This window comes from Dyella flagellata (assembly GCF_030160275.1).
GTDB lineage: Bacteria > Pseudomonadota > Gammaproteobacteria > Xanthomonadales > Rhodanobacteraceae > Dyella_B > Dyella_B flagellata.
In genome coordinates this window covers 57,672-115,342 of sequence record NZ_BSOA01000034.1, presented here as the reverse complement: position 1 = coordinate 115,342, position 57,671 = coordinate 57,672, and the positions used below count along the sequence as shown (strand labels likewise).

Annotated in this window: 45 protein-coding genes, 1 tRNA gene, 1 pseudogene and 1 riboswitch (2 of these 48 cut by a window edge); of the genes and pseudogenes, 23 read left to right on the top strand and 24 right to left on the bottom strand. The window is 62.6% G+C overall.

Annotated elements, in window-relative coordinates:
- Window positions 1-833, top strand: the 3' portion of a protein-coding gene (locus QQJ96_RS14855; RefSeq protein ID WP_284332798.1) for a sensor domain-containing diguanylate cyclase. Its footprint begins 760 nt before the window's first position; the window shows 833 of its 1,593 coding nt (coding positions 761-1,593); its start codon lies off the left edge, out of view; the stop codon is at window positions 831-833.
- 202 nt (window positions 834-1,035) lie between these two features.
- Here the strand turns inward: QQJ96_RS14855 and QQJ96_RS14850 are convergent, their stop codons facing one another.
- Genes QQJ96_RS14850 through QQJ96_RS14835 form a run of 4 tightly spaced genes read right to left on the bottom strand, consistent with a single transcriptional unit; the run spans window position 1,036 to window position 5,601 of the window.
- Window positions 1,036-3,306 carry a thiamine pyrophosphate-dependent enzyme gene (locus QQJ96_RS14850; protein ID WP_284332797.1) on the bottom strand — a complete coding sequence of 757 codons (2,271 nt, stop codon included), beginning with the start codon at window positions 3,304-3,306 and terminating at the stop codon, window positions 1,036-1,038.
- Window positions 3,307-3,349: 43 nt separating this feature from the next.
- On the bottom strand, window positions 3,350-3,817 hold the full coding sequence (locus QQJ96_RS14845; RefSeq protein WP_284332796.1) for a nucleotidyltransferase family protein: 468 nt from the start codon (window positions 3,815-3,817) through the stop codon (window positions 3,350-3,352).
- Window positions 3,814-4,386, bottom strand: a complete 573-nt coding sequence (locus QQJ96_RS14840) for a GNAT family N-acetyltransferase (protein ID WP_404649130.1) — start codon at window positions 4,384-4,386, stop codon at window positions 3,814-3,816. Before QQJ96_RS14840 ends, QQJ96_RS14845 begins: the two co-directional genes overlap by 4 nt.
- A gap of 45 nt (window positions 4,387-4,431) precedes the next feature.
- A complete protein-coding gene (locus QQJ96_RS14835; RefSeq protein ID WP_284332795.1) occupies window positions 4,432-5,601 on the bottom strand; it encodes an acyl-CoA dehydrogenase family protein in 1,170 nt (389 codons plus the stop codon).
- Between the two features lie 274 nt (window positions 5,602-5,875).
- Between QQJ96_RS14835 and QQJ96_RS14830 the strand changes: the two genes are divergently transcribed.
- From QQJ96_RS14830 to QQJ96_RS14805, 6 genes are all read left to right on the top strand, one after another.
- Window positions 5,876-6,760: a DMT family transporter gene (locus QQJ96_RS14830; protein WP_284332794.1), complete on the top strand. Its 885-nt coding sequence runs from the start codon at window positions 5,876-5,878 to the stop codon at window positions 6,758-6,760.
- Between the two features lie 337 nt (window positions 6,761-7,097).
- On the top strand, window positions 7,098-8,369 hold the full coding sequence (locus QQJ96_RS14825; protein ID WP_284332793.1) for an efflux RND transporter periplasmic adaptor subunit: 1,272 nt from the start codon (window positions 7,098-7,100) through the stop codon (window positions 8,367-8,369).
- An 18-nt stretch (window positions 8,370-8,387) separates the two neighbouring features.
- Window positions 8,388-11,495 (top strand): efflux RND transporter permease subunit, encoded by a 3,108-nt coding sequence (locus tag QQJ96_RS14820; RefSeq protein WP_284332792.1) that lies wholly within the window; start codon window positions 8,388-8,390, stop codon window positions 11,493-11,495.
- Window positions 11,496-11,499: 4 nt separating this feature from the next.
- The gene (locus tag QQJ96_RS14815) at window positions 11,500-14,808 is read left to right on the top strand and encodes an efflux RND transporter permease subunit (protein WP_284332791.1); all 3,309 of its coding nucleotides are present in this window, start codon (window positions 11,500-11,502) and stop codon (window positions 14,806-14,808) included.
- Window positions 14,805-16,262, top strand: a complete 1,458-nt coding sequence (locus tag QQJ96_RS14810; protein WP_284332790.1) for an efflux transporter outer membrane subunit — start codon at window positions 14,805-14,807, stop codon at window positions 16,260-16,262. Before QQJ96_RS14815 ends, QQJ96_RS14810 begins: the two co-directional genes overlap by 4 nt.
- 13 nt (window positions 16,263-16,275) lie before the next feature.
- On the top strand, window positions 16,276-17,166 hold the full coding sequence (locus QQJ96_RS14805; RefSeq protein ID WP_284332789.1) for an aldo/keto reductase: 891 nt from the start codon (window positions 16,276-16,278) through the stop codon (window positions 17,164-17,166).
- 63 nt (window positions 17,167-17,229) lie between these two features.
- Here the strand turns inward: QQJ96_RS14805 and QQJ96_RS14800 are convergent, their stop codons facing one another.
- From QQJ96_RS14800 to QQJ96_RS14785, 4 genes are all read right to left on the bottom strand, one after another.
- A complete protein-coding gene (locus QQJ96_RS14800; protein ID WP_284332788.1) occupies window positions 17,230-18,159 on the bottom strand; it encodes a 5'-nucleotidase in 930 nt (309 codons plus the stop codon).
- 105 nt (window positions 18,160-18,264) lie between these two features.
- The gene (locus QQJ96_RS14795) at window positions 18,265-18,618 is read right to left on the bottom strand and encodes a cupin domain-containing protein (protein WP_284332787.1); all 354 of its coding nucleotides are present in this window, start codon (window positions 18,616-18,618) and stop codon (window positions 18,265-18,267) included.
- Window positions 18,619-18,771: 153 nt separating this feature from the next.
- Window positions 18,772-19,533: an NAD kinase gene (locus tag QQJ96_RS14790; RefSeq protein WP_284332786.1), complete on the bottom strand. Its 762-nt coding sequence runs from the start codon at window positions 19,531-19,533 to the stop codon at window positions 18,772-18,774.
- Between the two features lie 180 nt (window positions 19,534-19,713).
- Window positions 19,714-24,633 (bottom strand): NAD-glutamate dehydrogenase, encoded by a 4,920-nt coding sequence (locus tag QQJ96_RS14785; RefSeq protein ID WP_284332785.1) that lies wholly within the window; start codon window positions 24,631-24,633, stop codon window positions 19,714-19,716.
- A gap of 599 nt (window positions 24,634-25,232) precedes the next feature.
- Here QQJ96_RS14785 and QQJ96_RS14780 point away from each other — a divergent pair.
- Together QQJ96_RS14780 and QQJ96_RS14775 are read left to right on the top strand one after the other, a co-directional pair.
- Window positions 25,233-26,423 (top strand): efflux RND transporter periplasmic adaptor subunit, encoded by a 1,191-nt coding sequence (locus QQJ96_RS14780; protein ID WP_284332784.1) that lies wholly within the window; start codon window positions 25,233-25,235, stop codon window positions 26,421-26,423.
- 11 nt (window positions 26,424-26,434) lie between these two features.
- Window positions 26,435-29,662 carry a multidrug efflux RND transporter permease subunit gene (locus QQJ96_RS14775; RefSeq protein ID WP_284332783.1) on the top strand — a complete coding sequence of 1,076 codons (3,228 nt, stop codon included), beginning with the start codon at window positions 26,435-26,437 and terminating at the stop codon, window positions 29,660-29,662.
- Between the two features lie 138 nt (window positions 29,663-29,800).
- Here the strand turns inward: QQJ96_RS14775 and QQJ96_RS14770 are convergent, their stop codons facing one another.
- Window positions 29,801-30,679 carry a hypothetical protein gene (locus QQJ96_RS14770; RefSeq protein ID WP_284332782.1) on the bottom strand — a complete coding sequence of 293 codons (879 nt, stop codon included), beginning with the start codon at window positions 30,677-30,679 and terminating at the stop codon, window positions 29,801-29,803.
- Between QQJ96_RS14770 and QQJ96_RS14765 the strand changes: the two genes are divergently transcribed.
- A complete protein-coding gene (locus QQJ96_RS14765) occupies window positions 30,607-30,822 on the top strand; it encodes a hypothetical protein (protein WP_284332908.1) in 216 nt (71 codons plus the stop codon). The genes QQJ96_RS14770 and QQJ96_RS14765 overlap by 73 nt on opposite strands.
- Window positions 30,823-31,005: 183 nt before the next feature.
- Here the strand turns inward: QQJ96_RS14765 and QQJ96_RS14760 are convergent, their stop codons facing one another.
- From QQJ96_RS14760 to QQJ96_RS14750, 3 genes are all read right to left on the bottom strand, one after another.
- Window positions 31,006-32,166, bottom strand: a complete 1,161-nt coding sequence (locus QQJ96_RS14760; protein ID WP_284332781.1) for an acyl-CoA dehydrogenase family protein — start codon at window positions 32,164-32,166, stop codon at window positions 31,006-31,008.
- Between the two features lie 91 nt (window positions 32,167-32,257).
- Window positions 32,258-32,662 carry a type II toxin-antitoxin system VapC family toxin gene (locus QQJ96_RS14755; protein WP_284332780.1) on the bottom strand — a complete coding sequence of 135 codons (405 nt, stop codon included), beginning with the start codon at window positions 32,660-32,662 and terminating at the stop codon, window positions 32,258-32,260.
- A 14-nt stretch (window positions 32,663-32,676) separates the two neighbouring features.
- Window positions 32,677-32,928, bottom strand: coding sequence for a type II toxin-antitoxin system Phd/YefM family antitoxin (locus QQJ96_RS14750; protein WP_284332779.1), 252 nt, complete (start codon window positions 32,926-32,928; stop codon window positions 32,677-32,679).
- Window positions 32,929-33,054: 126 nt separating this feature from the next.
- Between QQJ96_RS14750 and QQJ96_RS14745 the strand changes: the two genes are divergently transcribed.
- The 3 genes from QQJ96_RS14745 (at window position 33,055) to metH (ending at window position 37,877) form a co-directional block, all read left to right on the top strand.
- Window positions 33,055-33,981 carry an ArsR/SmtB family transcription factor gene (locus tag QQJ96_RS14745; RefSeq protein WP_284332778.1) on the top strand — a complete coding sequence of 309 codons (927 nt, stop codon included), beginning with the start codon at window positions 33,055-33,057 and terminating at the stop codon, window positions 33,979-33,981.
- 14 nt (window positions 33,982-33,995) lie between these two features.
- Complete coding sequence (locus QQJ96_RS14740) at window positions 33,996-35,078, top strand: homocysteine S-methyltransferase family protein (RefSeq protein ID WP_284332777.1); 1,083 nt, start codon at window positions 33,996-33,998, stop codon at window positions 35,076-35,078.
- Between the two features lie 108 nt (window positions 35,079-35,186).
- On the top strand, window positions 35,187-37,877 hold the full coding sequence (metH, locus tag QQJ96_RS14735) for a methionine synthase (protein WP_284332776.1): 2,691 nt from the start codon (window positions 35,187-35,189) through the stop codon (window positions 37,875-37,877).
- A 115-nt stretch (window positions 37,878-37,992) separates the two neighbouring features.
- Here the strand turns inward: metH and QQJ96_RS14730 are convergent, their stop codons facing one another.
- Complete coding sequence (locus QQJ96_RS14730; RefSeq protein WP_284332775.1) at window positions 37,993-38,322, bottom strand: lipid-A-disaccharide synthase N-terminal domain-containing protein; 330 nt, start codon at window positions 38,320-38,322, stop codon at window positions 37,993-37,995.
- Between the two features lie 131 nt (window positions 38,323-38,453).
- Here QQJ96_RS14730 and QQJ96_RS14725 point away from each other — a divergent pair.
- Together QQJ96_RS14725 and QQJ96_RS14720 are read left to right on the top strand one after the other, a co-directional pair.
- Window positions 38,454-38,528: transfer RNA gene (locus QQJ96_RS14725), tRNA-Val, on the top strand.
- A 255-nt stretch (window positions 38,529-38,783) separates the two neighbouring features.
- Window positions 38,784-38,978: a hypothetical protein gene (locus tag QQJ96_RS14720; RefSeq protein WP_284332774.1), complete on the top strand. Its 195-nt coding sequence runs from the start codon at window positions 38,784-38,786 to the stop codon at window positions 38,976-38,978.
- 4 nt (window positions 38,979-38,982) lie between these two features.
- Here the strand turns inward: QQJ96_RS14720 and QQJ96_RS14715 are convergent, their stop codons facing one another.
- The 9 genes from QQJ96_RS14715 to tkt all read right to left on the bottom strand — a co-directional run bounded on the left by QQJ96_RS14715 (window position 38,983) and on the right by tkt (window position 46,764).
- Window positions 38,983-39,567, bottom strand: coding sequence for a DUF4142 domain-containing protein (locus QQJ96_RS14715; RefSeq protein ID WP_284332773.1), 585 nt, complete (start codon window positions 39,565-39,567; stop codon window positions 38,983-38,985).
- A complete protein-coding gene (locus QQJ96_RS14710) occupies window positions 39,564-39,911 on the bottom strand; it encodes an SDR family oxidoreductase (RefSeq protein ID WP_284332772.1) in 348 nt (115 codons plus the stop codon). The genes QQJ96_RS14715 and QQJ96_RS14710 overlap by 4 nt, the downstream gene beginning before the upstream one ends.
- Window positions 39,908-40,102, bottom strand: a complete 195-nt coding sequence (locus QQJ96_RS14705) for a hypothetical protein (protein ID WP_284332771.1) — start codon at window positions 40,100-40,102, stop codon at window positions 39,908-39,910. Before QQJ96_RS14705 ends, QQJ96_RS14710 begins: the two co-directional genes overlap by 4 nt.
- Window positions 40,103-40,189: 87 nt before the next feature.
- Entirely contained in the window at window positions 40,190-40,543 is a 354-nt protein-coding gene (locus QQJ96_RS14700) for a glycine zipper 2TM domain-containing protein (RefSeq protein WP_284332770.1), read from the bottom strand.
- A 111-nt stretch (window positions 40,544-40,654) separates the two neighbouring features.
- Window positions 40,655-42,502: a CHASE3 domain-containing protein gene (locus QQJ96_RS14695; RefSeq protein WP_284332769.1), complete on the bottom strand. Its 1,848-nt coding sequence runs from the start codon at window positions 42,500-42,502 to the stop codon at window positions 40,655-40,657.
- Window positions 42,503-42,614: 112 nt separating this feature from the next.
- Window positions 42,615-42,965, bottom strand: coding sequence for a response regulator (locus tag QQJ96_RS14690; protein ID WP_284332768.1), 351 nt, complete (start codon window positions 42,963-42,965; stop codon window positions 42,615-42,617).
- 389 nt (window positions 42,966-43,354) lie between these two features.
- The gene (locus QQJ96_RS14685; RefSeq protein ID WP_284332767.1) at window positions 43,355-43,834 is read right to left on the bottom strand and encodes a PA2169 family four-helix-bundle protein; all 480 of its coding nucleotides are present in this window, start codon (window positions 43,832-43,834) and stop codon (window positions 43,355-43,357) included.
- A 378-nt stretch (window positions 43,835-44,212) separates the two neighbouring features.
- Window positions 44,213-44,464, bottom strand: a complete 252-nt coding sequence (locus QQJ96_RS14680) for a hypothetical protein (protein WP_284332766.1) — start codon at window positions 44,462-44,464, stop codon at window positions 44,213-44,215.
- A 254-nt stretch (window positions 44,465-44,718) separates the two neighbouring features.
- The gene (tkt, locus tag QQJ96_RS14675; protein WP_284332765.1) at window positions 44,719-46,764 is read right to left on the bottom strand and encodes a transketolase; all 2,046 of its coding nucleotides are present in this window, start codon (window positions 46,762-46,764) and stop codon (window positions 44,719-44,721) included.
- Window positions 46,765-47,118: 354 nt separating this feature from the next.
- Here tkt and QQJ96_RS14670 point away from each other — a divergent pair.
- The 3 genes and pseudogenes from QQJ96_RS14670 to QQJ96_RS14660 form a co-directional block, all read left to right on the top strand.
- Window positions 47,119-47,445 (top strand): annotated as a pseudogene (locus tag QQJ96_RS14670) (DUF72 domain-containing protein); the annotation flags it as partial.
- A 196-nt stretch (window positions 47,446-47,641) separates the two neighbouring features.
- Window positions 47,642-47,845, top strand: a complete 204-nt coding sequence (locus tag QQJ96_RS14665; protein ID WP_284332764.1) for a hypothetical protein — start codon at window positions 47,642-47,644, stop codon at window positions 47,843-47,845.
- 923 nt (window positions 47,846-48,768) lie between these two features.
- Window positions 48,769-49,272, top strand: a complete 504-nt coding sequence (locus QQJ96_RS14660) for a hypothetical protein (RefSeq protein ID WP_284332763.1) — start codon at window positions 48,769-48,771, stop codon at window positions 49,270-49,272.
- Window positions 49,273-49,481: 209 nt separating this feature from the next.
- Here the strand turns inward: QQJ96_RS14660 and QQJ96_RS14655 are convergent, their stop codons facing one another.
- Window positions 49,482-50,963: an ABC transporter permease/substrate-binding protein gene (locus tag QQJ96_RS14655; RefSeq protein WP_284332762.1), complete on the bottom strand. Its 1,482-nt coding sequence runs from the start codon at window positions 50,961-50,963 to the stop codon at window positions 49,482-49,484.
- Window positions 50,960-51,730 (bottom strand): ATP-binding cassette domain-containing protein, encoded by a 771-nt coding sequence (locus QQJ96_RS14650; protein WP_284332761.1) that lies wholly within the window; start codon window positions 51,728-51,730, stop codon window positions 50,960-50,962. Before QQJ96_RS14650 ends, QQJ96_RS14655 begins: the two co-directional genes overlap by 4 nt.
- Before the next feature lie 72 nt (window positions 51,731-51,802).
- Here QQJ96_RS14650 and yccS point away from each other — a divergent pair, with 72 nt between their 5' ends.
- From yccS to QQJ96_RS14625, 5 genes are all read left to right on the top strand, one after another.
- Window positions 51,803-53,986 carry a YccS family putative transporter gene (yccS, locus tag QQJ96_RS14645; protein WP_284332760.1) on the top strand — a complete coding sequence of 728 codons (2,184 nt, stop codon included), beginning with the start codon at window positions 51,803-51,805 and terminating at the stop codon, window positions 53,984-53,986.
- 136 nt (window positions 53,987-54,122) lie between these two features.
- Window positions 54,123-54,265: riboswitch (molybdenum cofactor riboswitch) on the top strand.
- Entirely contained in the window at window positions 54,261-55,244 is a 984-nt protein-coding gene (gene moaA, locus QQJ96_RS14640; protein WP_284332759.1) for a GTP 3',8-cyclase MoaA, read from the top strand. It overlaps the preceding riboswitch by 5 nt.
- A 3-nt stretch (window positions 55,245-55,247) precedes the next feature.
- Window positions 55,248-56,252 carry a bifunctional molybdenum cofactor biosynthesis protein MoaC/MoaB gene (moaCB, locus tag QQJ96_RS14635; RefSeq protein WP_284332758.1) on the top strand — a complete coding sequence of 335 codons (1,005 nt, stop codon included), beginning with the start codon at window positions 55,248-55,250 and terminating at the stop codon, window positions 56,250-56,252.
- Window positions 56,249-57,496 (top strand): molybdopterin molybdotransferase MoeA, encoded by a 1,248-nt coding sequence (locus QQJ96_RS14630; RefSeq protein ID WP_284332757.1) that lies wholly within the window; start codon window positions 56,249-56,251, stop codon window positions 57,494-57,496. The genes moaCB and QQJ96_RS14630 overlap by 4 nt, the downstream gene beginning before the upstream one ends.
- Window positions 57,493-57,671, top strand: partial view of a MoaD/ThiS family protein gene (locus QQJ96_RS14625; protein WP_284332756.1) — the 5' portion only. The gene runs 82 nt beyond the window's last position; only the first 179 of its 261 coding nucleotides appear in the window; the start codon lies at window positions 57,493-57,495; its stop codon lies beyond the right edge, outside the window. Before QQJ96_RS14630 ends, QQJ96_RS14625 begins: the two co-directional genes overlap by 4 nt.

Genomic DNA, 57,671 nt, shown 5'->3' with positions numbered 1-57,671 from the left:
TGGTGAACCCGGTGCTGATACTCGGCGCCTTGCTGCTGCTCGTCACCGCGTTGCTGACGGGTGTGCGTGGCTCACGCCCGGCCTGGTTCTTCCTCGCCGGCTGGACGCCCTTGCTGGTGCTTACGGCCATGACCAGCGCCCAGGCCACCGGTGCCCTGCCGAGCCTGGACTGGCTCAATGACGCGAGCATCGGCATGGGTGCGTTCGAAGCCATCGTGCTGTCGCTGGGCCTGGCCGATCGCGCGCTCACCATGCGGCGCGATCGCGCCAGCGTGCAAGTGCTGGCCGATCGCGACGCCCTCACCAATATCCTCAATCGCCGCGCCTGGACCGAAGCGGCCAACCGCATGCTGGCGGAAACGGCCAACACGGAGCGTCCGGTCGCCCTGCTGTTTCTGGACCTGGACCACTTCAAGATGCTCAACGACCTGCAAGGCCACGCGGCCGGCGATCGCGCCCTGGTCGCCGTGGCCCAGATGATGAGCGATGAACTGCGCCCCACCGATGTGCTTGGCCGCTATGGCGGCGAGGAGTTCGTCGCCATGCTGCACGATGTCAACCAGGAGCAGGCCCTGCAGGTAGCGACCCGGCTATGCCGGCGCGTGCATCGGCTGGAAATCCCGATTGTCCGCGATGACCTGCGCTTGAGCGTGAGCATCGGCCTGGCGATGCGCAGCCTCGGCGACACCCTCGACACGATGGTCGAGCGCGCGGACCAGGCGATGTATTACGTGAAGCTGCACGGACGCAACCAGGTGCATGCGTATGAGCGGCGAACGGAGATGTACGGCGCGCAGCGGCCGAAGACGAATTTTACGCAAGATTCCCCATAAACAACTCCCTCCCCTGCTTGGCAGGGGAGGGTTGGGGTGGGGTTGCATGAGCTTGCCGCCATGTTTGAGTCTACCGCGAGGTTGCTTCACCCCACTCCGGTCCATACACCTACTACACGTAGGGGAGGGAGAGTATTCGCGCAGCTGAGACATAGCGCGAATCAGGGGCCCCGGGGAGAGGAGTGAGGGCCAAGCGTACTGCTTATTCCCGGGCCCCCAGCTTCTTCGCCGCCGCCACTACTTCCGCATCCCCTGGCAATACCAGGAACGCCGCGCCAGCCAATGGCGTATAGGTATCCGCCCCCACAACGCGCTCCAGTGGCGTGCTGCCAAAACCGGCCTCTACCACCGCGGTGATGATGCCTTCGCCCACGCCCGCGCTCTTGCGGCCCTCATCCAGCACCAGGATGCGCTTGGCGCTTTTCGCCTGCGCGGCAATGAAGGCATCGTTGAGCGGCGCCAGCCAGCGCAGGTCGACCACGCGTACTTTCCAGCCGAGTTCCTGCTCGATGCTGCGCGCCGAACGCAAAGCCATCGGCACGCCGTTGCCGAAGGTGAAGATCACCAGGTCGTCGGCATCCGCGTCGTAAATGCGGCCTTCGCCCAGCGGCATCGCCTCGCCCGGTGCGGGATAGGCGAACTGCCACTGGCCATCGCCAGCCGCGTAGAGGTCCTTGGTCATGTACAACGCGATCGGCTCCAGGCAGGCACAGACGCGTCCGTCCACCTTCGCCAGCGCCATCATCGTGCGCAGCATGGTGGCTGCGTCATCGCCGCGGCTGGGACAACCGACGACCAGGCCCGGAATATCGCGCAGTGCCGCGATCGAATTGTCGTTGTGGAAATGACCGCCAAAGCCGCGCTGATAACCCAGCGACGCGACGCGCATCAGCAGCGGGTTGCGGTACTGGTTATTGGAGAAGAACTGCAGCGACGCCGCTTCGCCGCGGATCTGATCGCAGGCGTTGTGGAAGTACGCCAGGTACTGGATTTCCGGAATCGGCAGCATGCCCATATTGGCGTAGCCCTGGGCCAGGCCTAGGATGACCGTTTCATCCAGCAGCGTGTTGAACACGCGGTTGCCCTTGAACGTTTTTTGCAAGCCCTTGGTGACGGTATATACGCCGCCCTTCTGCGCGACGTCCTCGCCGAACAGCAGCGATTCGGGGTACTTCGCCATCAGCTCGTGCAAGGCCTGGTTGATCTGGATCGCCAGGTGCCGCGGAGGCTGTTTTTCCGGCAGCTTGTCTTCGCCGCCGAACACGGCCACGCGCTTGTCCTGGTAGTCGGCACGTTCGGCTTCGGCTTGCACTTTGTCCGGCGTGTAGGGCGCCAGGGGCGCCATGACCTCGTCCAGGGTTTGCAGCCGTGGACGCCGATCGGCGTCTTCAGCCGCGGCAAAGCAACGCTTGCGGGTGGCATCGTTCAAGGCCAGCAATTCGTCCTTGCTGTACAGGCCCGACTCCAGCGCAATGGCGGCGGAACGCAGCAAGGGATCGGAAGCCTCCACCGCCACCAGCTCTTCGATGCTGCGCCACTCGATTTCGAAATCGGTGCCGGCATGGCCCATGATGCGCGTGGTCTTCAGATGCAGGAACGTGGGGCGGCGTGTGCCGCGGCAATGATCCACCGCGCGCTGCACTTGCTCGTAACCGCTCGCCAGATCCAGGCCGTCGGCAAAGAAATAGTCCAGATCGCGGCGATGCTGGAAGTTGTTCGCCACCCAGCCGCTGGGCGTCTTCACTGAGATGCCGATGCCGTTGTCTTCGCAGACGAACAGCACCGGCGCGGGCAGCTTCTGATAAGCCGTCCATGCCGCCGCATTGAAAGCCGTTTGCGCAGTAGCGTGATTGCTGGACGCATCGCCGAACGAGCAGATGGCGATCGAATCGGCCGGAATCGGCAGCGCATGGCCGATGCGTCGCGCCTGCTCGATTGCGACCGCCGTGCCCAGCGCCTTGGGCAGATGCGAAGCGATGGTGGAGGTTTGCGGCAGTACCCACAGCGGTTTGCTGCCCCATACCTTGTGGCGGCCGCCGGAAGCAGGATCTTCCTGACTGGCGGCGAACGACAGCGCCGAGTCCATCACCGGATCCATGCCCGGCAGCTTGCGGAAGCGCTCCGCCATGAAGCCGCCCGAACGGTAATGTAGGAAAGCCGGATCAGTATGCCGCGTAAGCCGCGCCACCATCGCATTGCCTTCATGGCCGGAACTGCCGATGGTATAGAACACTTTGTTCTGCACGCGCAGCACGCGCGCCATCAGGTCCAGATGACGCGAGATGAGCTGCGATTCCAGCAATTGGCGAAAACCATGGGCATCGAGCGCGCTGCCCGGCAAAACAGGTTCGTTATCGCGTGGGCAAGCACGGACTTCGCCTTGCCAGAGCTGCACGAACTCGGTGAAGTTCTGGTCGACGATCTCGGCGCGGTTAAAGCCCTTGTGACGGGCGGCGATGGGCGTTGAGGACATAGGGCTTAAGTTCTCTGCTTTTGATCGGTTGGCGCGCCGTTGCTTATAAGGCGCGCAGTAGTTCCGCGCGCGCCCGGTCTTTGGGACGGTCGAAACTTTCCAGTATTCGAATCTGTTCTGCACGTGACGGGATCGGCACGGCGATATCGGCTACCTGCACGTGCACGATCTCGTTTACGCGGACCGGCCGCCAGCCGCCAGCCTGGTTCAATTCAAGGCCGCCCATCACTTCGAGCGGCATGCCGGGAAAGCGGAAGCGCGCAAAATGGGAGCGGAAGCGATCGGCACCGGCAGGCGTATACGAGCTATCCAACCGCGACGGCCACAAAGCTGTCAGCCGCTGCGCATCCGCAGCGCTGGTCAGCAAATCGAGGTCAGCCACCTCCGCCGGGGCGCCGGCTAATGCGCAGGCCGCGCTGCCGATCACTACCCAAGGATCAAGGCAATGCGCGTGCAACAGCGGCACGCTCGCTGCAATCACTTCGCGCAATGCCGGACCTAGCTGCATCATCGGCGGCTCAACCAGTCTTCCCGCGTCTGTCCCCAGATTTCGGCGACGACGTCCTGATAGGGTTCGGGCAGGTTCGAATGGCGCAGAAAGCGGGAGCCCAGGCGCTGCGCCAAGGCAATCGACGGGTAGTTGTCCGAATTGATCGAGTGGATCACTTCCGTCCAGCCCAGATGCGCAAAGGCCCAATCGATGGTGGCTGCCGCCCCTTCATAGGCATAGCCCTTACCCCAGGCCTCGCGCGCCAGGCCCCAGCCCACCTCGGTGCCCGGCCAGCCCTCCGGATGCCAGGGGCCGAGGCGGCCGATCCAGCGGCCGGTGGATTTTTCCACCACCGAGAACATCGAGAAACCTTGCACCATCCAGGCGCCCGCCAACGAGAGAAAACCGCGCCACGCCACGGCACGTGGCTGCACGCCGCCGATAAAGTGAGCCGCTTCGGGGTCGGCCATGTTGGCGGCGTACGCTTCGAAGTCCGCCTGGATGGGCGGGCGCAGGAGCAGGCGCTCGGTTTCGATGATGCGATGATCGTGGATCGACACGGTGGGCTCCCCGGCTGCGTTGTGCTTCACCGGCCGTCATTCCCGCCCAAGCGGAAATGACGGCGGAGAAATACATCAGAACGCGTTGATGCCGGTCAGCTCGCGCCCCACCACCAGCTGATGCACCGTCTCGGTACCTTCATAGGTGATCACCGATTCCAGGTTCAGCGCGTGGCGGATCGCCGAATGCTCCACTGTGATGCCGGCGCCACCGAGCATGTCGCGGCAATCGCGCGCGATGTCGAGCGCCATGCGCACGTTGTTCCATTTCGCCAGCGAAACCTGGGTAGGCTCCATCTTGCCGGCGTCTTTGAGGCGCCCCAACTGCAGCGACAGCAACTGCGCGGTGGTGATGCGGCGGGCCATATCGGCCAGCTTCAGCTGGATCGCCTGGTTGGCCGCCAGCGGACGGCCGAACAGCACGCGCTCCTGCGTGTAATCGATCACTTCCTTCAAGCATGCCTGCGCGGCGCCGATCGGACCCCAGGTGATGCCGTAGCGGGCTTGCGTGAGGCAGCCAAGCGGGCCTTTAAGGCCTTTCACGTTCGGCAAGCGCTGCGCGTCGGGGACGCGCACGTTGTCGAGGAACAGCGCCGAAGTGACGGAGGCACGCAGGCTCATCTTCTTGTGCACTTCCTGCGCGGTGAAACCCTTGCTGTCGGTGGGCACGATGAAGCCCTGGATGCCGTCGTCGGTTTGCGCCCACACGATCGCGATGTGCGCCAGATTGCCGTTGGTGATCCACATCTTGGCGCCGTTGATGATCCAATCGCCGCCGTCCTTCTTGGCGTTGGTCTTCATGTTGGCCGGATCGGAGCCGCCGTGCGGCTCGGTCAGGCCGAAGCAGCCGATGATCTCGCCCGCCGCCATTTTCGGCAGGTACTGCATCTTCTGCTCTTCGTTGCCGTAGGCGTAGATGGGATACATGCACAGCGAGCTTTGCACCGAGGCGAAGCTGCGCAGGCCCGAATCGCCGCGCTCAAGCTCCTGGCAGATCAAGCCGTAGCTGACGCCGTTCATGCCGGCGCAGCCGTATTTTTCCGGGATGGTGGCGCCGAGCAGGCCGAGGCTGGCGATTTCCGGAATCAGCTCGCCGGGAAAACGCCCCTGGTCGAAGCAGTCGCCGATGATGGGCAGCACCCGTTCGTCAACGAAGCGCCCCACGGTGTCCTGCACCATGCGCTCTTCGTCGCTGAGCAGGGAACGGACGTCATACAGGTCGAGCGGGTTCAAGCGAGCGGCCATAGGGATTCCGGGAAACGGTCGGGGAAGCCCTATAGTGTAGCGGGGGGCCTTGACGGTGGTCACGCCGGGGTGCAGCAGCGGCCGTCAGCCTGGCGCAAACGGCGATCCAGGGGCTCGGCGGCCTTAAGGGAACCCCCTCCCCCTGAGCATTGTCATTCCCAGACTGCACGGTATCCTGCCCCGGGTTTGCATCGATTCCCCCCACCCCCGTCCGAATCATCAAAAACGGCCTCATTACACAGGTTGAAAGCCGCTGTCACTCTTCGGAATCCGCATGATCAAAGGCATCCTTCTCGGCTTCGCCAGCTTTGCGGCCTATGCGATCAGCGATGCATTCGTCAAATCGTTGCATGGCTCGATCCCGCCCTACGAATCGGTGTTCTTCGGCGCCGTATTCGGCCTCGCGGCGCTGCCTTTCATCATGAAAAACGGGGACCGCTGGCGCGATGTGGTGATAGCGCAGCGCCCTTCCCTGTGGTGGGTACGCGCGGCGGCAGGCGCTATCGGCAACATCACCTCGGTCATGGCCTTCACGCTGCTGCCAATGGCCGAAGTGTTCACGATGATCTTCCTGATGCCGATCTTCGTGACCATCCTGTCGGTGATTTTTCTGAAAGAGCACGTCGGCTGGCGCCGCTGGTCGGCGGTGACGGTCGGGTTTGCCGGCGTACTGGTGGTCTTGCGTCCGGGCTTTCGCGCACTGGGCCTGGGTGACATCGCCGCCCTGGTATGCGGTTTGTTCGCCGCGGCCTCGGTGGTGGCGCTGCGCATGGCCGGCCCGCACGAGAAGCGCATCAGTCTTTATGGCGCCGGCGTGATCGGGCCACTGATCATCGGCGGCCTGCTGATGCTGCCGCATTTCCGCTGGCCGCATCTGCATGAATGGAGCCTGCTCGCGGGCTACGGCCTGCTAGCCGCATTGGCCGGCGTGCTGCTGATGTACGCAACCTTGATCGCGCCCGCCAACCGCGTGGCGCCCACGCAATATAGCCAGATGCTGTGGGCCATCGGGCTCGGCTACTGGTTGTTCGGCGACAAGCTCGACTGGCCGATGCTGATCGGCATCGTGATGATCCTCGGGGCCGGCCTGTTCACGCTGGTACGCGAAGAGAAAGTCACGCCCTGGTGGCGGCGGCAGAAGATCGTGCTCGGCGAATAATGAAGAGCTTGGAACCGGGATGGCCATCCCTGCGGACAGTGCCATCTAAGTCCTGCCTAAGGCATGGTAGCTATTTTGGTGCAGCACGCACTTGCGACGCCCGCTAGCACAGTATGGAGCGCGTAAAAACCCCCGAATGACACGTTTTTGCCCATTAGTGATCCGCAAGCTGAAAACCTGACGACACCAGACAGTGTCAACCATGAAAGCGACGGGCCGTTAAGGAACAATCCGACCGTCGCGTTGACGGACACCTGCAGCCCAAACCGCTGTTGGCCTGCATATCAATACTGAAAGTGCTCTTGCTTGGGTCAAGAGCCGGCATCTGGAGATGGTTATGAGTGCGGATACTCCGCGAACAGCCGGGCACTCGCGCAGCACGCGCGGCTTGTGGATCACCGTGGTGGTCGTTGCAGCAGTCATCGCCCTGGTGCTGTTCCACCTGTTCAACCGCCCGAAGGCGCGAACCGGCGTGCCATCGCAAGTGGTGAGCGTTGCCACCGCCACGCCGGGCGACATGCCCCAGATCATCAATTCGCTTGGTACGGTTACGCCGCTGGCCACGGTCACCGTCCTGCCGCAATTGAGCGGCTACCTCACCGAAGTCGCCTACCAGGAAGGCCAGGACGTGAAGAAGGGGCAGTTCCTGGCGCAGATCGATCCGCGCCAATACCAGATCAGCAAGCAGCAGGCCGAGGCCCAATTGGCCAAGGACCAGGCTACGCTGGATCAGGCCCGCACCGATCTGGGCCGCTATACGCAGCTCTACCAGAAGAAATCGATTGCCGAGCAGACGTACATGGACCAGAAGTTCCTGGTCCAGCAATCCGCGGCGGCGGTGAAGTCGGACCAGGCGAGCATCGCGCAATTCGATCTGGACCTCGCTTACTGCCATATCACCGCGCCGGTCGATGGCAAGGTGGGCCTGCGCCTGGTCGATCCGGGCAACTACGTCACGCCATCGAGCTCGACCGGGATCGTGGTGATCACCACGATGAAACCCACCACGGTGCAGTTCACCATTCCACAGAATTCGCTCGGCAAGGTGCTGGAGCGTTTCAACGCCGGCGCGAAGCTGTCGGTGACGGTATTGAACAGCGACAACACCAAACAGCTCGCCATCGGCTCGCTGTATGCCATCAGCAATCAGATGGCGACCAGCACGGGTACGGTCACGCTGCGCGCGACCTTCCCCAACGACGACGAACAGCTGTATCCGAACGAATTCGTCAACGCGCAATTGCTGGTCAATACCCTGCATAACGCTGTGCTGGTGCCGACTCCCGCGGTCCAGACCGGCGCACCCGGCGATTACGTGTTCCTGGTCAATGGCGATGACACGGTGTCGGTGCACAAGGTGACGCTCGGCCCCAGCGACGGCAAGTTCACCGCGATCCTCGCCGGTCTTGCCGCCGGCCAGACGGTGGTGACCGACGGCACGGACCGCTTGAGCGATGGCGCAAAAATCCGCATCGCGAAGCCTGGCCCCGCCGGATCGAGCAGCACCGGCGAGCCGGCTTCACCGTCTTCGTCCAGCCCATCGCATGGAGGTGGCAAGAGGAGGCGCAGCTCCGGTTCGAATGCCGGCTCCACCTCTTCCGCGTCGTGATCGACAGGCGTTGATCGGATGAATATCTCCCGCCTGTTCGTGCTCAGGCCCGTGGCGACATCGCTGCTGATGATCGCCCTGGTGCTGGTGGGCCTGGTGGCCATGCGCTTCTTGCCGGTGTCGTCGCTGCCCAGCGTCGACTATCCGACCATCCAGATCCAGACCTTCTATCCGGGCGCGAGTCCGTCCGTGATGGCCACTACGGTGACCGCGCCGCTGGAAGTGCAGCTGGGCCAGATTCCAGGCCTGCAGCAGATGACGTCCAGCAGCTCCGCCGGAGCGTCGGTGATCACCTTGCAGTTCAATCTCGCGCTCAATCTCGATGTGGCCGAGCAGAACGTGCAGGAGGCACTCAACGCGGCCAACAGCCTGCTGCCTAGCGGACTGCCGGCACCGCCGACGTATGCCAAGGTGAATCCTGCCGACCAGCCGATTCTCACGCTGGCGGTGACGTCCAAATCGATGTCGCTGACGCAATTGCAGGACGTCGCGAACAACCGCCTGGGCACCAAGATCTCCGAAGTGTCCGGCGTGGGCCTGGTAACGCCTTCCGGTGGCAACGTGCCGGCCGTGCGCGTGGAAGCCGATCCGCAGAAACTTGCTTCCTATGGCCTCAATATCGACGACCTGCGTTCGTTGCTGGCCAACGTCAACGTGAGCCAGCCCAAGGGCAACTTCGACGGTCCGGACCTGGACTACACCATCAACGGCAATGACCAGATCCAGGATCCGAAGGATTACCTTGACACGGTCGTCTCCTACCAGAACGGCGCGCCGGTCTATCTGCGCGACGTCGCGCGCGTCACCCAGTCAGCACAGAACACCGAGCAAGGGGCCTGGTACAACACTACACCGGCCATCGTGCTGAACGTGCAACGCCAGCCCGGCGCGAACGTGATAGCCACGGTCGACCAGATCAAGCGCATCCTGCCCGAACTCGAATCCACGCTGCCGGCGGGCATGCATGTGTCGATCGTCAACGACAGCACCGGCGAGATCCGCGCCTCGGTGGCCGATGCGGCCTTCGAGCTGGTGCTGGCGGTGATCCTGGTGGTGCTGGTGATCTTCGTGTTCCTGCGCAATCTGCCGGCCACCATCATTCCCAGCATTTCCGTACCGGTGTCGCTGATCGCCACCTTGGCGATGATGTACGAGCTCAACTATTCCATCGACAATCTTTCGCTGATGGCGCTGATCATCGCCACCGGTTTCGTGGTGGACGACTCGATCGTGATGATCGAGAACATCGTGCGCTACCTGGAGGAAGGCGAAACGCCCCTGAATGCCGCCTTGACCGGTGCCGGGCAGATCGGCTTCACCATTGTGTCGCTCACCGTGTCGCTGATCGCCGTACTGATCCCGCTGCTGTTCATGGGCGGCGTGATTGGCCGCCTGTTCAGCGAATTCGCGGTCACTCTCGCGGTGACGATCGTGATCTCAGGCGTGGTGTCGCTCACGCTCGTACCCATGCTGTGCGCGCGCATCCTGCGTGCGCAGGCCGAACGCCACCCGAGCCGATTCGAGCAGATCAGCGAAGGGCTTTTCAACAAGCTGCTGCATGCTTACGAGCGTGGCCTGCGCTTGGTGATGAACCACCAGACCGCGACGCTGGCCACCTTCCTGGTGACGCTGGCATTCACCGTCGTGCTGTATGTGGTGATCTCCAAGGGGCTGTTCCCTGTGCAGGACGTGGGCGTGCTGCAAGGCATCAGCATTGCCGACAACTCGGTGTCCTACAGCACCATGGTGGATCGACAGGCGCAGTTGGCCGAAGCAATCCTGAAGGACAAGGACGTTACCAACCTCACTTCGTATGTGGGTATCGACGGCGCCAACACCACGCTCAACAACGGCCGTTTCCTGATCAACCTCAAGCCACGTGACGACCGCTCCGACAGCGCCGCCGAAATCGCGCGACGCATCCAGGACGAAGTGGCGCACGTGCCCGGCATCAAGCTGTATCTGCAACCGGAGCAGGATCTGACGCTGGATACCACGGTGTCGCCGAACCAGTACCAGTTCGTGCTGCGCGGACCCAGCCAGCAGGCGTTCCAGCAATACGTGCCGGCACTTCTTGCGCGCATGAAGCGGATCGGCTCGATCACCGACGTCACCAGCGATTTGAACAATGAAGGACTCAGCGTCAACGTCAACGTGAACCGCCAGCTCGCGGCGCGTTTCGGCATTACCGCTGCCACCATCGACAATGCGCTCTATGACGCGCTGGGCCAGCGCATCGTGTCGACCATTTTCAACCAGTCGAACCAGTACCGCGTGATCCTGGTCGCCAAGCCGGAAAAATTGCCGACACTGGCATCCCTGGGTGACCTGTACCTGCCCAGTCAGACCACCAGCAGCGGCCAGGTGCCGCTGAAAGCCATTGCCAAGATCGAGGTGGCCAAGTCGCCGCTGGTGATCAGCCACCTGGCGCAGTTCCCGGCAGTGACCATTTCGTTCAACCTGGCCAACGGGGCATCCTTGAGCAAGGCGGTGAAGGAGATCGGCCAGGCCGAACAAGCGGTGAAGCTGCCGTCGTCGATCACTTCTTCGTTCCAGGGCGCGGCGCAGGCGTTCCAGGATTCGCTGTCCAGCGAGGTCTATCTGCTGATCGCCGCACTGGTGGCAGTGTATATCGTGCTGGGCGTGCTGTATGAAAGCTTCATTCATCCCGTAACGATCCTCTCGACCTTGCCTTCGGCAGGCATCGGCGCCCTGCTGGCCCTGATGGTCGCCGGCGCCGACCTGGACATCATCGGCATCATCGGCATCGTGCTTTTGATCGGCATCGTGAAGAAGAACGCGATCATGATCGTGGACTTTGCGCTCGAGGCCGAACGCGATCACGGCAAGCCGCCGGCAGAAGCGATCTTCGAAGCTTCACTGCTGCGTTTTCGCCCGATCCTGATGACTACGCTGGCGGCGATGCTCGGCGCGCTGCCGATGCTGCTCGGCACCGGCACCGGCTCGGAACTGCGCCAGCCGCTGGGCCTGGCCATCATCGGCGGCCTGATGCTCAGCCAATTGCTGACGCTATTCACCACGCCAGTGATCTATCTGTTCTTCGATCGGTTGGCACAGCGTTTCAATCGCAAGCCGTCGCTGGCGGCTGGAGATAGAACGCCCTAGCGCCATGAACATCTCCGCCCTCTTCATCCGTCGCCCCGTCGCCACCACCCTGTTGGCGATCGCCATCCTAATGTCCGGTGCGCTGGCGTATTTCCGCCTGCCGGTGGCCCCGCTGCCGAACGTCACCTACCCGGTGGTGGTCGTGCAGGCCAGCATGGCTGGCGCGAGTCCCGCGATCATGGCCGCCACCGTGGCCGAGCCCCTGGAAAAGCGCCTGGGTGCGATCGCCGACGTGACCCAGATGACCTCCACCAGCGACGTCGGCTCGTCCCGCATCGTGGTGCAATTCGGCCTCAATCGCGACATCAACGGCGCCGCCCGCGACGTGCAGGCAGCCATCCAGGCTGCGCGCGCGGACCTGCCCTCCACGCTACGCAGCAACCCCACCTATCGCGAATACAACCCGGCCGACTCGCCGATCATGGTGCTGGCGCTCACCTCCGATACGCTGACACGCGCGCAGCTCTACGATTCGGCCAATTCGGTGATCCAGCAGCAGCTTTCGCAGATCGACGGCGTGGGCCAGATCACCCTGGGCGGCAGCGCCCTGCCCTCGGTGCGTGTGGAGCTGGAACCGGACAAGCTCAGTAGCTATGGCATCGGGCTGGAGGACGTGCGCGCCGCGATCAGCGCAGCCAATGCGAACAGCGCCAAAGGGCACATCGACCAGAACGGCCTGCGCTACGAAGTCACCTCCAACGACCAGATCAGCAAGGCCGCGCCTTACCGCGACCTGGTCATCGCCTACCGCAACGGCTCGCCGGTGCAGTTGCGCGATGTTGCCGACGTGCAGGATTCGGCGGAAAACATCCGCAATATGGGCTTGTACAACGGCAAGCCCGCGGTGCTGGTGATCGTGTTCCCGCTGCCGGGCAGCAATATCGTCAACACCGTGGCGCAGATCCACAAGGTGCTGCCGGCGATCGAAGCGGCCCTGCCGAGCAGCATCAGGGTCGGCGTGGCGATCGATCGCTCGGTATCGGTCAACGCTGCGGTCGGAGATACCGAGCGCTCGCTGTTCGTCGCCGTATTGCTGGTGATCGGCGTGGTGTTCGTGTTCCTGCAGTCGCCGCGGGCGATCCTGATTCCGTCGGTGGCGCTGCCGCTGTCGATCATCGGCACGTTCGGGCCGATGTACCTGATGGGCTATAGCATCGACAACCTCTCCCTGATGGCGCTCACCATCGGCACCGGCTTCGTGGTGGATGATGCCGTGGTGGTGCTGGAAAACATCGTGCGCCACGTGGAAGCGGGCATGGATGTGCGCGAAGCGGCATTGAAGGGTAGCGCCGAGGTCGGCTTCACGGTGGTCTCGATGAGCTTGTCGCTGATCGCGGTGTTCACGCCGATCTTGCTGATGCCCGGCATCATCGGCCTGTTGTTCCACGAATTTGCGGTGACCCTGTCGACGGCCATCCTGTTGTCGATGGTGATATCGCTGACGGTTACCCCCACCATGGCCGCCTACCTGCTCAAGCCCGGCGCCGCGATGCATTCGAAGGCGCGCTGGGCCGTGTGGTATGAACGGCAATTCGAGCGCTTCAAGCAGGTCTACTCGCGTTCGCTCAGCGCCGTGCTCGATCGTGCATCGCTGGTCGGCCTGACGCTGATCGGCCTGCTGGTGCTCAACGTCTTCCTGTTCAAGTTGCTGCCGTCCACGTTCTTTCCGGAACAGGACAACGGCATCCTGATGGGCCAGCTCATTGCCGACCAGAGCATCTCCTTCCAGGCGATGGAAAAGAAACTGGCGCAAATGCAGTCGATCGTGCAGAAGGATCCCGCCGTCGCCTCGGTAGCAGGCTTTGCCGGTGGCCGCGCGCTGAACACCGCCAGCTTGTACGTGGAGTTGAAACCGCTGGCCGAACGCAAGCTGTCGGCAGCGCAGGTGGTGGAACGGTTGCGCCCGAAACTCAACGCCATTTCCGGCGGCAAGCTGTTCCTGCAGGCCTCGCAGGACCTGCATATCGGCGGCCGGCAATCGGCCTCCGAATACCAATACACCTTGACCAGCGACGACCCCGAAGCACTGTACAAATGGATCCCCAAGCTGGTGACCGAACTTGGCAATCACCGCAGCGAACTGCTGGATGTGAACTCCGACCTGCAGCAACACGGCCTGCAGATCTACGTCAACTTCGACCGTTCCAGCATGTCGCGCTACGGCTTCGCGCCCAACCAGATCGACAGCGTGCTGTATGACGCGTTCGGCCAGCGCACCGTCTCCACCGTCTATAACGAACTCAACCAGTACTATGTGGTGATGGAAGTCGCGCCGAAGTACTGGCAGTTCCCGCAGATGCTCGACCGCATGTATTTCAGCAAGGCGGCCGGCAATGCGAACGGTACCCAGCAGACGCAGATGTCGTCGAGCACGGTCAAGGGCGTGCCTGGCTTCCTGGCCATCAACACGGCTTCGAAAGCCAATTCGTCGACCAACTCGCTCAATGCGGACGCGCGGGCCAACCAGCTGACCAACGCCATTTCCAACTCCAAGGGCGGCAGCTCCAGCGGCAGCGCCGACAGTACCGCCGCGGAAACCCTGGTGCCGTTTCCAGCCATGCTGAGCTACACCAGCAACCACACCCCCACGGAAGTCGCCCACCAGGGCGGCCTGGTGGCCGGCACCATTTCGTTCAACCTGCCGCCGGGAGGCTCCCTGGGTACGGCCTTGTCGGCGGTCCAGCAAGCCATGCGCGACTTAGGCATGCCGGCATCCATCCATGGTGCCACCGCCGGCGCAGCGCAGGTGTACTCGCAATCAATGTCGACCATGCCGTTGTTGATTCTTGCCGCGCTAGGCGCGGTCTACATCGTGCTCGGCATGCTTTACGAGAACACCGTGCACCCCATCACCATTCTTTCCACCCTGCCCTCGGCGGGTATCGGCGCCACGCTGGCCTTGCTGATCTTCGGTACGCCGTTCTCGGTGATTGCGATGATCGGCATCATCCTGCTGATCGGCATCGTCAAGAAGAACGCGATCATGATGATCGACGTGGCGATCCATCTACAGCGCGATGAAGGCTACGAGCCCATGCAAGCCATTCACGACGCCGCGGTGATGCGCCTGCGCCCGATCATGATGACTACCGCAGCCGCCGTACTAGGCGCGGTGCCATTGGCCGTGGGCATCGGCCAGGGAGCATCGTTGCGCCAGCCGCTGGGCATTACCGTGATGGGCGGCCTGATCTTGAGCCAGGTGTTCACCCTGTACACGACACCGGTGATCTATCTCTACCTTGATCGTCTGCGCGCAAGGCTGGCCCGCTGGTCAGCCACGCTGCCGTGGAACCGATCGGACGCGAGTGCATGACTATGAAGACTTTGCATACGGCTCTAGCCGCCTCGATCGCGCTGCTGCTCGGCGGCTGCATGGTGGGCCCGGACTATCATCGTCCACAGGTGCCCGTGCCCACCCAGTACAAGGAACTGCCCGGGTGGATGGCCGCCTCGCCCGAGGCAGATGCGGCCCCCAAGGGGGATTGGTGGAGCGTTTTCAACGATCCTGAACTCAATCAATGGGAGCCGATGGTATCGGTGTCCAACCAGACCGTGCAGAAGGCGTACGCCAACTACCAGGAAGCACTTGCGAACGTGCAGATTGCGCGGTCCTCGCTGTTTCCCACCCTCGGTATCGGCGGTTCGGCTAACAAGCAACGCAGCGCGGGCGGTAGTGCATCCGGCACGTTTTCCTCGCGGCGCGCAGTAAGCACTTCGGGCTCGCTGGAAGGCAGCGCCAGCTGGGTGCCCGATCTGTGGGGCAAGGTGCGGCGCCAAGTCGAGGAGAACAAGGCTACCGCCGAGGCCGGCCAGGCCACGCTCGCCGATACCACCTTGTCCGAGCAGATCCTCTTGGCCAACGCAGTGATCGAGCTGCGCATCTCCGACGCCGACATCGACCTGCTGCAGAAAACGGTGGATGCCTATACCGAATCCCTGCGCGTGGTGGAAAACCAGGGTGCCGCCGGCACCGCGCGGCCTTCCGACGTGATTACCGCGCGCACGCAACTGGAGGGCGCCAAGTCCAGCTTGATCGCACTAGGCGTGGCGCGCGCGCAATACGCCCATGCCATTGCCGTACTGGTCGGCAAGAATCCGGAAGAACTCGATATCCCGCACAGCATGAATCCGCCTGCACTGCCGACCGTTCCCATGGTGGTGCCTTCGGAGCTGCTGCAACGCCGCCCTGATATCGCCGTGGCGGAACGTCAGATGGCCGCGCAGAACGCGGCGATCGGCGTAGCGGTAGCGGCGTACTATCCCAATCTCAGCTTGTCCGCTGCCGATGGCTTTTCGCAGGCACCGTTGGCCGGCTTGCTGCATGTCGCCAATCACGTGTGGTCGCTGGGTGCCGATGTGAGCGAAACCGTGCTCGACTTCGGCGCACGCCACGGCCAAGTCGCAGCAGCCAAGGCCAGCTATGAAGCTGCGCTCGCCAACTATCGCGGCACCGTGCTGAACGCGCTTGAGGACGTTGAGAACGATCTGTCCGACCTGCGTATCCTCGCCCAGCAAGCCCAGGTGCAGGATGCGCTAGTGCGCGACGCCACGCAGGGTGCACAGATCGCACTCGATGAATACCAGGCCGGCACGGTCGATTACACCACTGCCGCCACCGCCCAGGCATCACAGCTCAGCGCACAACAGAATGCCCTGAGCATCTTGCAACAACGCCTGCTTGATACGGTATCGTTGATCGGCGACATGGGCGGCGGCTGGTCGGCCGATAAGCTCGATGCTTCGCAAAAATCGACCGCCCACCGCTGATCCCGCTGCCCCTATGCCTATCGATACCGCTGCTGACCGTCTTGAACTTTCCCCCATCGTCGCCGGCCTCTGGCGCAGTACCGAATGGAACCTGAGCGTTCCGCAGCGCGTGCGCTGGATCGAACAGGCGCTGGAACTGGGCATCACCTCGTTCGACCATGCGGACATCTACGGCGACTATCGCGCCGAGACGCTGTTCGGCGAAGCCTTGCGAGCCTCGCCCAGCCTGCGTAGCCGCATGCAGTTGGTGACGAAATGCGGCATTCGGTTCCGTTCAGCGCAAAAACCTTACCGCATCACCTACTACGACACCGGCGCGGCCTATGTCCGGGCGCAAGTCGAGCAATCGCTGCGCAACCTCAACACCGAACGGCTGGACCTGGTGTTGATCCACCGCCCGGATTACCTGATGGATGCCGCTGCGCTGGCGGAAACCTTCGCCGCACTCACGCGTGAAGGAAAAGTGGCGCACTGGGGCGTCTCCAATCACAGCACCAGCCAATTCGACTTGCTACACCAGCAGTACCCGCTGGCCACCAACCAGGTTGAACTCTCACCGCTGCAGTTGGAAGCGCTCGACGATGGCACGCTCGATCAGGCGCAGCAGCTTGGCTTGCGGCCGATGATCTGGTCGCCATTGGCTGGCGGGCGCCTGTTTACCGGTGCAGGCGAGCAGGAACTGCGCGTGCGAACGGAGATGTCCGCGATCGCTGAGCGCCATGGCATTTCGTTGACGACGCTCGCCTTTGCCTGGGTACTACGGCATCCTTCGCGGCCGTATCCGATTACCGGGACGCAGCGCATCGATGGTCTGCGTGACGCAGTAGCCGCGCTGGACGTGCACTTGGCCGCCGAAGACTGGTATGCGATCTGGACGGCGAGCAAGGGACATTCCGTGCCTTGAAACCTAGGGATGACAATTCCAGCGCTCCACGTAGTTTGCAGAAGCTGGGATTAGCATCCCAGCCTACGGATTGCTTACCCCATGCGGCACATGTCCGGTAGCCACGTGTTTACGCGCCGACTCGACATTCGCCGGCGAGTCGTCAAAGAAGATGTCGGCGCCAAAGGCGTCCAGAAACGGGCCTTTGTCGCGACCGCCGAGGAACAGAGCCTCATCGATGCGCACGCCCCAGCGGCGTAGCGTAAGAATGACGCGCTTGTGCGCAGGGGCCGAGCGCGCCGTGACAAGCGCGGTACGGATCGGTGAATTCTCGGCCGGAAATGCCGCTTGCAAGCGGTGTACCGCGGTGAGAAATCCGCGAAACGGCCCCACCGACAACGGCTGTTCGGCCAGCTCGGTTTCGCTGCGGTGGAACGCGTCCAATCCCTCTTCCCGCGAGACGCGTTCCCCCTCGTCGCCGAAGATCACGGCATCCCCATCGAACGCGATGCGTAACTGTTCGCTGGCGCGTGGAGGCGCGATCGAGGGCAGGATCGTCGCGGCGGCCACGCCGGCTTTCAACGCGCGCCCAACATCTTCGGCATTGGCGGACAGAAACAGATCCGCCTTGAACGGCGCGATGTAGTCGGAGGTCGGCGCGCCGCTGGTGAACGCGGCACGGCTGATTTCCAGGCCATAGTGCTGGATCGAATTGAAAATCCTGAGCCCGGTGTCACCCGAATTGCGCGATAGCAGGATCACCTCCACCGGCGGCAGATCGCCGGCCAGCTTGTTGAGGCCCAGCAGTTTCTGCACCAGCGGAAACGCGACGCCTGGCTGCAGGATCTCCTCTTCGTGTTCGATCTGGAAGTTGCGGTACGCGTCCAAGCCTTCGCGCTCGAACAGGTCGTGGCTGTTGCCCAGGTCGAACAAAGCACGCGACGAAATGGCGACGACAAGCTTGTTGTCGCCTGCAACGATCGGATCGTGGGCGGTTTTGGCGGGGCGGGTCATACATCCCAATCTAGCGCAAAACACGCTCGCCGGATCGCTCTTTGCGCAAATTGCCCCACCTCTGCCGCCGTACCGGGCCGAACAGGCTTGCTCCTGGGGTCAGGGTCAGGTAACTGCATTTTCATCTAGCGTTCCATAGTGAACCGCAAGCCAGATCGTGGGCGTATCGCGATCGGTCCACTCGACTCGGTGACGGCAATGCGGGGGGATATCGACGAAGTCTCCCGGGCGCAACACGCGCTCGGTCTGTTCATGCTCGAACGACAGACCTGCCGAACCTTGCAGTAGCACCACCCACTCGCCGTGAGGCTGGTCATACCAGAAACCTGGCGAACTGGACTGCCCCATCGAAACGATCCGCTCGATCCGCAAATTGGGCCGCCGCAGCAGTTCTTCGAACGATTCACGTTCCGGGTCGCCTATGGCGGCGGAGTATGGACTGAACAGATTGGCAAGCATATGAGACCCGGTCTTCGTTTCAACAAGGAATGGGGCATCCCTGGAAACCCCACTGCACGAAGCATAGGCCCAAAAGCCAAGGCAGGTCCGGCCCGATATCTTGATTTCTGTTACACGCAGCAAGCGCCTTTGCAATGCGCGAAGACAACGTATTCAGTCCTGTGCGAATTGCTCGTCCAGGATGCGCTGCTCAAGATTGTGTTCCGGATCGAACAGCAGCCTTACGCCTTGCTCACGCGATTGGCGTACCTCCACGGAGCGCACATTGCGCACCTCAAGAAAATCGGCCGTGGCGCTTACCGGGCGCTTGCCCGGATCAAGCACGCGCAGGCTCACCAGCGTGCGGTGCGGAAGGATGGCCCCGCGCCAACGGCGTGGGCGGAACGGACTGATCGGAGTGAGCGCCAGCACGTTGGCATCCAGCGGCAGAATCGGGCCGTGGGCGGAAAGATTGTAGGCGGTGGAACCGGCGGGCGTGGAAACCAGGATGCCGTCGCAGACGAGGTTCTGCAGCTTCACGATGCCGTTGAGCTTCACTTCTACGTGTGCCGCCTGATTGGTTTGCCGCAGCAACGACACTTCGTTGAAGGCAAGTGCGCGACGGGTTTGCCCATCGCCGTCCACCGCCTCCATCTCCAGCGGAAACAGTTCGGCGGCATGCGCACGGGCAATGCGTTCGGGCAGCTCATCCAGCTGATGCTTGTTCATCAGGAAACCGACCCGTCCCAGCTTCATGCCATAGACCGGTGCCTCGACGTCGCGATGCGCGTGCAGGGTGCGCAGCATGAAGCCATCACCACCGAGCGCGACGATCACTTCAGCGTCGGTAACCGGAATGTCGCCATAACGTTCCACGAATTTGCGGCGCGCTTGCTGAGCAACGCTGGTTTCGCTGGCGACAAACGCAAGGCGCATGGCGGAAGGTCCGTCTGTGGGTGCGGTAGCGGTCGAGCTTACGACACGGCGAAAGACGAAACCATGCCTCGTGGAGTGGAGTTACAGGAGCCCGTAGGCTGGGATGGCAATCCCAGCATCGCGATGCGACATGCGTCGCAAAGCTGGGATTGCCATCCCAGCCTACGGGCCTGTCTGGAATTACACCGGCATCTGCGCCAACTGCGCCAGGCGGCGCACCGCCACCGAGGCAATCGGATAGTCAGCATTCTGGGTGAGGATCTCCGCCAGCATGCTGCGGGTGTACTTGAGCGCAGGATCGTCACGCTCCAGCCACGCCTGCACCAGCGACACCTCGCCGTTGGCGCCCTTGTACGCAAGCACCTGGGTGGCCAGCGCGCGATGCTGATGGTTAAGCTCGTCCAGCAGCGAACCGCGTGCCTGCGCATGCCAGTGGCCTTCCACCGGCAGCGCCTCGATCTGCCCGCGCAGCCATTCCAGATCCAGTGCCTGACCCAATTCGTAGAACACATTGGCGACCTTGGCAATGGGCTGGCCGGTCTGCTGCGCGACTTCCACCATGTCGAGCATGGCGCGCAGCTCCGGCAGTTTGGCCAGGCGTAGCGCGAGATCGCCGGGCAGCCCCAGGCCTTCCCATTTCTCCTGGCTGGTGCCGAAGTCGGCCTTGCCGGCCGGGGTCAAGGTTTCGGGCAGGGTCGCGCTGAGTTCGACCACCGCAACCTGGTAGCGCTCCACGTTCGCGGCAATCTCCAGCGTGCCGCCAGGACGGTTAAGCAGCCAACGGGTGAGATGGCGCAGCTGCCCCCAGACCTGCATGATCGCGTCGACCTGGGTGCTCTCGGCCACCTTGCTGTCCTGCGCCTCGATCTCGGCCCACAGCTCGCGCGCCCCCAGGATTTCGCGCGCAGCGGTGTACGCCTTGGCGACCGCCGCCGGCCCCTGCCCGGTATCTTCCTGCATGCGCATCATGAAGGTGGCGCCCATGCGGTTGAGGGTGGAATTGGTCACCGCCGTGGCGATGATCTCGCGCTTCAGGCGATGGCGCTGCATGTGTCCGGCGTATTTTTCGTGCAACGGTTTCGGGAAGTAGCGCACCAGTTCCTTGGACAGGTACGGATCTTCCGGCACGTCCGACTCCAGCAGTTGCTGGTACAGGCGGATCTTGTCGTACGACAGCAGCACCGACAGTTCCGGACGGGTCAGGCCCTGGCCGCGCGCCTTGCGGTCGGCCAGCTCCGCTTCGCTCGGTAGGTTTTCCACCTGGCGATCGAGCAAGCCTTCGCCTTCCAGCGTGCGGATGAAGTGCGCCATCGAGCCAATGCGCTTCACCGACTGATGTTCCATCAGCGTGATGGCTTCGTTCTGGCGATAGTTGTCCCACAACACCAGCTGGCCCACTTCGTCGGTCATCGACGCCAGCAGGCGGTTGCGGTCATCGAGTGTGATCTCGTTACGCTGCACCGCATCGCCCAGCAGGATCTTGATGTTCACCTCGTGGTCGGAGGTGTCCACGCCGGCGGAGTTGTCAATGAAGTCGGTATTGAGCAACACACCGTGCTGGGCGGCCTCGATGCGGCCCTTTTGCGTACAGCCCAGGTTGCCGCCCTCGCCCACCATTTTGCAGCGCAGATCCGCACCGTTGATGCGCAGCGCGTTGTTGGCACGATCACCCACGTCGCCATGCGTTTCGCTGCTGGCCTTTACATAGGTGCCGATGCCGCCGTTCCACAGCAGATCCACCTGTGCCTTGAGAATCGCGCTCATCAGGTCGTTGGGCGCAAGATGCTCGACGCCGGCCTTGATGCCCAGCACCGCGCGCACTTCCGGCGAAATCGGAATCGACTTCACGCTGCGCGGCCACACGCCACCGCCGGTGGAGATCAGCGATTTGTCATAGTCGTCCCAGCTCGAACGCGGCAGCTTGAACATGCGCTCGCGCTCGGCAAACGACTTGGCCGTATCCGGATGCGGATCCAGGAAGATGTGGCGATGGTCGAAGGCCGCCAGCAGGCGAATGTGGCGAGACAGCAGCATGCCGTTGCCGAACACGTCGCCCGACATGTCGCCAATGCCCACGCAGGTGAAATCCTCGCTCTGGCAATCGCGCCCCAGCGCGCGGAAGTGACGCTTCACCGACTCCCATGCGCCCTTGGCGGTGATGCCCATGCCCTTGTGGTCGTAACCATTGGAGCCGCCGGAAGCAAACGCGTCGCCCAGCCAGAAGCCGTGCTCGATGGAGATGGCATTGGCGATGTCCGAGAACGTCGCCGTGCCCTTGTCGGCCGCCACCACCAGGTACGGATCGTCATCGTCGTGGCGGACCACGTCGTGCGGCGGCACGACCTTGCCTTCCACCAGGTTGTCGGTGATGTCGAGCAGGCCGTTGATGAACAGGCGATAGCAGGCGATGCCCTCGGCCAGTTGCGCATCACGGTCGCCGCCGACCGGCGGGTGCTTCACGAAGAAACCGCCCTTGGAACCCACCGGCACGATCACGGTGTTCTTCACCATCTGCGCCTTCACCAGGCCCAGCACTTCGGTGCGGAAGTCTTCGCGGCGATCGGACCAGCGCAAGCCGCCGCGCGCCACCGACCCGAAGCGCAGGTGGATACCTTCCACGCGCGGCGCGTACACGAAGATCTCGCGATACGGCACCGGCTTGGGCGCGTCCGGCACCTGCTTGGAATCGAACTTGAAGCTGATGTAGTGGCGATGCGCGCCATCCCACTGCTGGAAGAAGCTGGTGCGCAAAGTGGCGCGAATGGTGTTCATGAAGCTCAGCACGATGCGCTCGTCGTCCAGGCTGGCGACGTCATCGAGCAGGGACTTCAGAGCCTGCCACAGCACATGCACTTGCTGGTCGCGCTTTTGCGCCAGCGCTTCGACAATGCCATCGATCAGTTCCGGCTTGGCCTTCTGCGTGTCGGCCGAGACCAGCGCCTGCATCTCGCGGCGCAGGTCGGCCTGCGCCTTTTCCAGCTCGGCGGCAGCGAGCAACTCGCGGCGCGGATCGAACTTGGCATTGAACAGCTCGATCAGCAAACCGGCGATGGCCGGATAGCGGATCAGCGTTTCTTCCATGTAATTCTGCGAGAACGCAATACCCACCTGCTGCAGATATTTGCAGTAGCCGCGCAGTACCGCCACCTGGCGCCAGTCGGCCTGCGCCAGCAACACGAGGTTGTTGAAACCATCGCTCTCAGCGTCGCCTCGCCACAGCGCTTCGAAACCGCGCTCGAAGCGGTCGCGCAGGTGCGCCAGGTCGAACAACAGCGGCGTCTTCGTCTTCAGCTCGAAATCATGAATGGTGAGCGTGCGGCCTTCGCTCTCCAGCGTGTAGACGTGCTCGGCGAGCATGCGCACGCCCATGTTCTCCAGCATCGGCAGCGCATCGGAGAGCGAGATCGGCGCGCCGACGTGGATCACCTTGAAGCGCAGGCTGTGATCGCGCGCGTCTTCATACAAATGCAGGTGGATCGAATCCTTGTTCTTGAGCGTGGTCAGCGCGATCACGTCCAGGGCGGCCTGTTCCGGCGCCACGTCCTCGATGTAGCCGGCCGGCAGCAGCTTGCCGAAACGATTGAACAGCGCCACGCCCTGCGCTTCGCCGGCCTTGCCGACCAGGCTGTCGCGCAGGCCGTCGTACCAGTTGCGCACGATGTGCTGCAGGCGCGTTTCCAGTTCCTGCAGATTGAACTTGGGGTGATCGCCCGGGTGCGGACGCACCGTGACGTGCAGGCGTGCCAGCGCGGATTCACCCATCAGCACGTTGGAATCCAGGCTCTCGCCGTGGAACACCTCGCGCAGCATGGCTTCGGTGCGCTCGCGCACGGTGGTGTTGAAGCGTTCGCGCGGCACGAACACCAGGCAGGTGAAGAAACGGCCATAGCGGTCGCGGCGTACGAACAGACGCGTGCGGGCGCGCTGCTGCAGCTCCAGGATGCCCATGGACGTGGCGAACAGCTCGTCCTCGGTGCTCTGGAACAGCTCTTCCGGCGGCAGCGTTTCCAGGATGTGGCGCAGCGCCTTGCCGGAATACGCATCACGCTTGAGGCCTGAGCGCGCCATTACCGCTTCCACGCGCTGGCGCACCAGCGGTACTTCCTGCGGACGCATCATGTAAGCGTTGGAGGTGAACAGGCCGAGGAAGCGCTGTTCGGAAACCGGCGTGCCGTTGGCGTCGAACTTCAGCACGCCCACGTAATCCATGTTGCCGGCGCGATGCACATGCGAGCGCGCATTGGTCTTGGTGAGGATGATGGCGTCGTAGGCTCCGGACTGCGGCAGATCGTGCGCCACCAGCGAGCGCAGCGAACGCGGCGCTACCGAGCGCTCGCTCTTGTGCAGTATCCCCAAACCCGATTCCTCGATGGGGCGCAGCACCTCGTCGCCATCGGTCTTGGCCACTTCGTATTCGCGATAGCCCAGGAAGGTGAAGTTGTCCTCGGCCAGCCAGCGCAGGAACTCGCCGGCCTCTTTGACCGAAGCGGCATCCAGCGGCAGCTGACGGTTCGGCAGATCGGCCGCAATGGACGAGGCCTTCGCACGCATCGCGTCCCAGTCGCGCACCGCTGCGCGCACGTCTTCGAGAGCGTCTTCGATCCGCGCCTTGAGCTGTGCCTGGGTGGCTTCATCGAGGATGGAGTCCACTTCGAAGTGCATCACCGACTCAGGCGTGCCTTGCTCGTCGCCGATACGCTGCAACTGGCCGTTCGCATCGCGGGTCACGCGCACCACCGGGTGCAGCACGAGGTGCAGGGTGGAGTACCCGGCAAGAATCATGCTGACCGTGTCCACCAGGAACGGCATGTCGTCAGTGATGATTTCCACCTTGCTGCGCGCCGAATTCGCGCTGCTTACTACACGCACGGCGGCATGCCGGGGCGTACGCTGTTGCAGGAACTCCAACAGGCCGGCGACCACTTCGGCCCATCCGGCCGGCGTGTGCAGATCCACGTCGGTGCTGGCGATGCGCGAGAAAAAGGCGCTGATAAAAAATTGCGCCTCATCAAGGCGCTTGGTCGGATAACCGTTTTTCTTCAACTCTTCGAGCACGACAGACACAAGGGGAATATCGCTGGCCGCACGGATCGCATTCATGGCTTCTACTTAAGAAGTGGAGATGATGGGTTGGGGAGCAGAAAGGCTTAAAAGGATACGCTTCGCCCTGCATTGAATCCATCGGCAGCGCAGCAATGTGTGTCATGCTCGATTAACGTTGCGCCGCGCTCATGTTCGACGCATGCCGCGACGAAAGAGCGTCATTCCCGCGCAAGCGTAGTGACTTTCCAAAACAAGGCCGATCGGGCCAGCTCGCATTGAGCACAGGCAAAACGCAAGGACGCCTGGCCGCATTCGGTGAGGCCGGGACGATCCATCGGCTCTACTAGCAGGCCCCCCCGCGCCAGAAGCGACCAAGCAGGCTCGGTGGCCGGACCCTTCCACAGCAGGTGTGTTCACAGCCGGAGCAAGCCCGCCTGTGCCGTGAGTCATTGCCCAAAAGCTGGATTCGCGCCGTGGATAAATTGTAAACTGATCGGTATAGTCTTGTTCACGTCCTTGCCGCATAGGGGACGAAAGACACAGGCAAAGCCGGCCCTGATCCGTTAAATGTAGGATTTTACCGGCAATACTGCCGGGTACAGCCCCGTCTTGCCCTCCCCAACCCTGATTACGCAAGTCATGGAGTTCTCATTCTCATGAAGTCGACGCCAATGCGCACACCGGTGCTGTGCCTGAGCCTGCTGGCACTTGCCGCCTGCAGCAGCAAGGAACAGGGCCCGCCCAAGATGCCGCCGCCGACGGTTGGGGTGGTCGAAGTCCAGCCGCAGACCGTGCCACTGGCCAAGGACCTGGTGGGCCGCCTGTCCGCCTACCGCAGCGCCGACGTGCGTGCCCGCGTATCGGGCGTGCTGCTCAAGCGCGTCTACACCGAAGGCACGGACGTGAAGCAGGGCCAGTTGCTGTTCCAGATCGACCCGGTCACCTACAAGGCCAACCTGGCCAACGCCGAAGCGGCGCTGGCCTCGGCCCAGGCCAGTTACACGAACGCGCACGTGATTGCCAACCGCGACCGCCAGCTGGTGCCGCAGGGCTATATCTCACACCAGCAGCTGGATACCGATGAGGCCAACGAGCGCTCCGCGCAAGCCGCGGTAAGACAGGCGCAGGCCACCCTGCAGACCGCCCGCGTCAACCTCAGCTATACCAACGTCACCGCCCCCATCGACGGCCGTGCCGGCGAGCAGCAGGTGACCGAAGGCGCGATCGTCGGCAACGGCACCGCGGATACCGGTGCCAATGCCACCTTGCTGACCACCGTCGACCAGCTCGACCCGCTGTATGTGAACTTCACCCTGAGTGCGGCCGACCTGGACACGCTGCGCCATGCCCAGGCCAAGGGCAACGTGCAGCTGGCCGCTCAAGACAAGACCACCGTGCAGATCACCCTGCCCAGCGGCGCCAAGTACGACAAGGAAGGCATGCTCAACTTCTCCGACACCACGGTCAACCCAACCACCGGCGCTATCAACCTGCGTGCAGTGGTGCCAAACGCCGAGCGCCGCCTGCTGCCGGGCATGTACGTCACCCTCACCGCCCACATGGGCGAGCTGAACAAGGTGTACCTGGTACCCCCCGCCGGGATCCAGCGCGATCCGGCCGGGGCCTATGCCTTGGTGATCGGCAAGGACGGCAACGTCGCGCAAAAGCGTGTAACCGCCGAAACGATGCACGGTCACGATTGGATCGTCACCAGCGGCCTGGATGCGGGCGACGAGGTGATCGTCTCCGGCGTCCAGGGCGTCAAGCCGGGCGCGCCAGCCAAGGCGACGCCATGGACGCCTGACCAGGCGCCGGCCGGCCAAGCCCCTGCCGCCGGCCATCAGTAAGGAGAGCACTGATGCCGAGTTTCTTTATCGACCGCCCCATCTTTGCGTGGGTGGTCGCCATTCTGATCTCCCTGGTCGGCACCATCTCGGTGCTGAGCATGGGCGTGGAGTCCTACCCCAACATCGCGCCGCCGCAGGTCACGGTGACGGCCACCTTCCCGGGCGCCAGTGCCCAGACCATGGAAGACACGGTCACCAAGGTGATCGAGCAACAGCTCACCGGCGTCGACAACCTGCTGTATTTCAGCTCGGCGTCGAACTCCAACGGCACTGCCTCGATCACGCTGAGCTTCGCCACCGGCACCGATCCGGACATCGCGCAGGTGCAGGTGCAGAACAAGGTGTCGCTGGCACAGCCTCAGCTACCGGCTGCGGTGGTCCAGCAGGGTGTGGTGGTGGCCAAGGCCAACCCGGACTTCCTGATGTTCGTGGGCCTGATCTCCAACAATCCGGAGATCGACAGCAACCGCCTCAGTGACATCGTCGGCTCGCAGGTGATCAACCAGGTCGGGCGCATTCCCGGTATCGGCAGCACCTTCCAGGTGGGCTCCGAGTACGGCATGCGCGTATGGCTAAACCCGGACAAGATGCAGGGTTACGGCCTTTCCTTCAGCCAGGTGCGCGACGCGATCACCGCCCAGAACGTGCAGTTCGCGGCCGGTTCGCTCGGCGCCGATCCCGCCACCAGCGGCCAGGGCTTCACCGCTACGGTGTCTGCCGAGGGTCTGTTCTCCACTCCCGCTCAATTCGGCAACATCATCCTGCGCGCCAACTCCGACGGCACCGTGGTGCGCATGAAGGACGTCGCACGCATCGAGTTTGGCCCACAAACCTACGGCTTTACCTCCACCTGGACCGGCCAGCCGGTCGGTGGCTTCGGCGTCCAGTTGCTGCCTGGTGCCAACGCGCTGAACGTAGCCGAGGCCGTGCGCGCCAAGATGGACGAGCTGTCCAAGGATTTCCCGCAAGGCGTCACCTGGTTCGCACCGTACGACAGCACGCCGTTCGTGCGTGTTTCGATCGATGAAGTGGTGCACACGCTGGTGGAGGCGATCATCCTCGTCTTCTTCGTGATGCTGATCTTCCTGCAGAACTTCCGCGCCACCGTCATTCCCACCCTGGTGATTCCGGTCGCCCTGCTCGGTACCTTCATCGGCCTCGCGCCGATGGGCTTCACCATCAACCAGCTCACCCTGTTCGGCATGGTGCTGGCCATCGGTATCGTGGTCGACGACGCGATCGTGGTGATCGAGAACGTCGAGCGCATCATGACCGAGGAAAACCTGCCGCCGAAGGAAGCCACGCGTAAAGCGATGAGCCAGATCACCGGCGCGGTGGTGGCCATCACGGTGGTGCTGGCGGCGGTGTTCGTGCCATCTGCCCTGCAGCCTGGCGCCACCGGCGTGATCTACAAGCAGTTTGCGCTGACCATCGCGGTGTCGATGGGCTTCTCCGCGTTCCTCGCGCTGTCGTTCACGCCGGCGTTGTGCGCGACCATCCTCAAACCCACGCACGAGCACAAGAAGAACTTCATCTATCGCTGGTTCAACACGGCTTTCGACCGGGTCACGCACACCTATCAAGGTCATATCAGCAGTGCGATCCGCCATGCACCGCGCTGGATGATCGTGTTCGCGCTGATCGCCGCCCTCGCCGGCTTCCTTTACACCAAGCTACCGACCGGCTTCGTGCCCAATGAAGACCAAGGCTTCGCACTGGCCATCGTCAGCCTGCCACCCGGCGCCAGCATCGAGCGCACGCAAGGCGTGATGAAGGAAATCCGCGACACCCTGCACCAGAGCAAGTTGAACGACAGCTTCGTGGGCATGTACCAGATCGCGGGCTTCAGCTTCGTGGGTCGTGCCGAGAACGCCGGCATGGTGTTCATCAAGCTCAAGGACTGGAGCGAGCGATCGATCACGGCGGATGATTTCATCCGCCAGGCCAACGGTGTACTGCACGGCATTCGCGATGCGCAGATCTTCGTGGTGAACCTGCCGACCATTCGCGGCCTCAGTCAATTCGGCGGCCTGGACATGTATCTGCAGGCACGCAACGGCCAGTCGCGCCTCGAATTGGCGCAGGCCGCCGGCCAGCTGCTTGGCAATGCATCCAAGAGCCCCGTACTGTTCGGCACCCGCCCGAACGTGCTGCCGCCCGCTCCGCAGTACAACTTAAACGTCGATCGCGTGCAGGCATCGGCGCTAGGCCTGTCGGTGAGCGACGTCTACACCGCCATCCAGCTTACGCTCGCGCCGGTGTACATCAACAACTTCATCTTCGAGGATCGTGTCAAACGTGTGATGGTGCAGGCCGAAGCGCCGTACCGCATGGATACGGATTCGCTCAGCCATATCTACACACCCAGCACGCTGAGCACCACGTCCGGTACGTCAACCGCGTCGTCGACGGGCAGCAGCAACTCGCCCTACGGCCCGTACAACATGATCCCGCTGTCCAGCGTGGTGCATTCCACCTGGAGCATGGCCGCGCCTTCGCTCACGCGCTACAACGGCTATCCCGCGATCGAAGTCGTGGGCGATGCGAACAAGGGCTACTCCACCGGCCAGGCCATGGGAACCCTGCAGGGCATCGTCAACAACGACCTGCCGCATGGCTTCGGCGCGGACTGGACCGGCCAGTCGTATCAGGAAGTGCTGGCCGGCAACTCGGCCACGCTGCTGATGATCCTGTCGATCTTCATCGTGTTCCTGTGCTTGTCGGCCCTGTATGAAAGCTGGTCGATTCCGGTGGCGGTGCTGCTGGTGGTGCCGCTTGGCCTGTTGGGCATGGTGCTCGCGTGCATGCTGCGCGGCTTCCCGAACGACATGTACTTCAAGATCGGCATGGTGACGGTGATCGGCCTGGCCGCGAAGAACGCGATCCTGATCGTGGAATTCGCGGTGGAGCAACAGGCCGAAGGCGAGACGCTGTTCAATGCGGTGGTCACCGCGGCCCGCCAGCGACTTCGCCCGATCCTGATGACCTCGATGGCCTTCATCCTCGGCGTGCTGCCGCTGGTGATTTCCTCCGGCGCAGGCGCCAACTCCCGTCACGAAATCGGTACCGGCGTGATCGGCGGCATGCTGTTCGCCACCTTCCTCGGCCTGCTGCTGATTCCGGTGTTCTACACCAGCGTGCGCCGCATGCTCGGCGACAAGATGGACGAAGCCACGCACAAGCTCGCCCGTCACGAGCACCAGCAACCGCTCGACTCCGATTCGCGCGATAGCCACTGAAGCGAAGGCTGATGCGTCAGTCGACCAGCAGCCCCGGGTTTCCGGGGCTGCTTTTTTTGGATTCCGATTCGGCCAAAACACCCGCCCGAATCGCCAAATGCATTGCTGCTATTTAGCGAAGCATCGGCGTAGCTGCGATCATTCAAATAAATGAAGATTGATCGCGCTAGCGCCGCCCTTGTCCCAGAACATGGGATTGCAATACGAGTTGAAATCCGTACGGCCCGCGCGCGCGCCTGGCTTCCATTCGTTCGTCGGGCTGCTTTGCCTGGCCATGCACGCGCAGATCCCGTACTCGCTCGCCCCGACGGTTACAATCCCTCCACGCAGTCGAAGCGGACGGCGGAAAGCCGTATCCGCACTGAGCGGTTGCTCATTGGCGCGCGTATTGCCATCGATATATAAGGGATTGGCCCTGACTTCTTGCGTGGCTACATAGCGATTGTCTTGCCACACGTATCTCGTTGCTCGCCGTATCAGGGTTTCGGAGATGCCGTTCAAAGCAACGTACTCGCCTTCTATTGCCATGGCGCCAGCCCTGTTATTGAGCAAATCGAAAGCTCTTTGCCGCACGGACGAGTCAGCATGCGTCAAGCCGCTCGTAGTGGTGTCGAGCGCATTGTAAAAAGTATCGGTAGCACGGATTTCATACAGCCAGATGTCGCTGACACCGCCATAGGAATTGGCAAACATGACGGCGCGTTCAAGCTCGCTTGCGACGCTGACATAGGCTGAGTCCGCTGTGCTAGCCGTGGCCACCCGATCACCGACGCCGCACGACGTGCCCTCTTCGTGCTCTCGTAGATCGGTGTTGGAGCCATACGGAACGAACCCATCCCTGAATATCTTCTCCGGAGGCCTGAAGTCGACCCTGTATACCCAGGCAGGCGGATCGGCATGGGCAGCCACACAGGGCCATAGCCATAGAACGAAAAGAAATAGCCTTGACCATCCGCACCAGCCTGCCGTTTGGCGGGCACGATGCTCTCTACGGCCTTTCACGGCCGGCACCCGCATGCGCACGGGTTAAAAAAGACATCGTCATGAATGCCGAACAAGAGCCGTCCTGGGCCGCCGAAAAGTTGGCGGCGAGCATCCTAATCATCAGGAAGCTGCCCAATGAGATCCATCAAAGAGTGATGTCAAAATGTTGCGGATAGAACCAGGCCGTGGACCCGACAGGCCTTATCAAATCGGCCAAGGATAGGCACGGCTGGATCGATGGCCTTGCGCCATTGAAGAACATCGACGAAACGCCAACGCGCCGACATCACGCCGTGGGCATTGGTACATGGATAAAGATGCGGCTTGTCGCCATGCCGCATCTTGTCCGCCTTGCTTGGTCAGCGCAGCCCAGTCTCGGCGCGCGCAATGACCATCCGCTGGATCTCGCTCGTCCCTTCGTAGATTTCGGTGATCTTCGCGTCGCGGAAGTAACGCTCCAGCGGCATTTCTTTCGAATAGCCCATGCCGCCGTGGATCTGCACCGCCTGATGCGTGATCCACATAGCCGCTTCGGAAGCCACCAGCTTGGCGACCGAAGCCTCGGTGCCGAAGCGCCCGCCGTTCTTCTCCGTCTGGCCCTTGGTCCACGCGGCACGCAGCGTCAGCAGCGTGGCTGCATCCAGCTTGCATTTCATGTCGGCGATCTTTGCCTGGGTCATCTGGAACGTGCCGATCGGCTGACCGAACGCCTTGCGATCGCGCGACCACTGCAGCGTCGCTTCATACGCCGCGCGCGCGATGCCCACGGCCTGCGAGGCAATGCCGATACGGCCGGCGTCAAGCACGCCCATCGCGATCGAAAAGCCCTTGCCTTCCTCGCCCAGCAGGTCTTCCTTCGGGCACACGTAGTCGTTGAATTCGATTTCGCAGGTCGCCGAGGCGCGAATGCCAAGCTTGGGCTCGGTCTTGCCGGCATGGAAGCCGGGCCGCTGCGTGTCGATGATGAAGGCCGACACGCCCTTCGCGCCGATACCCGGCGTGGTGATCGCGAACAGCACGATGTAACGCGCCACCGGGCCGGAGGTAATCCAGCTCTTCTTGCCGTTGATCACCCAGTTGCCATCGGCATTCTTGGTGGCGCGCGTGTGCATCGCCGAGGCATCCGAACCCGATTGCGGTTCGGTCAGCGCGTAGGCACCGATCGCATCGCCCTGCGCGATCGCACGCACGTACTTCTGCTTCTGTTCTTCCGTGCCATGCTTAAGGATGCCGTTGCAGAACAGCGAGTTGTTCACCGACATGATGGTGGAAGTAGCGGCATCCGCGGCGGCGATCTCGATCATTGCCAGCACGTAGCCGACCGGATCCAATCCGGCGCCGCCATATTCATGCGGCACCTCGATACCCATCAGGCCGAGCTGGCCCATCTCGCGGATGTTGTCCAGCGGGAACTCGCCCTTGGCATCCAGTTCAGCGGCCACCGGCACGATGCGCTTGAGCGCGAAATCACGAGCGATAGCCTGGATGGAAAGCTGATCTTCGGTAAAACGGAAATCCATAAGCGGCTCCGGGGGAAAGGGCTGGGGAAAGCCGCTTATTTTAGCTGCCACAGGCGTAAGAGCCTTGCTGCGGGGCAACAGGGACGCGCCACTAACCTGAAAATGGGTTGAGCAAGGGCACCTGAAAGCGCTCGAAATCCCGCGTGTTGCGAGTGACCACCGTCAGCTTATGGATGATGGCCGTGGCAGCAATCATGGCATCTTCATTGACGGTATCCGACTGCCGATGCATGAGCTTGGCCCAACAGCGGAATGCAGGGGCATCCATGGGCAGCACATTGTAGGTTGCGGCCACTTGCTCAAGCCACGCCTCGATAGCGGAGGCTTTATCCGGATCCTGTTCGCGGGTGAGCTCAATGCCCGCCTGTATTTCACCCAATGTGACAGCGCTCAAATGCAAATCGGCGTCGTCGATATTTTCGATCCAAGCAACGACTGCACCGTGCGGACGTGGCTTGCGCAACTCCGAAACAATATTGGTATCCAGCAAGAACATGCCTACCCCTAAATTTAGAATGAAGGGGGGCGACGTCGACGCACACCGCGCCGTGGGATATCGAGGTCTGCGCGCCCGAAATCGGAAAGCAGGAGTGCCTTCAGCGAAGGGCGCGCTGTTTCGACCAGGCGCCGCCATTCGGCAATGGGAATCAGCACTGCAGTTTCTTCACCGCGCCGGGTGATCAACTGAGCACCGTCCGTAGCGCACGCATCAAGCAGCTCACTGAAACGGGCTTTTGCGTCTTGTACCGGCCAAGTATGCATGGGCTCACCATCAAACTAGTCACATGACTAGTTTATCACTATCAAGCCCGCAGTCGCAGGCCCTTGACGCCCCGTCTTGGCGCGCCTACCCTTACACATCTCTTCATCGCGATATAAGGATGCACGATGGATCTGGCCACCGCCTCCAGCGTGTTGCGCCTGCTGGCGGATCCCACTCGCGTGCGGCTGCTGGCCCTGCTTGAGCGGGAAGAACTGACCGTAGCCGAACTGGCCGCGGTATTGCACCTGGCACAGCCACGCGTGTCGACCCATCTGGCCAAGCTGAAGGAGGCCGAGCTGGTGCGCGACCGCCGAGCGGGCGTGTCGGCCTATTACCGCGCCAACAGCGAAGGCGATGAGCGCCAGCATGCCCTGATCCGCTCATTGCGCGAAAGCATCGACGACGCCCTGCTGCGCGAAGACGCCGCACGCCTGAGCGCCGTCCTGGCCCAGCGCGCCAACGAACACGGCTGGGCCGACACAGTAGCCGGCGACATGGAACGCCATTACTCCCCCGGTCGCACCTGGGAGACGCTTACCCGCTCGCTGCTGCAACTGCTGGAAACCGGCGATGTGCTGGATATAGCTTCCGGCGACGGCGTAACGGCTGAACTGCTCGCGCCGCACGCGCGCGCCATCGTCTGCGTCGACGCAAGCGAACGAGTGGTGGAGGCGGCGGCAAAGCGGCTGGCAGCTTTCGGCAATGTCGAAGTGCGCCAGGGCGACATGCATGCCTTGCCGCTGCAGGCGGACCGTTTCGATCTGGTGCTGATGCTGCATGCACTGACCTATTCCGAACAGCCGGCCAAGGCCGTGGCCGAAGCCGCGCGGGTGTTACGCCCCGGTGGCAGGCTGCTGGCCGTCACGCTGGGCAAGCACGACCACCGTGCCGTGGTGGAGCCGTTCGATCATCGCAATCTCGGCTTCAACGAAAGCGACCTCGGCCAGCTGGCCACGCAAGCCAAACTCCAAGTTTTGAACTGCAACCGCCTGAGCCGCGAGCGCAAGGCGCCGCATTTCGAAGTGATCAGTTTGCTCGCGCGCAAGTCCTGAAGGAGTTCCCCCTCATGAGCAGCACTCTCCCCTGGCTACACCCCGAACGCGTCGCGGCGCTCCAGGCCGCGTTACGCGAGCGCATCCTGATCCTCGACGGCGGCATGGGCACCATGTTGCAAGGTCATCGGCTGGATGAAGCGGGCTTTCGCGGCGAGCGCTTCGCCGAGGGCCACGACAGCCAGCACGCGCACGATCATCCGGGTGCCTGCGACCTGAAAGGCAACAACGACCTGCTTACGCTCACCAAGCCGGACATCATCCGCGGCGTGCATGAGGCATACCTCGAAGCCGGCGCCGACCTGGTCGAAACCAACACCTTCAACTCCACGCGCATCAGTCAGGCCGATTACCGTCTGGAACACCTTGCCTATGAGTTGAACCGCGAAGGCGCCAAACTCGCGCGCGCCGCCTGTGCTGCGTACACGGCGCAAAACCCGGCCAGGCCGCGTTTTGCGATCGGCATACTTGGCCCCACCAGCCGTACCGCTTCGCTGTCGCCCGACGTCAACGACCCGGGCTTTCGCAACGTCAGCTTCGAGGAGCTGGTCGACAACTACAACGAAGCCGCCCGTGGCCTGCTCGACGGCGGCGCCGACGTGATCATGGTGGAAACCATTTTCGATACGCTCAACGCCAAGGCAGCGCTGTTCGCACTGAGCGAGCTGTTCCGTGCACGCGGCAGCCGCGTGCCGGTAATGATTTCCGGCACCATCACCGACCGTTCCGGCCGCACGCTTTCGGGCCAGACCGCCGAAGCGTTCTATTACTCGGTCAAGCACATCCGCCCGCTTTCCGTCGGCCTGAACTGCGCATTGGGCGCAGCGGACTTGCGCCCGCACGTGCAGACGCTGGCGAATGTTTCGGAGTGTTATGTCAGCACCCACCCGAACGCCGGCTTGCCCAATGCGTTCGGCGAATACGATGAAACCCCGGCCCAGATGGCGGCGGTGATCGGCAGTTTCGCGCGCGACGGCCTGCTCAACATGGTAGGTGGCTGTTGCGGAACCACGCCGGCGCATATCAAGGCGATTGCTGAAGCGGTGAGCAACTATGCACCGCGTACGCCCGCTGCCGAAGAGAAAGAAGCGGCGTAAGCCAACAGCAAATGCGACGCGGATCCGTATGGCCGCCCTTCCCGCAAAATCCCTTCCCCATCCCGGCCCGGTTCCCACCAGGGGCCGGGAGCAGAACAAAAATCGTCGATGAACACTAATCGCTACACCCGCCTCTCTGGCCTTGAACCCCTGGTCATTACGCCGGACCTGCTGTTCGTCAATATCGGCGAACGCACCAACGTCACCGGCTCGGCGCAATTCAAGAAACTCATCAAGGAAGAGCGCTACGAAGAAGCCGTTGAAGTGGCACGCCAGCAGGTGGCAAATGGCGCGCAAATCGTCGACGTGAACATGGACGAAGGCCTGATCGATTCGGAAGCGGCAATGACGCGCTTCCTCAATCTGATCGCCGCCGAACCGGACATCGCGCGCGTGCCGGTGATGGTCGACTCCTCCAAATGGAGCGTGATCGAAGCCGGCCTGCGCTGCCTGCAAGGCAAAGGCGTGGTCAACTCCATCTCGATGAAGGAAGGCGAAGAGCTGTTCCTGGAGCATGCGCGCAAGGTAATGGAATACGGTGCAGCCGTAGTGGTCATGGCGTTCGACGAACAAGGCCAGGCCGATACCTGCGAACGCAAGGTTCAAATCTGCTCGCGCGCGTACCAGTTGCTAATCGAGAAACTGGACTTCCCGCCCGAAGACATCATCTTCGACCCCAATATCTTCGCCATCGCCACCGGCATCGAGGAACACAACAACTACGCGGTGGACTTCATCGAAGCCACGCACGAGCTGAAACGGCGCTTTCCGCTCAGCCATGTTTCCGGCGGCGTATCCAACGTCTCCTTCTCGTTCCGCGGCAACAACACGGTGCGCGAGGCGATCCACTCCGTGTTCCTGTACCACGCCATCAAGGCGGGCATGGACATGGGCATCGTCAATGCCGGCGCGTTGATGATCTATGACGACGTGCCGGAAGAATTGCGCGAACGCGTGGAAGACGTGGTGCTCAACCGCCGCGCCGACGCCACCGAGCGGTTGCTCGAAATCGCCGACCGCTACAAGGCGAAGAAAGGCGAAGCGGTCACGGAAAGCCTGGCCTGGCGCGAAAAGCCCGTGCGCGAGCGGCTTGCACATGCCCTGGTGCACGGCATCGACCAATTCGTCGACGAAGACACCGAGCAGGCACGCCAGCAATCCGTACGCCCGCTCGACGTGATCGAAGGCCCGCTGATGGATGGCATGAACATCGTCGGCGACCTGTTCGGCGCCGGCAAGATGTTCCTGCCGCAGGTGGTCAAATCCGCGCGCGTAATGAAAAAGGCCGTGGCCTACCTGCTGCCCTACATCGAGGCGGACAAGCAGCGTAGCGGCAACACCGCGAAAAACAACGGCACCATCGTGATGGCCACCGTGAAAGGCGACGTGCACGACATCGGCAAGAACATCGTCGGCGTGGTGCTTCGCTGCAACAACTTCGAAGTGATCGACCTGGGCGTGATGGTACCGGCGCAAAAAATCCTGGATAGCGCCCGCGAACACAAGGCCGACCTGATCGGCTTGTCCGGCCTGATCACGCCCTCCCTGGAGGAAATGAGCCACGTGGCGCGCGAGATGCAGCGGCAGGATTTCCACATTCCCTTGCTGATTGGTGGCGCCACCACTTCGCGCGCGCACACTGCGCTGAAGATCGAGCCACACTACAAGTCACCCACCGTGTGGGTAAAGGACGCCTCCCGTGCCGTGGGCGTGGCGCAGTCCTTGGTAAGCAAGGAGCTGGTCGACAACTTCATGACGAAGATCCGCGCCGAATACGCGGACATCCGCGAACGGCACAAGCAGCGCGGCGCCGCCAAGACACTTGTCCCGCTGGAGCACGCTCGCAAACAGCGCTTCAGCTGCGACTGGAAAAGCTACACGCCGCCGCGGCCACACAAAACCGGCATCACCTGCTTCGACGACTACGACCTGGCCGAACTGCGCGAGTACATCGACTGGACTCCGTTCTTCCAGGCCTGGGAACTGGCCGGGCGCTATCCGGCCATCCTTACCGACGAAGTGGTCGGCAAACAGGCCACCGAGCTGTACTCGGATGCACAAGCCATGCTCGACAAGCTCATCGCCGAGCGCTGGCTGACAGCACGGGCGGTGATCGGCTTCTGGTCGGCCAACAGTATCGGCGACGATGTCGAAATCCAGCTTGGCGAAGGCGGAAAAACCAGGCGCCTGCACCACCTGCGCCAACAGGCCGAAAAGCCCGCCGAGCGTCCAGACTTCTGTCTCGCCGATTTCATTGCGCCGAAAGAGGCCGATAAGCAGGACTGGATCGGCGCCTTCGCCGTCACGGCAGGGATCGGCATCGAAGCGCATATCGCTCGCTTCGAAGCAGACCACGACGACTATTCCGCCATCCTGCTCAAGGCTTTGGCCGACCGCCTTGCCGAGGCCTTCGCCGAACGCATGCACGAACGCGTACGTCGCGAGTACTGGGCCTATCAGCCGGACGAGTCACTGGACAACCAGGCGCTGATCGACGAGCAATACCGCGGCATTCGTCCCGCTCCCGGCTATCCCGCCTGCCCGGATCACACCGAAAAAGCCACGCTATTCGAGCTGCTCGACGCCACGCGCAAGGCCGGCATCGAATTGACCGACGGTTTCGCCATGTACCCGACTGCCGCCGTTTCCGGCTGGTATTTCTCGCACCCGCACAGCCAGTACTTCGTGGTAGGCCGCATTACGCGCGAGCAGGTGGAAGACTATGCCAAGCGCAAGGGATGGACACGCGAGGAAGCGGAGCGGTGGCTGGCCCCGAACCTCGACTATGATCCGGAATGACGCAGGTTGGGGCAACCCCTAGTGCGTAGGCTGGAATGCTAATCCCAGCTTTCCACGCGGTATGCCGATGCTGGGATTGTCATCCCAGCCTACGCGCCAGAATGACGCGCCCGACCTAGCCCTTCCCCCCCACTTCATCCCGCCCGTGATGGCGCAAATGCGTCACCAGGTTGTAAATCGACACGAACACCGGGAAGAAGTTGGAAAGGATTCCCACCGAGTCATTCTTGCCGAATACGAAATACGCCAGCAGCAAGGCACTGCCTGACACCGACATCCACCAGAACGACAGCGGCATCACTACGCGCTTGTATTTGCGCGTGTAGTAAAGCTGCACGAACCAGCGCCCCGTGAACATGAAGGTGCCCAGGTAGCCGACGATCTTCCAGGGCGTGACGTGGAAGTTCTGCAGGGCGTGCAGAATATGCGAGAGGTCCAAATGCATGGGGCGCAGCCGTGTGGGCAAGGGGAACGGGGCATTTTAGCCGCCCCGCGCTTTCGACCCATGGAAAAACGCGCGACCCTCGGAAGTGTTGACGGCTGGCCCCTCGGCCCGTATAGTTTCGCGTTCCCGGCGGGCGGTTAGCTCAGCGGTAGAGCACTGCCTTCACACGGCAGGTGTCACAAGTTCGATCCTTGTACCGCCCACCATCTCGATTTCGATGAAAAAGGCCACCTCCAGGTGGCCTTTTTTGTGACCCGAGGAAGGGCCAGCCCCCTCCTCGATGAGGGTTCGATGCTGAGATTGCCATCCCAGCCTATGTGCAACATGGAACTGACATATCGCTCAAGCATGCTGGGGGCAGCGAGGCGGCTTGAATATCCGTGAACAGCCGCCTCGACACAGCATGCGCATTCCGTTCAAGCCTCGTCCGAGAAAATATCAAGCCCTGGTCTCTTCATAAAATGAGCATCCGCAACGCCACCATCGCCCGGCGCAGCCGCAAGATCGGCCTGTCCGAACAGGAGCGCCTGGCTTTGGACTCTCGGCGTCGGCGTCACCATGACAACTCTGGCCAGCAGGCGAAACCGCACCGCGGCCTGTCCTTGCCGCGTCCGGAAAAGACTGGCAGCTGGCAGGCCAACTGGGCGGAGTGGTAATCCTTTATCGGTGTTCCCGCCCCTGCTGCGCAAGGCTAGCTTCTTTCATCAGCGAACGCGCGGCATCCAGATGACCCTGCAGCACAGGTAGTCCCCGTGCGGCGATGGTTCTGAGCTTGTCATCGGCCGAGGTTTTCGCGGCCACGGCATAGGCGGCGATGATCTTGTGGTGCTCCTTCACCATCGTGCCTACAAAGGCCCGGTCGAACGCCTCGCCTTGCAACGACTGCAGATGTGCCTGCATGGCGATGATGTCGCGAGCGGGAGCATCGTGCGCATGCCCCTTGCTGCCGCTGTTCGCGGCAAGCCGAGAGAATTGCAAATCGAGCGCGGCATGGTCGCTGACAATTTTGCTCGCCAGCGCCCGCAGTCGGGGATTGCTCGACTTCATCATCGCGAGTCTGGCCAATGCTATCTGCATGGCGTCATCCGCGATTGCCTGGGCCAGAAACGCCCGCTCGTGTACGCCACGCAGCGGGCGGTGGGTGCTTTGCTTTTGCGGTTTCTGCGCCAAGCCCACGGCAGGCACCACGATAAAGCACAGCAGCAGCGAAAGACGCGCAGACGTGAACGCCTGAGGCGCCGTCACGGCTGCCCCCGCCCACCGGATTCGCCGTAGACCTGTCCAGTCACATAGCTGGATTCGGCGCAGGCAAGCTGCACATACACGTGGGCGATTTCAGCCGGCTGCCCCGGCTGCCCCATCGGCGTGGTCTCGCCGAATGTCCGAAGGTTCTTCTGCGTCTGTCCGCCGCTCACCTGCAAGGGCGTCCAGAACGATCCCGGCGCAACGCCGTTCACCCGAATGCCGCGCTTGATCATCTGCTTGGCCAGCCCCTTGGTGAAGGTAACGATGGCGCCCTTGGCCAAAGCATAGTCCAGCGGGTTCTCGGAGGGATCGTAAGCTCCCACCACCGCACCCTGGCTGTTCAAATCAACTCCGCCTCGTGCAAAAGCTCGCTTAGCGCCGACTCCACCTTCGGTCCGACGAAATGATCATTCGCCATCCATTGCGAGGTGGCCAGCAAAGACGGCTCGCTGCACACCACCAGGGTCCAGCGATCGCAGCACCCATTCCCCGGAGCCGAGCGATCGCCCAGATATTTGTTCTGCACTTGATTCATTGGCTCGATCCCACAGGCACCGGCACAATGAGCAGCGTATGCATGATGCTACCGCGATCGGAAGCCGGCGGTAACGACAAATCCCACCTATTGCCGCGTTTCGTAGCAGTGCTCTTCATAATGATAGGTCGCGTTGTTTTGCTGGTGACTTTCCTGCACCTTCTTGCCGGCGTAACCGCCGGCTACCACGCCGCCGGCCGTGGTGAGCACCTTGCCCTTGCCGCCGCCGAATTGATTGCCCAGCAAGCCACCCGCCGCGGCCCCAACCAGCGTTCCTGCGATCTGGTGACTATCCTTCGGACGATCCTGCACCTTGACCTTGCGGCAGACCTGATGAGGGCTGGTGGCAGGCGCGCTATTGTCCTGGGCTGAAGCGACACAAATGCCCGATATCATCAGGCAGCCGATCAATGCGAGTCTTGCCGGCAGACGCATGCTCATGGCGACACCCTTCTTCAGCTGGGATGACGCCATTATTTTGCGGGAAATGTGAGAAAGCTGTCGTGGCTTCGTGAGTGCATTCAGTTTGCGTGCCGGGTGCTAAAACGGGGTCTAACGCAGCACGCTTTCAGCGGCGATGGCTGCCAGCATTTCGCGCGACAGCTCGTCAACGGTGAATGGCTTGGTAATAAGGCGAACGCCATCGTCCAGCACACCGTTGTGCACGATGGCATTGCGCGAGTATCCCGTCATGAACACCACCGTCATGTTCGGCCGTATGCCGCGGATGTCATCGAACAGCTGCCTGCCGTTGGCGCCCGGCATCACTACATCCGTCAGCATGACATCGATCTGCTCATCTTCCATCAGCAGCGCGCGCGCCGACTCTGCGTCGTCCGCGGCAATCGCCTGGTAACCCAGGTCCTCAAGGGCGGAAACCACGAACTCACGCACATCCGCGTCATCCTCCACGACCAGCACCTTGCGTTGTGGCGAGACCGGCGTCGTCAACACGACCGGTCGCGCCGGCTTTTCCTCATCCTTGGAGCTATCCCTCGGCAGATACAGTTTCACGGTGGTACCCATGCCCTGCTCGCTGTAGATCTTGACGTGCCCCTGCGACTGTTTGGCGAAACCATGGACCTGGCTGAGGCCCAAGCCGGTGCCGTGCCCGATGTCCTTGGTGGTGAAGAAGGGATCGAAGGCCCTGCTGATCACTTCGGGCGACATGCCGCAGCCGGAATCGGTCACCGCCACCATCACGTACTGGCCCGGCGTCAATTCGCCTTGCGCATCGGCATAACTGCGATCCAGGATGACGTTGGCGGTTTCGATGCCGAGTCTGCCTACGCCCTTCATGGCGTCTCTTGCGTTGACCGCCAGGTTGAGAATGGCGCTTTCCAGTTGCGGGCCGTCCACGTAAGCCCGCCATAGGCCATCACCCTGCACAATGTCGATCCTGACGTTCTCGCCCAATGAACGGCGCAGCATCATCGGTACGTCCTGCACGCACTGGTTCACGTCGATCGACTTCGGTTGCAAGGGCTGCTGGCGGGAGAAAGCGAGCAGGCGCTTGGTGAGTTCCGCTGCGCGCTGTGCGCCGGCCAAGGCATTGCTGGCCAACCTGCACCAGCGCACCTCGCTTTCCGGCAGGCGCCTGACCAACATTTCCAGGTTGCCGAAGATGACCGCCAGCATGTTATTGAAGTCGTGCGCCACTCCACCGGTGAGCTGGCCCAGCGCCTCCATTTTCTGCGATTGCCGCAATTGCTGTTCCGCAGCCTCGCGCTGCTCGATCTCAGCGCGCAGCGAACGATTCTTTTCGCGCATGTCCAAGGCATAGCGGCGCGCCTTCATCACGATGATGAAGCCCAGTGTGCTGGCCAGCAGCGTCACCAGTATCATCGCGGTGGTGAGAAAGCTTCGCTGCATCGCCGCGGCGGTGGTGCGCTCGCGCAGCATGTCCAGTTCGGTTCGATCGAAGTCGTCCGCCAGATCGCGGATGCGTCGCATGCGGTTACGGCCCAAATTGGCTTCGACCAACCAGGTCGCCGCGTCGGCATGCCCGGCCTGCCGTTGCTGGATGGTATTGGACAGGTCGTCCATCTTCGCCGCGATCAGCGGATAGAAAGCGTCCAGCTGACGCTGGTGCGCGGTACTTTTTTCGGTGAGCTGACGCAGCTGGCCTTCCAACACGGGCAATTGCGTTTTAGTCGTGTCCACTGCCGCGAGGTACCGGCTGTCACCCGTCAGCAGATAGCCGCGCTGCCCCGATTCGGCTTCCTGCAAGCCGCCAAGGAGCTGCGCAAGCGTTTGCCTGACCAGCATCGAATGCTCGACCTGCCGCTCGGCCCCCATGCTGGAGAACGCGGCTACGATCACCAGCGCGCAGACACACAGCAGCAGTACGAATCCCCCGACGAGTCCAAGCCGTATGCGAGCCTGCTCCGATTCGTGCATACCTAGGCCCTTTGTGTGCGGGGCTCCAGGCCAGCTCCTTGCGTACGCTTGTTGCCGAGCTTAAGGACGATTCGTACTGGCGCGCCGATGCAGTTTCCGCATCGGCCTTGGATCAAGCATATTCGGTAATTGCCGCCAGCAAGGTCTTGCGATCAAACGGCTTGGGCAGATATTTCATCCACGATTGCAACGCCTCCCCAGGTGGCTCGCAGTCGCCGGACATTACGATCATCGGGCACTTCAAGCCTTCCTTGTGCATGGCTTTGCCCATCTCGATGCCGCTCATGCCTTGCTTCAGGTTGAGGTCCGTCAGCACGACGCCAATGTCCGTCCGCACCGAAGCGACCTGCATGGCTTGTTCGCAATTGTGCGCCGCTACCACTTCGTAACCGGCATCCTCAAGCATGAATGCGGTCACCTCGAGCACGTCTCGATTGTCGTCAACGAGCAGAACAGTCTTCATGCGATCCCCACCCGATCTTCATATGCCTTAACCGGCGAACAGCCAAACGGTATTTGGCGGCACTGCAACGGAAAATGAATAGGCCCCGATGTGGCGGACAATAACCAAAACGGGGACAGGTTATGTGAAAGTGAAGTCAAGACGAGCGCCGCTTTTCGTGAACAAAGTGTATTCGTTCACGCATGGGCGACCCCAGACTGACTAGTTTTTGGAACGTTGCCGTCCCCTTGCGACCCAGACGTTGGCGCCCATGCTCAAGCGAATTGGCTGGATCGTGTTCGTATTACTGCTTGCGGGGTTCATCCTGGTCGGCGCATACCGCGCCATACGGCACCAGGAAGCGCGGCCGCCTACCCCGCGCGCACCGCCCTACCGCTGACGCCTCGGGTCTACCACTGTTCCAGCCGTTCGCTGTGACTGTGCTCAGCGTGTGGATAGCGCTTCAATGCGTGCATGTCGGCACAACCTTCCTGCACCGAGGCGTAGGCGTTCTCCACCACCGTGCGCGATAGCCCGGATAGCCGGCAGTCCATCAAGGCGTGTTCATACTTCGCCTTGATACGCTCCTCGCAGCGCTCCACTTCATCGATCAAGGCGCAATAGCCATAGTCCATGGTGTGACGCAGATTCCCGAACAGGCGCAAAGGATGAGCAACCAGCATCCCCTCGCCCATAGGATTGCCCGTGACGGCGGTACGCTGCAGTTGCAATTCCCGTGCAATCAGCTTGCGCTGGATCGAGAGATGTTCGAACAAGGCACGGATTCTCGGATTGCCGATATTGCCTGCCACTTTCCGGTAATGCCTTGCACTGTCCAAGGTGGCACCGATCAGGCCAGTGAGTATGTTGACGTCGTAATCCGCGTTCATGAGCCGCCTCTCCGCACCATGGCGTCATCTTGAATGCTTGCCCGTACAAACCGGGCGGAAACAAGGTAAAAATTTTCGGCTTGGCGAGATTGAGTGATGCAGCCGCGGCAAAGGGTTGCCGCCGTTGTCATCGAGTTTGACCAAGATGACCCGGGTGGAGACGAACCCGGTCTAGCTGCTCACTCATTTGAAGATGTTGGGCGATATCACTGCTTGGCGCTGCATGCAGCGGCTTTGGACGGCCGAGTCCCACCGCTTCGCGGGATCGCTACCGCCCTCCCCTGCTTTGCGCAGGAGAGGGCACCGAACTGGCGAGCAACCCATTTGGCGACAACCGATCGCGCGGACTGCCAGATGATTTTTATTCTTGTTGCTTGCTCAATGTGCAGCTGTCGACGGCGAGGCCGGCGGTTTCATCGCCGTGCCCCCCATGGCCGGCGCGGCCGCCGTAGAGGGCTTGGCCGGCGCCGTAGCGGCCGGTGCTGGCGGCGACGGGTTGGCGCCGGGCGCTGCCGCCGTGGAAGGATTCGCCGGGGCGTTGCCGCTCGGAGGCGAGTTGGGGTTGTTGCAACCGCTGATGGCCAAGCCGAAGCAGGCAACCGCCATACCAACAAGTATCGTGCGATTCATGAGATTTCTCCTGACGTGACATGGAAATGTTTCGCGTCGTGCCAAGTGGATCTGTAATCGTTCATCGCCGTACCTAATCTCATTTGACGATTACAAGCCTCACCTTGATCCCCTTGTATGCAAGATTTCGTGGAGTAATTGTCAACGTCATGTTTCAAATTCCGAATAACCCTGACAATCCGGCCTCCCGGCCCTTGCCAGCCATCCTTTACTGAACTTTAGTCCCAGCCAGTCCATGCCCCTGGTTCTTGCCATCAAGCGAGCAGGGCCCTGGCCGCCGCACATACCCGCTCGACCGTAAACCCATATTCCCGCGCCACCGTTTCACCCGGTGCCGAAGCCCCAAACCGGTTCACACCCAGCATGGCGCCCCGCGGGCCAATGTACTTTTCCCAGCCCTGCGCAATGCCCATTTCCACTACCAGGCGTGCACCGGTCGAGGGTGGCAGCACCTTATCGCGCTCGTCCTGCGGCAGGGCCTCGAATAGTTCGTGGCTGGGCATCGAAACGCAACGCACTGCTATGCCCTCCTCGCCGAGTCGTTTAGCAGCCTCCACGATCAGCCGTACCTCCGAGCCGCTGGCGATCAGGATCAGAGCGGGCCTGCCCGTAGGCGGATCGGCCAGTACATAGGCGCCCCGGCGCAGCCCTTCGGCCGAAGCGTAGCGACTGCGATCGAACGTAGGCAGCTTTTGCCGGCTCAGCGCCAACAGCACGGGGCGGTCGCGCGTTTCCACCGCAAGCTTCCACGCCACCGCCGTTTCATTGGCATCCGCCGGACGAATCACGATCGCACCAGGAATCGCGCGCAGGCAGGCGAGGTGTTCCACCGGCTGATGCGTGGGCCCGTCTTCGCCGAGCGCCAGGCTGTCGTGGGTAAACACGTGTACTACGTGCAAACCCATCAATGCGGCCAGGCGTATCGGCGGTCGCATGTAATCGGAGAAGGTCAGAAAGGTGGCGCCATAAGGAAGGAATCCGCCATGCGCGGCAAGGCCGTTGACGATGGCTCCCATGGCATGTTCGCGCACGCCGAAATGAATGTTGCGCCCGGTGTAGTCGCCATGCTCGACGACCAGTTCGCGTCGGCCGGCTTCCCCCGTGCGTGGCGGCCGGAAATCGCCGAACTTGCTCAGCGCCGTCTTGGTGGAAGGATCCAAGTCGGCCGAACCGCCCGCCAAGGCGGGAAGCCGCGGCGCCAGAGCGTTCATGACCTTGCCCGACGACTCGCGCGTGGCCAATCCGGTCTCATCCGGCGCAAAGGTCGGGATGTCCGCATCCCACCCTTCCGGCAGCTGATCGCGCAGACGGGTATCGAGTTCCCGCCACAGCTCGGGGTAGTGCTCCTGATACTCCTTCATCATCCGCGCCCAGTCATCCTCCTGCTCATGACCGCGCATGGCTTGCTTGCGCATGTGCGACAGCACTTCATTGGGCACCAGGAAATCCGGTTGCAGCGGCCAACCGAGCTTTTCCTTGGTCTTGCGTACGTTGTCCTCGCCCAGCGGGGAACCATGCGCTTTGTAGCTATCCTGTAGGGGCGAGCCAAAACCGATATGGGTGCGAACGCTGATCAACGAAGGGCGCGCCACTTCGCGCCGCGCCTGACTCAAAGCCAGGTCGATCGAAGCCAGGTCGTTGCCGTCGTTCACCGCGACCGTATGCCAACCATAGGCCTGGAAGCGCTGGACGCGGTTCTCCGAAAAAGTGACATCCGTAGCGCCGGCCAACGTGACACGGTTGTCGTCGTAGAAAACGATCAGCCGACCCAGTTTCAAATGACCGGCCAGTGATGCCGCCTCGGAGGCCACGCCCTCCATCAGGTCGCCATCGCTGGCGAGCACGTAGGTGTAGTGATCGAACGGCTTGTAGGTGTCGCGGTTATAGCCCGCAGCCAGCTGCGCTTCGGCAATCGCCATGCCCACGGCATTGCCGAACCCCTGCCCCAGCGGGCCAGTGGTCACTTCCACACCGGGAGTGAGTCCGCGTTCCGGATGCCCAGGGGTCTTGCTGCCCCACTGCCGAAATTGGCGCAAGTCGTCGAGCGTGAGGCCGTAGCCGCTCAGGAACAGCAACGCATAGAGCAGCGCCGAGCCGTGCCCGGCTGAAAGCACGAAGCGATCGCGATCGGCCCAATGCGGATTGGCCGGGTTGTGCTTCAGGTAGCGATCCCACAGCACATAGGCCATGGGCGCGGCACCGAGCGGCAGGCCAGGGTGTCCGCTGTCAGCTTTCTGCACCATGTCGACGGCGAGAAAGCGGATCGTGTCGATGCACTGCTGGTCAAGCTGCGAAGACATGCGTGTCGTGCGAAAAAAAGGCGATTCAGGCGTTTTGAGTAGCCGTGCAGGCGTCATGCCCGCAACTGCACTGCGTGCCTTCCGCTCGCAGCTGGTCCGCCTTGCGGCAGTCGTCGCTGCAATACTGCCCGGCTTCCGCCACCTTGCATTGGCAAGGCCCATACGCACATATGTGATCGATCTCCACGCGGATATCGCCTCTGATGGAATGAAACGTTACGTACAGGCCGCACGATGCGACGCAGGCAGTTTTCCTGAAGTGAAGATTAGATCGCCGTGATGGCGACACGCAGCCATTTTTTTCGCACGGCGCCGTCTGCTTTACCTGCGTGAGGCGCGATTGCACATCGCAGTCGCCCCAACGTGGCATTAGTGACGGCCGACTCCGCCGACAAATGGCCTTTCCTTGAGGACGTCACCGCCAGCATCCTGTACTTGCGCCCGCATGGCGACAAGCAACTTTATGCCAGCGGCTATTCCAACGCCGCGCTTGATCGCTGGCGCAAACGTATCGATGCATGGCGACTAGGCGGCGAACCCGGGGATGCCAAGCGCTGCAGCGGCAAGAAGCCGCGCAAGCGTGCCAGCCGTGACATCTATTGCTACTTCGACAACGATGCCAAGGTAAAAGCACCCTTGGATGCGCGCAAGCTGACGGAAAAACTTCGCCATGGGGAGTGAGCCCATGCATGGGCATCCGATGCAAGGTTTTCACCCAAGCTACGCTTCACCAGCCTGCGCGCTGAACGCGAGGCCTGGCCAACATCCTGGTCACATTCACTTGCCCTGTCCTTGACATATGCCGTTGCAAGGTCTTCCTACACAGGGCCGCCGCGGCGAGCCGTGATCTCGTTTTGTCGACCCCGGAGTATCGCTTATGACAACAACGCTGGATAAACCCCTGAGGCGCGAAATCGACGTAGAAGGACACCCCTACACCGTGGTGCTGGACGCCGCCGGGCTGAAAATCACCCGCAAGGCCCACCGTAAGGGTATCGAGTTGAAGTGGACCGAACTGATCAATGGCGATGCGGAAATGGCGGCGGTGTTGAATGCATCGGAGCTGGACGATCAGGGCTGACATCTTGACGCCGCTTCGTCGGGTACTACATGCAGGGAAGCGAGCACCCGCCGGCCAGATTCGACACTTCGGATCAGCCGGCTTTCCTCGTCCTCGCCGCCTTTTTCGCTGCAGCCGATCGGCCTCGTGCGCCTTTCGTACGCGCGGCGTCTTCGCCGCCGCCGAGCGCGAGGCGGAACTTCGCTTGGATGCAGCACGCTTGCCCTGTGCCGACAAGGCAGACTTGGAAACGGCGCCTCGCCCTTCCTTGCGCAACGCTCGCAATGACGCGTTGGCGCGCTTAGCACTCGATCGCTTGCTGGCGGCTCGCTTGCGGCCCGTACTGGTTCGTTTGTGGCCGCACGTGGCGCTGCCAGTCTACGGGGAAGTGCCCGAGCCAAATCCACCGGCGCCGGCTCCTGCACCCGAAAATCCAGACCCAGACCCCGAGCCGCCACTGCCGACACCGGAACACCCGCCGCTTACCGATCCGGAACCTCCGCCGTCGCCCATCGGCGACCCGACCAGCACGCCGCCAGTGCCGCAGGCATTGTGGATTCGGCTTGGAATAGCGCGAGCACTTCGCGATGGTCTTGTTCGCGGCGGAAACGGCCATTACGAAACGGACGTCCTGGGCGGTATGCGAACCGGCTGCACCGGTAACCGCATTGGACACCTTGGCAGTTCCGTTTTGCGCCCGGGCGGACAAAACCGTCAGCGATATGAACGCCACTACAAGGAATGATTTGAGCGGCGACATGAATCCATCTGCCGACAAGTGCCGCGCATAGTTGACATAGGCGACATGACTCGTACGTATCCAGTTGTCGAACGTGCACATGCCTTTACATGACACAGCATGCTTTATTCGCTGCGCTCACGTGCGAGTTATGTTTGAAGTTCTACAGTTTCCACGCAATAGCGATCAGAAGCGGAGCACGGTCATGGCCGAACTTGTCGTCGCCTGTTTTGATACGCAATTCGAAGCCAGTGCAGCTGCCGAAAAGTTATTGTCGCGGGGTCTGCCGCGTGAACAAATTGTTCTGAGCTGCGATGAAAGCGTCGGAAATTCACCCTCCAGTTCCAGTGCGCCGACCACGGTGATTTCTGAGGTCAGCCACACCGGCCGCATCGATACGACGACCGGGCGTGAAAGGCCCAAGCGCGCCACTTTTTCCGACCGTACGCCCATGCAGCTGCCCGACCCCAGCCTGATCGGGCACTCCACCCTGGTGATCGAATTGCACGGCGAAATGTCGATGGATGACGCATGCGCCTTGCTGGAGAGCGCTGGTGCGAGTTCCGTGCGTTCGCCGGAGCAGAAGAAGCATCGTGGCGAGAATCCGCAGATGTGGCCAGCTGTGGGCCGCGCTTCGCAGGAAGACGTGCAGCGCAGCGTGGACGCAGCCAAAGGCGGGGCGAAGCTGAGTACGCACCGCTCCCGTTGATAGGCAGGCTAGGGATCTCTGATCTATTCCGCGTGCCCAGCATGACGTCCAGAAGGCCCGCAGCGACGTAAGCGTGTAGGCTGGGATGACAATCCCAGCATCGGGATTCCGTGTGGAAAGCTGGGATTGGCATCCCAACCTACTCGCTGCGAGGCGCGCATACAGTGCGGTGATGGGTACGTGGAATAGATCAGAGCATCCCTGGTGCTCTACTGCCTTGCCTCAAGCCGCATACCGCGCGGAGTAAGCCAACGCTCCACGCCCTCGAACAAACCCTGCACCACCAGCGCCATGCACGCGGCGGGAATGGCACCTTCCAGGATCAGGCCCGTGTCGTCCAGCCGGATGCCGGTAACGATAGGTTGTCCGTATCCTCCCGCACCGATGAGCGCACCCAGCGTCGCGGTGCCGACATTGATCACCGCAGCGGTCTTGATCCCTGCCAGGATCGCACGCATGGCCATCGGCAGCTCCACCCGACGCAGCCGCACGCCACGCGGCAAACCCAGTGCGGCAGCGGATTCGCGCAGATCCGGTGGAATGCCGGTAAGCCCTGCATAGGTATTGCGCACAATCGGCAACAGGCTGTACAGAAACAACGCGGCAATGGCCGGCCAGGTACCGATGCCGAACAAGGGAATCATGAACACGAACATGGCCAGCGACGGGATGGTCTGCAGCACGCCGCTGAGCGCCATGACTACGTGCCCGAGCCGTTTTGCGCGCGCCGCGAATACGCCCAGCGGTATCGCGATCAGCACGGCGGCGGTGAGTGAGATCAGCACCAGGCGTAGATGCTCAACCGTTCGCAGCCACAAACGCATCCACATCCCGCTGCCGTCGCCATCCGGTTGCACGCCAAGAAAGCCCGCAGCCACTACCGTTTCCTTTTCGCCATGCAGCTTCACCATTGCGTTCATCTGCCGCATGGCGTCTGCGTCGATGCGGCCACTGAGTTTTTGCAAGCTTTCGACGAAGGCCGGCGACCGCTGCTCCAGGTCGAGTCGGTACACATAGACGGCTTCATAGTGCGGAAAATAGTGCCGGTCGTCGTCCAGCGTACGCAGGTGGTAGTACGGAATCTCCGCATCAGTGCTGTAGAGATCGATCGCATCCACCGCATCGCTGGCTAACGCGCGATAGGAAAGCACGTGGTCCAGGCCGCGCACTTGCGCCTGCGGCAAGCCGTAACGCTGGCGCAAACCCGGCCAGCCGTCGCTGCGCGCCATGAATTCATTGGAAAAGCCGAAACGCAGCTCCGGGTGCGCCGCCAGGTCGGACAGGCGCTGGATGCCCAGCCGCGCCGCACGGTCGGCGCGCATGCCAATGGCATAGGTGTCATCAAAACCGAGCGAGTCGGTGATGCCGATCCCAAGCGGCTTGAGCGCGGCGCGCAGCGTTGGGATGTCCGCATCCGGCGGAACATTTTTCAGCAGCTCGTGCGTAAGCGTCCCGGTGTATTCGGGATAAGCGTCGATATCGCCGTGCTGCAATGCGCTCCACAGAATGGCAGTGCCACCCAGCTCGCGTTGATGCACGGCTTGAACACCGGCTTGCCTCGACGCCAGACGCGCCACTTCGCCGAGAATCACCGATTCGGTGAACTGCTTGGAGCCGATCCGCACGGGAGCCGCATGCGTCAAACCGGAGAGCAGCAGCATGGCCGTCATCGCAAGCCATGCGTGCTTCATGCCGAAACACCCCGCAAGGTGCGCTGCGCTTCCACGAAGCGGGTCACGAACGGATCCGCCGGACGCTTGCACAGATCATCCAGTCGTCCATCCTGCACGACCTTGCCGTTGCGCATCAGCACCAGGCGGTCAGCGAACCAAGCCGCCTCCGCCATGTCGTGCGTCACCACGATGACGGTCTTGCCGAGCCGATCGAAGATCGCTCTCAATTCGTCCTGCAATTCATGCCTCACGATCGGGTCGAGTGCGCCCAGCGGTTCGTCCAGCAGCAAAGCGTCGGGGTCGAGCATCAATCCACGCATCAGGGCCACGCGCTGCCGCTGCCCGCCTGACAGTTCGGCGGGATAGCGCTCCAGCGCACCCGACGGCAAATGTGTCAATGCCGCCAGTTCCTCGGCGCGCTGGCGGATACGCTCCCGGCTCCAGCCCAGGTGATGGGGCAACAGCGCCAGGTTGCCGAGCACGGTGAGATGCGGAAACAGCCCGCCCTCCTGGATTACATAGCCCACACGCCGACGCAGCGCCAACACTTGCGCCTGCTCCAGCAGGGCGCCATCCACCCGGATTTCGCCGCGATCGGGCCACTCCAGTCCCAGCAACACGCGCAGCAAGGTCGATTTGCCCGAACCGCTGCTGCCGATCAAAGCGGTATTGCTGCCGGCGGGAAAGCGCAGACTGACCTCGTCCAGCGCGACGATGTTGCCATAGCGCTTGCTGACGCCTCGTAGTTCGAACGCTTCGGAGGAGGCGCTGCTGATGGATGGCATGCGGGGTCGCAGGTGGCGGCGGAAGCTTGAATCTAGCGTATGCCCACCTCACCGGGAAAGGTAGAATGCTGCATGGCAGCATGTATCCTTGTCGCCATGCCTTCCCACCCCGCCCTGCTCCACTACTGGCGCCGCCTGCGTGGCTCGGACCGTTTCGCCGAGTGCCAGCGCGTGCTGCTCGCACTGGGCGGGGTGATTGGGTATTGCCTGTGGCGCAACCATGCGTCCGCCATGAACTCGGCCATGCTCGGAGTGATCGCCTGCGCACTGGCTGAAACCGAAGACCACTGGCGCAGCCGTTGCGTCACCTTGCTGACCACCCTGTTCTGCTTTGGAGGCACGGCCTTTGCGGTGGAGGGGCTGCTGCCCTACCCGTTGCCGTTCGCCTTGGCGTTGGCCGCGATGAGCTTCGTACTGGTGATGCTCGGCGCGATCAGCGCGCGCTACGCCACCATCGCCGGCGGCACGCTGATCCTGGCCGTCTACACGATGATCGGCGCCGACCATCCGCATCCGTCCACGGGCTTTTTTACCGAGCCCTTGCAACTGCTGGCCGGCGCCGCCTGGTACGGTTTGCTGTCGCTGCTGTGGAGCGTGCTCTCGCCCCAACTCGCCGTAAGGCACACGCTCGCCCGCGTATTCGATGCGCTCGGTGACCACCTGGAAACCAAAGCCGCGCTGCTCACGCCGGTGCAGGGCATCGACCGCGATGGGCTGCTGCTTACCCTGGCGATGCAGAACGAACAGCTGGTGGAAGCACTCAACGACACCCGTCTCGTGCTGATCGACCGCATCGGCATGCGCCGTCCGCGCGGCGCCACGGCGGCACGCCTGCAGTTGTACTTCAAGGCGCAGGACATGCATGAGCGAGTCAGCTCAGCTCATTACCCCTACGCCGCATTGGCTGAGGCGTTCTACCACAGTGATGTGCTGTTCCGCTGCGAACACGTCCTGCGCCTGCAGGCGCACCAATGCCGAGGACAGGCCGAAGCATTGCGTCTACGCACTCCGCTCCAGCCTGCCGCCGGCCTGCGCGCCGCGCAAAGTGATTTGCGCAGCGCGATCCAGGCTCTTCGCGACGCTCCGCAGCCGCCGTCCGAGCAACTGTTGCGCTCCGTGGACGCACTGCAGCGTAACCTTTTAGCCATCCAGACCCTACTGGAAAACGAGCACAAGCCCATGACTCTCGACGGTGAAGAGGGCGTGCTGCAGAACCCGGGACCGCAAACCTTGGGCGAAGCATGGGAGCGCATCACCATCCAGCTCACCCCGCTCTCATCGCGCTTCCGTCATGCGGTCCGGCTGTCGCTGGCACTGACGGCCGGGTTCGTCGTGTTGCGCCTGGCGCATCCCCTGCACGGCTATTGGATTCTGCTGACCACGCTGCTGATCTGCCAGCCGAGCTATGGAGCCACGCTTGCACGCATGCTGCAACGAGTGTCCGGCACGCTGATCGGCGTGGCGATCGGCTGGGCCACACTGCGTTTGCTGCCTGCGCCCCCCTGGCAATGGTTGCTGGTCGTGCTGTCCGGCGTGCTGTTTTTTGCTGCGCGGCTGCGGCGCTACACCACCGCCACCGCCTCGATCACCCTTTTCGTGGTGCTGTGCTTCAACCAGACCGGCAACGGCTACGAAGTGATGTGGCCGCGCCTGCTCGACACGCTGATCGGCGCCGCCATTGCGGCATTGTCGATCTATCTCGTGCTGCCGGACTGGCAAGGCCGCCAGCTCGACCAGGTGCTGTCCAACACCCTGCGCAACGACGCCCGCTATCTGCAACAGATCATCGCGCAGTACGTGCACGGCAAGCGCGATGACCTGCCCTACCGCATCGCACGGCGCGAAGCCCACAATGCCGATGCCGCCCTCAGCGGCATGCTTGCCAACATGCTGCGAGAGCCGGGTCGCCAGCAACGAGGCAACGAAGACCTGCTGCGCTTCCTCACCATCGCCCATACGATGCTGGGGCATATTTCCGCGCTGGGCGCACATCGCCAGGCGATCGGCTGCGCCCAGGACCGCGATACCGTGACCCTTGCCGGCAATCTCGTAGTCACCCAGCTGGAGCAGCTTGCCGATGCGCTACTGACCAACGCGCCGCCCTTGCCGCCGGAGCACGAGACAAAGCAAAGCACGATGCCGCATCCGGAAGGGGGCAATGACGAGATTGCACGGCTGGTGCTAAGTCAATTGGCGTTGATCCTGGCGCAGCGGGATCGGCTGGCGAGTGTGGCGGGGGATATCCGCCATGGATGAACGGGGCGCTGAAAGGGGCATCCGGCCCGCGCAGCCCCGAGCCACCGTCCAAGCTGCACAAATCCTCACCCCACCCCAGACAAAACCGTAATAGACGTATCCCCCCAACCAGTGGATAGTTACACTTACCTCTGAGCACCACCTACAACTCCGAGGCGCCCGGCCTGCGGTTCCTTTACCGGAACATGGCCTGGCGTCCGTGATCCCCCCAAGGGAGCACCAGGGTGAGCGTGGAAACGCGTTCGCCTCCCGGCTTGGAAAGGAGCAAAGATTCATGTCCCCGCTGGCTGACCGTTACGGCCGTCGGTTTCCGTATTTGCGGTTATCGGTCACACCCGCGTGCAATTTCCGTTGCACGTATTGCCTGCCGCACGGCTACCACGCCGATGCGAATACAGCCGCGCCGCTGTCCTTGCCGGAAATCACGCGTCTGCTACGGGGCTTCACCGAGCTGGGCATGCACAAGTTGCGCCTCACCGGCGGCGAGCCGAGCGTGCGCAAGGATCTGGTGGACATTCTGCGCACCGCCGCCGCGGTACCGGGGATCACCAAGCTGGCGATGACCACTAACGGCACCTTGCTCAGCCAGCGCCTGCACGAGTGGACGGATGCCGGCCTCAACGCCATCAACGTCAGCGTGGATAGCCTGGACCGCGCGCTGTTTGCACGCATTACCGGACACGACCGGCTGGACGACATCCTGCACGGCGTGGATAAGGCGCTGGAGGCCGGGTTGCCTGCGGTAAAGCTCAATGCGGTACTGATGCGCGACGTCAACGACAAAGCACTGCCGTCCTGGCTGGAGTACCTGCGCGACCGGCGCGTTGGCTTGCGCTTTATCGAGTTGATGCAGACCGGCGACAACCTGCCGTTCTTCCGCGAACGCCATGTACGCGCGGAGAGCCTGGAACAGGAACTGCTCACGCTCGGCTGGCAGGCGCTGCCTCGCGCCGCCGACGCCGGCCCCGCGCGCGAATATCGCCATCCGGACTATGCCGGGCGCATCGGCATCATCGCGCCCTATTCCAAGGACTTCTGCGCCGGCTGCAATCGCCTGCGCGTTACCGCCACTGGCGACTTGCGCCTGTGTCTGTTCGGCGAATTCGGCATCCCGTTGCGCCCGCTGCTGCAGTCGGACGAACAACTGGAAGACTTGGTACGCGCCATCGGCGGCCAGATCGGCCGCAAGGAGCAAGGCCACTTCCTGCACGAAGGCCGCACCGGCATCACTCCCCATCTTGCATCCACCGGAGGCTGATTCATGCATGAGCGCGAGGAACGCGGCGCCCATTTCCAGATGGCTGACGTGCGCCGCAAGCGCAGCACCGCGCGCCGCGCGGTAGCCGTCGGTGAATTGAGTGCGGGCGCGGCGGCCTTCGCGCAAATCGTCGAGCGCCGCCTGCCCAAGGGCGATGCGCTGGTGATGGCGGAAATCGCCGGCCTGCAGGGCGCGAAAAATGCCTCGCAACTGATGCCCTTGTGCCATCCGCTGCCACTGGAATACATCGACGTACGCTGCGAACCGGTAAGCGAGCGTCACGCCATTCGCGTGTATTGCGAAGTGGCCACCTACGCGCGTACCGGCGTGGAGATGGAAGCCCTGGCCGGCGCCAGCGCCGCGCTACTTACGCTCTACGATCTGACCAAACCCGTGGAACCGGCTCTTTCCATCGGCAGCGTTCGCCTGCTGTTCAAGGAAGGTGGCAAGAAAGGCCTGTGGCTGCATCCGGAAGGCATGAGCGATGCGGAACGGATGCACTACAAGCCGCGCGGCGTGGCACAGCTCGACGGCGTAAATGCCGCGGTGATCACGCTGAGCGATCGCGCCAGCCGCGGCGAATACGCCGATGCTTCCGGCCCTGTGCTGGTGGAACGGCTGCGCGAACTGGGCACCGAGGTGGGTGACGTCGAACTCCATCCGGACGAACCCGAAGTGCTGGCCGCACGCCTGCGCGAATTATCGGGCAGCGGTGTGAAGCTGATTCTCTGCACCGGTGGCACCGGCCTTGGGCCGCGCGACCGCACTCCCGAAGCATTGGCCATGGTCGCCGATCGCCACGTCGACGGCATCGGCGAACTGATCCGCAGCGAAAGCAGCCAGCATACGCCCATGGCGTGGCTGAGCCGCGCGCAGGCGGTGCTGATCGGCAACACGCTGGTGATCGCCCTGCCCGGCAGCGCCAAGGCCGTAGCCCAGGGCATGGATATCCTGGCGCCGATCCTCGCGCATGCCGTGAGCATGGCTGCCGGTGGAGGGCATGCATGAGCCAGGACGCGCTCGCCTATGAGGAAGCCTTGCGCATCGTGCTCGGCGCCAGCGCCAAGCCGGATGCGGAAGATTGCCCGGTCAGCGCATGCCTGGGGCGCGTGCTCGTCGCGCCTGTGACCAGCGCCGTCGACCTGCCGCCCTTCGACAATTCCGCCATGGATGGTTTTGCCTTGCGCGGCGATTCGGTCGTGCCGGCCGGCACCGAGTTGCTCGTCGAAGGCGAGCAGGCCGCCGGCGACGGCATGGCACAGGCTGGCAACGGCGCATGGGAAATCATGACCGGCGCGCGCATTCCCGACGGCCTCGACCGCGTGATTGCGGTCGAACAGACCGAACGCCTGGCAGCATCGCGTGTCCGCTTGCTGGCGGAGGTAAGCCCTGGCCAGAACGTGCGCACCGCTGGCTCGGATGTGGCGCGCGGCCAAAACGTGCTGGATGCGGGCACCGTGCTCGAACCCCGGCATGTGATGCTGCTGGCAGCGCTGGGCGTCGCGAAGGTCTCGGTGGCCGCAAGGCCGCGAGTAGCGGTGATCAGCACGGGTCGCGAGCTGGTCGATGATCCCGAGCGGGCGTTGGAGCCGGGGCAAATCCGTAATTCCAATGGCCCCTACCTGGCCGCAGGTCTGCCGCTGGCAGGTGCCGAAGTGGTGCACGTGGAAACTGTCGGTGACAACGCCGATGCTTTCGGGTCGGCCATGCGCCGCGCCATGCAGGCCGGCGCAAACATTGTCGTGACCAGCGGCGCCGTCTCCATGGGGCGCTACGACTTCGTGCCGCAAGCCTTGGAATCGCTGGGCGCGCAAACCCTGTTCCACCGGGTAGCGATACGGCCCGGCAAACCACTGCTGTTCGGACGCTTGCCGGGCGGCGTGCTGCTGTTCGGCTTGCCGGGCAATCCGATCGCCGTCGCCGTGGGCCTGCGTTTCTTCGTGGAACCGGCACTGCGCGTCATGTTGGGCTTGGCACAGGAAAAGCCGCGGCGCGTGCCGCTGAGCAAGCCCTACAGCAAGAAGCCCCGCCTGCGCTTTCATCTCAAGAGCCGCCTCAATATGGATGGGCAAGGCCGGCTGGCGGTAGAAGTGCTTGAAGGCCAGGAGTCTTACCGCATCCGCCCGCTGGCCGATGCCAACGCGTGGGCGGTCGTGCCAGCCGATGTCGATGACCTTCCCGCCGGTGCGCTGGTCGAGGTCTACGGCAGCGGCCACCTGGAATTTTCCTTGCCTAGCGAGAGCGGCTTATGAAGGTTCGCATTCGCTTGTTCGGCGCTTTGCGCGATGCCGACGCCAACGGCTACATCGAACTGCAAGTACCCGAACATTGCACCATTGCCGAGTTGCGCGAATTGCTGCGCGATCATTTGCGCACCCATGCGCCGCATATCAGCGCTGGACTGGTGCAGCGCTCGGCCTTTGCAAG

Excerpts from the sequence above, each read along its gene's own strand:
- QQJ96_RS14795 (WP_284332787.1), bottom strand. The coding sequence starts at position 18,618 with ATGCTTGCCAATCTGTTCAGTCCATACTCCGCCGCCATAGGCGACCCG.
- QQJ96_RS14835 (WP_284332795.1), bottom strand. The coding sequence starts at position 5,601 with ATGGCCGCTCGCTTGAACCCGCTCGACCTGTATGACGTCCGTTCCCTG.
- QQJ96_RS14705 (WP_284332771.1), bottom strand. The coding sequence starts at position 40,102 with ATGAATCAAGTGCAGAACAAATATCTGGGCGATCGCTCGGCTCCGGGG.
- QQJ96_RS14680 (WP_284332766.1), bottom strand. The coding sequence starts at position 44,464 with ATGAATCGCACGATACTTGTTGGTATGGCGGTTGCCTGCTTCGGCTTG.
- QQJ96_RS14630 (WP_284332757.1), top strand. The coding sequence starts at position 56,249 with ATGAGCCAGGACGCGCTCGCCTATGAGGAAGCCTTGCGCATCGTGCTC.
- QQJ96_RS14815 (WP_284332791.1), top strand. The coding sequence starts at position 11,500 with ATGAACATCTCCGCCCTCTTCATCCGTCGCCCCGTCGCCACCACCCTG.
- QQJ96_RS14830 (WP_284332794.1), top strand. The coding sequence starts at position 5,876 with ATGATCAAAGGCATCCTTCTCGGCTTCGCCAGCTTTGCGGCCTATGCG.
- QQJ96_RS14810 (WP_284332790.1), top strand. The coding sequence starts at position 14,805 with ATGACTATGAAGACTTTGCATACGGCTCTAGCCGCCTCGATCGCGCTG.
- QQJ96_RS14730 (WP_284332775.1), bottom strand. The coding sequence starts at position 38,322 with ATGCATTTGGACCTCTCGCATATTCTGCACGCCCTGCAGAACTTCCAC.
- QQJ96_RS14745 (WP_284332778.1), top strand. The coding sequence starts at position 33,055 with ATGGATCTGGCCACCGCCTCCAGCGTGTTGCGCCTGCTGGCGGATCCC.
- QQJ96_RS14755 (WP_284332780.1), bottom strand. The coding sequence starts at position 32,662 with ATGTTCTTGCTGGATACCAATATTGTTTCGGAGTTGCGCAAGCCACGT.
- QQJ96_RS14690 (WP_284332768.1), bottom strand. The coding sequence starts at position 42,965 with ATGAAGACTGTTCTGCTCGTTGACGACAATCGAGACGTGCTCGAGGTG.
- QQJ96_RS14685 (WP_284332767.1), bottom strand. The coding sequence starts at position 43,834 with ATGAACGCGGATTACGACGTCAACATACTCACTGGCCTGATCGGTGCC.
- QQJ96_RS14760 (WP_284332781.1), bottom strand. The coding sequence starts at position 32,166 with ATGGATTTCCGTTTTACCGAAGATCAGCTTTCCATCCAGGCTATCGCT.
- QQJ96_RS14785 (WP_284332785.1), bottom strand. The coding sequence starts at position 24,633 with ATGAATGCGATCCGTGCGGCCAGCGATATTCCCCTTGTGTCTGTCGTG.
- QQJ96_RS14790 (WP_284332786.1), bottom strand. The coding sequence starts at position 19,533 with ATGCGCCTTGCGTTTGTCGCCAGCGAAACCAGCGTTGCTCAGCAAGCG.
- yccS (WP_284332760.1), top strand. The coding sequence starts at position 51,803 with ATGGCAGCATGTATCCTTGTCGCCATGCCTTCCCACCCCGCCCTGCTC.
- QQJ96_RS14720 (WP_284332774.1), top strand. The coding sequence starts at position 38,784 with ATGAGCATCCGCAACGCCACCATCGCCCGGCGCAGCCGCAAGATCGGC.
- QQJ96_RS14850 (WP_284332797.1), bottom strand. The coding sequence starts at position 3,306 with ATGTCCTCAACGCCCATCGCCGCCCGTCACAAGGGCTTTAACCGCGCC.
- metH (WP_284332776.1), top strand. The coding sequence starts at position 35,187 with ATGAACACTAATCGCTACACCCGCCTCTCTGGCCTTGAACCCCTGGTC.
- QQJ96_RS14820 (WP_284332792.1), top strand. The coding sequence starts at position 8,388 with ATGAATATCTCCCGCCTGTTCGTGCTCAGGCCCGTGGCGACATCGCTG.
- QQJ96_RS14845 (WP_284332796.1), bottom strand. The coding sequence starts at position 3,817 with ATGATGCAGCTAGGTCCGGCATTGCGCGAAGTGATTGCAGCGAGCGTG.
- QQJ96_RS14660 (WP_284332763.1), top strand. The coding sequence starts at position 48,769 with ATGGCCGAACTTGTCGTCGCCTGTTTTGATACGCAATTCGAAGCCAGT.
- QQJ96_RS14700 (WP_284332770.1), bottom strand. The coding sequence starts at position 40,543 with ATGAGCATGCGTCTGCCGGCAAGACTCGCATTGATCGGCTGCCTGATG.
- QQJ96_RS14805 (WP_284332789.1), top strand. The coding sequence starts at position 16,276 with ATGCCTATCGATACCGCTGCTGACCGTCTTGAACTTTCCCCCATCGTC.
- tkt (WP_284332765.1), bottom strand. The coding sequence starts at position 46,764 with ATGTCTTCGCAGCTTGACCAGCAGTGCATCGACACGATCCGCTTTCTC.
- QQJ96_RS14750 (WP_284332779.1), bottom strand. The coding sequence starts at position 32,928 with ATGCATACTTGGCCGGTACAAGACGCAAAAGCCCGTTTCAGTGAGCTG.
- QQJ96_RS14780 (WP_284332784.1), top strand. The coding sequence starts at position 25,233 with ATGAAGTCGACGCCAATGCGCACACCGGTGCTGTGCCTGAGCCTGCTG.
- QQJ96_RS14825 (WP_284332793.1), top strand. The coding sequence starts at position 7,098 with ATGAGTGCGGATACTCCGCGAACAGCCGGGCACTCGCGCAGCACGCGC.
- QQJ96_RS14650 (WP_284332761.1), bottom strand. The coding sequence starts at position 51,730 with ATGCCATCCATCAGCAGCGCCTCCTCCGAAGCGTTCGAACTACGAGGC.
- QQJ96_RS14665 (WP_284332764.1), top strand. The coding sequence starts at position 47,642 with ATGACAACAACGCTGGATAAACCCCTGAGGCGCGAAATCGACGTAGAA.
- QQJ96_RS14740 (WP_284332777.1), top strand. The coding sequence starts at position 33,996 with ATGAGCAGCACTCTCCCCTGGCTACACCCCGAACGCGTCGCGGCGCTC.
- moaA (WP_284332759.1), top strand. The coding sequence starts at position 54,261 with ATGTCCCCGCTGGCTGACCGTTACGGCCGTCGGTTTCCGTATTTGCGG.
- QQJ96_RS14775 (WP_284332783.1), top strand. The coding sequence starts at position 26,435 with ATGCCGAGTTTCTTTATCGACCGCCCCATCTTTGCGTGGGTGGTCGCC.
- moaCB (WP_284332758.1), top strand. The coding sequence starts at position 55,248 with ATGCATGAGCGCGAGGAACGCGGCGCCCATTTCCAGATGGCTGACGTG.
- QQJ96_RS14695 (WP_284332769.1), bottom strand. The coding sequence starts at position 42,502 with ATGCACGAATCGGAGCAGGCTCGCATACGGCTTGGACTCGTCGGGGGA.
- QQJ96_RS14800 (WP_284332788.1), bottom strand. The coding sequence starts at position 18,159 with ATGACCCGCCCCGCCAAAACCGCCCACGATCCGATCGTTGCAGGCGAC.
- QQJ96_RS14770 (WP_284332782.1), bottom strand. The coding sequence starts at position 30,679 with ATGCGGGTGCCGGCCGTGAAAGGCCGTAGAGAGCATCGTGCCCGCCAA.
- QQJ96_RS14655 (WP_284332762.1), bottom strand. The coding sequence starts at position 50,963 with ATGAAGCACGCATGGCTTGCGATGACGGCCATGCTGCTGCTCTCCGGT.